This window comes from Vibrio sp. 11986-1-5 (genome assembly GCF_963878025.1).
Classification (GTDB): domain Bacteria; phylum Pseudomonadota; class Gammaproteobacteria; order Enterobacterales; family Vibrionaceae; genus Vibrio; species Vibrio injensis.
The window spans coordinates 230,686-288,356 of sequence record NZ_CAWNVW010000022.1 but is presented as its reverse complement, the minus strand read 5'-3'; the positions used below and the strand labels follow the sequence as shown (position 1 = coordinate 288,356).

59 protein-coding genes (2 of these 59 only partly in view) are annotated in these 57,671 nt (G+C 43.4%); 19 read left to right on the top strand and 40 right to left on the bottom strand.

Features of this window, described 5'->3' with window-relative positions; translation table 11 throughout:
- On the top strand, positions 1–347 hold the end of the coding sequence (locus AACS00_RS07205; protein ID WP_072669116.1) for an extracellular solute-binding protein. It extends 691 nt beyond the left edge of the window; only the last 347 of its 1,038 coding nucleotides appear in the window; its start codon lies beyond the left edge, outside the window; its stop codon occupies positions 345–347.
- A 107-nt stretch (positions 348–454) separates the two neighbouring features.
- On the opposite strand, the gene cobB is transcribed toward AACS00_RS07205, so the two are convergent.
- From cobB to AACS00_RS07155, 10 genes are all read right to left on the bottom strand, one after another.
- On the bottom strand, positions 455–1,183 hold the full coding sequence (gene cobB / locus AACS00_RS07200; RefSeq protein WP_110166950.1) for a Sir2 family NAD+-dependent deacetylase: 729 nt from the start codon (positions 1,181–1,183) through the stop codon (positions 455–457).
- Between the two features lie 114 nt (positions 1,184–1,297).
- Positions 1,298–1,720, bottom strand: coding sequence for a hypothetical protein (locus AACS00_RS07195; protein ID WP_110166949.1), 423 nt, complete (start codon positions 1,718–1,720; stop codon positions 1,298–1,300).
- Entirely contained in the window at positions 1,704–2,765 is a 1,062-nt protein-coding gene (locus tag AACS00_RS07190; RefSeq protein WP_072669118.1) for a formate dehydrogenase subunit gamma, read from the bottom strand. The genes AACS00_RS07195 and AACS00_RS07190 overlap by 17 nt, the downstream gene beginning before the upstream one ends.
- A 6-nt stretch (positions 2,766–2,771) precedes the next feature.
- A complete protein-coding gene (gene fdh3B, locus AACS00_RS07185; RefSeq protein ID WP_004395267.1) occupies positions 2,772–3,380 on the bottom strand; it encodes a formate dehydrogenase FDH3 subunit beta in 609 nt (202 codons plus the stop codon).
- An 11-nt stretch (positions 3,381–3,391) separates the two neighbouring features.
- Positions 3,392–6,244, bottom strand: a complete 2,853-nt coding sequence (locus AACS00_RS07180; protein ID WP_110166948.1) for a formate dehydrogenase subunit alpha — start codon at positions 6,242–6,244, stop codon at positions 3,392–3,394.
- Positions 6,245–6,253: 9 nt separating this feature from the next.
- Positions 6,254–6,454 carry a transcriptional initiation protein Tat gene (locus AACS00_RS07175; RefSeq protein ID WP_072669120.1) on the bottom strand — a complete coding sequence of 67 codons (201 nt, stop codon included), beginning with the start codon at positions 6,452–6,454 and terminating at the stop codon, positions 6,254–6,256.
- Between the two features lie 65 nt (positions 6,455–6,519).
- A complete protein-coding gene (locus AACS00_RS07170) occupies positions 6,520–7,152 on the bottom strand; it encodes a TorD/DmsD family molecular chaperone (RefSeq protein ID WP_110166947.1) in 633 nt (210 codons plus the stop codon).
- A 10-nt stretch (positions 7,153–7,162) separates the two neighbouring features.
- Positions 7,163–8,824: a 4Fe-4S dicluster domain-containing protein gene (locus AACS00_RS07165; RefSeq protein ID WP_110166946.1), complete on the bottom strand. Its 1,662-nt coding sequence runs from the start codon at positions 8,822–8,824 to the stop codon at positions 7,163–7,165.
- Positions 8,825–9,016: 192 nt separating this feature from the next.
- Positions 9,017–9,556, bottom strand: coding sequence for a DUF3306 domain-containing protein (locus tag AACS00_RS07160; protein ID WP_181397493.1), 540 nt, complete (start codon positions 9,554–9,556; stop codon positions 9,017–9,019).
- Entirely contained in the window at positions 9,546–10,010 is a 465-nt protein-coding gene (locus tag AACS00_RS07155; RefSeq protein ID WP_110166944.1) for a DUF3305 domain-containing protein, read from the bottom strand. Before AACS00_RS07155 ends, AACS00_RS07160 begins: the two co-directional genes overlap by 11 nt.
- 247 nt (positions 10,011–10,257) lie before the next feature.
- Between AACS00_RS07155 and AACS00_RS07150 the strand changes: the two genes are divergently transcribed.
- Entirely contained in the window at positions 10,258–11,028 is a 771-nt protein-coding gene (locus tag AACS00_RS07150) for a formate dehydrogenase accessory sulfurtransferase FdhD (RefSeq protein ID WP_375152946.1), read from the top strand.
- 63 nt (positions 11,029–11,091) lie between these two features.
- Here the strand turns inward: AACS00_RS07150 and AACS00_RS07145 are convergent, their stop codons facing one another.
- Both AACS00_RS07145 and AACS00_RS07140 read right to left on the bottom strand, forming a co-directional pair.
- Positions 11,092–13,146 (bottom strand): sensor histidine kinase, encoded by a 2,055-nt coding sequence (locus tag AACS00_RS07145; protein ID WP_110166942.1) that lies wholly within the window; start codon positions 13,144–13,146, stop codon positions 11,092–11,094.
- A complete protein-coding gene (locus tag AACS00_RS07140) occupies positions 13,124–14,569 on the bottom strand; it encodes a sigma-54-dependent transcriptional regulator (RefSeq protein WP_110166941.1) in 1,446 nt (481 codons plus the stop codon). The genes AACS00_RS07145 and AACS00_RS07140 overlap by 23 nt, the downstream gene beginning before the upstream one ends.
- Positions 14,570–14,796: 227 nt before the next feature.
- Between AACS00_RS07140 and AACS00_RS07135 the strand changes: the two genes are divergently transcribed.
- Genes AACS00_RS07135 through AACS00_RS07110 form a run of 6 tightly spaced genes read left to right on the top strand, consistent with a single transcriptional unit; the run spans position 14,797 to position 19,710 of the window.
- Positions 14,797–15,612, top strand: a complete 816-nt coding sequence (locus AACS00_RS07135) for a substrate-binding domain-containing protein (RefSeq protein WP_110166940.1) — start codon at positions 14,797–14,799, stop codon at positions 15,610–15,612.
- Positions 15,613–15,618: 6 nt separating this feature from the next.
- A complete protein-coding gene (locus tag AACS00_RS07130; RefSeq protein WP_110166939.1) occupies positions 15,619–16,317 on the top strand; it encodes an ABC transporter permease in 699 nt (232 codons plus the stop codon).
- A gap of 20 nt (positions 16,318–16,337) precedes the next feature.
- A complete protein-coding gene (locus AACS00_RS07125) occupies positions 16,338–17,051 on the top strand; it encodes an energy-coupling factor ABC transporter ATP-binding protein (RefSeq protein WP_110166938.1) in 714 nt (237 codons plus the stop codon).
- A complete protein-coding gene (gene mobA / locus AACS00_RS07120; RefSeq protein WP_110166937.1) occupies positions 17,029–17,616 on the top strand; it encodes a molybdenum cofactor guanylyltransferase MobA in 588 nt (195 codons plus the stop codon). The genes AACS00_RS07125 and mobA overlap by 23 nt, the downstream gene beginning before the upstream one ends.
- Positions 17,613–19,406: a bifunctional molybdopterin-guanine dinucleotide biosynthesis adaptor protein MobB/molybdopterin molybdotransferase MoeA gene (locus AACS00_RS07115; protein WP_110166936.1), complete on the top strand. Its 1,794-nt coding sequence runs from the start codon at positions 17,613–17,615 to the stop codon at positions 19,404–19,406. Before mobA ends, AACS00_RS07115 begins: the two co-directional genes overlap by 4 nt.
- 28 nt (positions 19,407–19,434) lie before the next feature.
- On the top strand, positions 19,435–19,710 hold the full coding sequence (locus tag AACS00_RS07110) for a DUF2960 family protein (RefSeq protein ID WP_072669133.1): 276 nt from the start codon (positions 19,435–19,437) through the stop codon (positions 19,708–19,710).
- Between the two features lie 88 nt (positions 19,711–19,798).
- Here the strand turns inward: AACS00_RS07110 and nagK are convergent, their stop codons facing one another.
- Positions 19,799–20,707, bottom strand: coding sequence for an N-acetylglucosamine kinase (gene nagK / locus AACS00_RS07105; RefSeq protein ID WP_072669134.1), 909 nt, complete (start codon positions 20,705–20,707; stop codon positions 19,799–19,801).
- A 180-nt stretch (positions 20,708–20,887) separates the two neighbouring features.
- Positions 20,888–21,643 carry a tRNA-uridine aminocarboxypropyltransferase gene (locus tag AACS00_RS07100; RefSeq protein ID WP_110166935.1) on the bottom strand — a complete coding sequence of 252 codons (756 nt, stop codon included), beginning with the start codon at positions 21,641–21,643 and terminating at the stop codon, positions 20,888–20,890.
- A 111-nt stretch (positions 21,644–21,754) separates the two neighbouring features.
- On the opposite strand from AACS00_RS07100, the gene AACS00_RS07095 reads away from it, so the two are divergent.
- Positions 21,755–22,540 carry a sterol desaturase family protein gene (locus AACS00_RS07095; RefSeq protein WP_072669136.1) on the top strand — a complete coding sequence of 262 codons (786 nt, stop codon included), beginning with the start codon at positions 21,755–21,757 and terminating at the stop codon, positions 22,538–22,540.
- 10 nt (positions 22,541–22,550) lie between these two features.
- Positions 22,551–23,036: an NlpC/P60 family protein gene (locus AACS00_RS07090; protein ID WP_110166934.1), complete on the top strand. Its 486-nt coding sequence runs from the start codon at positions 22,551–22,553 to the stop codon at positions 23,034–23,036.
- A 57-nt stretch (positions 23,037–23,093) separates the two neighbouring features.
- On the opposite strand, the gene AACS00_RS07085 is transcribed toward AACS00_RS07090, so the two are convergent.
- Complete coding sequence (locus tag AACS00_RS07085) at positions 23,094–23,435, bottom strand: DUF3802 family protein (protein ID WP_004395248.1); 342 nt, start codon at positions 23,433–23,435, stop codon at positions 23,094–23,096.
- Between the two features lie 384 nt (positions 23,436–23,819).
- Here AACS00_RS07085 and AACS00_RS07080 point away from each other — a divergent pair, with 384 nt between their 5' ends.
- Complete coding sequence (locus AACS00_RS07080; protein ID WP_072669138.1) at positions 23,820–24,686, top strand: fructosamine kinase family protein; 867 nt, start codon at positions 23,820–23,822, stop codon at positions 24,684–24,686.
- Between the two features lie 98 nt (positions 24,687–24,784).
- Here AACS00_RS07080 and AACS00_RS07075 read toward each other — a convergent pair whose 3' ends face one another.
- Positions 24,785–25,099, bottom strand: coding sequence for a heavy metal-binding domain-containing protein (locus tag AACS00_RS07075; RefSeq protein WP_072669139.1), 315 nt, complete (start codon positions 25,097–25,099; stop codon positions 24,785–24,787).
- A gap of 95 nt (positions 25,100–25,194) precedes the next feature.
- On the opposite strand from AACS00_RS07075, the gene AACS00_RS07070 reads away from it, so the two are divergent.
- A complete protein-coding gene (locus AACS00_RS07070) occupies positions 25,195–27,138 on the top strand; it encodes a PAS domain-containing sensor histidine kinase (RefSeq protein WP_072669140.1) in 1,944 nt (647 codons plus the stop codon).
- Between the two features lie 29 nt (positions 27,139–27,167).
- Here the strand turns inward: AACS00_RS07070 and AACS00_RS07065 are convergent, their stop codons facing one another.
- Genes AACS00_RS07065 through AACS00_RS07055 form a run of 3 tightly spaced genes read right to left on the bottom strand, consistent with a single transcriptional unit; the run spans position 27,168 to position 30,316 of the window.
- On the bottom strand, positions 27,168–27,941 hold the full coding sequence (locus AACS00_RS07065; RefSeq protein ID WP_083544844.1) for a substrate-binding periplasmic protein: 774 nt from the start codon (positions 27,939–27,941) through the stop codon (positions 27,168–27,170).
- A gap of 37 nt (positions 27,942–27,978) precedes the next feature.
- Complete coding sequence (locus AACS00_RS07060; protein ID WP_072669142.1) at positions 27,979–28,737, bottom strand: ABC transporter substrate-binding protein; 759 nt, start codon at positions 28,735–28,737, stop codon at positions 27,979–27,981.
- Between the two features lie 31 nt (positions 28,738–28,768).
- Positions 28,769–30,316 carry a DUF3369 domain-containing protein gene (locus AACS00_RS07055; RefSeq protein ID WP_072669143.1) on the bottom strand — a complete coding sequence of 516 codons (1,548 nt, stop codon included), beginning with the start codon at positions 30,314–30,316 and terminating at the stop codon, positions 28,769–28,771.
- A gap of 185 nt (positions 30,317–30,501) precedes the next feature.
- Between AACS00_RS07055 and AACS00_RS07050 the strand changes: the two genes are divergently transcribed.
- Positions 30,502–30,705 (top strand): CPXCG motif-containing cysteine-rich protein, encoded by a 204-nt coding sequence (locus AACS00_RS07050; RefSeq protein ID WP_040904293.1) that lies wholly within the window; start codon positions 30,502–30,504, stop codon positions 30,703–30,705.
- 59 nt (positions 30,706–30,764) lie between these two features.
- Here AACS00_RS07050 and AACS00_RS07045 read toward each other — a convergent pair whose 3' ends face one another.
- The gene (locus AACS00_RS07045; protein WP_110166933.1) at positions 30,765–31,373 is read right to left on the bottom strand and encodes a riboflavin synthase subunit alpha; all 609 of its coding nucleotides are present in this window, start codon (positions 31,371–31,373) and stop codon (positions 30,765–30,767) included.
- A 141-nt stretch (positions 31,374–31,514) separates the two neighbouring features.
- On the opposite strand from AACS00_RS07045, the gene AACS00_RS07040 reads away from it, so the two are divergent.
- Positions 31,515–32,885 carry an MATE family efflux transporter gene (locus AACS00_RS07040; RefSeq protein WP_110166932.1) on the top strand — a complete coding sequence of 457 codons (1,371 nt, stop codon included), beginning with the start codon at positions 31,515–31,517 and terminating at the stop codon, positions 32,883–32,885.
- A 185-nt stretch (positions 32,886–33,070) separates the two neighbouring features.
- A complete protein-coding gene (locus AACS00_RS07035; RefSeq protein WP_110166931.1) occupies positions 33,071–34,033 on the top strand; it encodes a DUF3080 family protein in 963 nt (320 codons plus the stop codon).
- Here the strand turns inward: AACS00_RS07035 and AACS00_RS07030 are convergent.
- From AACS00_RS07030 to AACS00_RS06955, 16 genes are all read right to left on the bottom strand, one after another.
- The gene (locus AACS00_RS07030; RefSeq protein ID WP_375152945.1) at positions 34,030–34,872 is read right to left on the bottom strand and encodes a DNA ligase; all 843 of its coding nucleotides are present in this window, start codon (positions 34,870–34,872) and stop codon (positions 34,030–34,032) included. The genes AACS00_RS07035 and AACS00_RS07030 overlap by 4 nt on opposite strands.
- A 258-nt stretch (positions 34,873–35,130) precedes the next feature.
- The gene (locus tag AACS00_RS07025) at positions 35,131–36,324 is read right to left on the bottom strand and encodes a tetratricopeptide repeat protein (protein ID WP_072669147.1); all 1,194 of its coding nucleotides are present in this window, start codon (positions 36,322–36,324) and stop codon (positions 35,131–35,133) included.
- Entirely contained in the window at positions 36,321–36,941 is a 621-nt protein-coding gene (locus tag AACS00_RS07020; protein ID WP_110166929.1) for an energy transducer TonB, read from the bottom strand. The genes AACS00_RS07025 and AACS00_RS07020 overlap by 4 nt, the downstream gene beginning before the upstream one ends.
- The gene (locus AACS00_RS07015) at positions 36,941–37,345 is read right to left on the bottom strand and encodes an ExbD/TolR family protein (protein ID WP_004395236.1); all 405 of its coding nucleotides are present in this window, start codon (positions 37,343–37,345) and stop codon (positions 36,941–36,943) included. The genes AACS00_RS07020 and AACS00_RS07015 overlap by 1 nt, the downstream gene beginning before the upstream one ends.
- The gene (locus AACS00_RS07010) at positions 37,342–37,887 is read right to left on the bottom strand and encodes a MotA/TolQ/ExbB proton channel family protein (protein WP_072669150.1); all 546 of its coding nucleotides are present in this window, start codon (positions 37,885–37,887) and stop codon (positions 37,342–37,344) included. The genes AACS00_RS07015 and AACS00_RS07010 overlap by 4 nt, the downstream gene beginning before the upstream one ends.
- A 9-nt stretch (positions 37,888–37,896) precedes the next feature.
- The gene (locus AACS00_RS07005) at positions 37,897–39,270 is read right to left on the bottom strand and encodes a MotA/TolQ/ExbB proton channel family protein (protein WP_375152944.1); all 1,374 of its coding nucleotides are present in this window, start codon (positions 39,268–39,270) and stop codon (positions 37,897–37,899) included.
- The gene (locus tag AACS00_RS07000; protein WP_072669152.1) at positions 39,267–40,034 is read right to left on the bottom strand and encodes a DUF3450 domain-containing protein; all 768 of its coding nucleotides are present in this window, start codon (positions 40,032–40,034) and stop codon (positions 39,267–39,269) included. Before AACS00_RS07000 ends, AACS00_RS07005 begins: the two co-directional genes overlap by 4 nt.
- A 307-nt stretch (positions 40,035–40,341) precedes the next feature.
- Positions 40,342–41,436, bottom strand: a complete 1,095-nt coding sequence (locus tag AACS00_RS06995) for a protein-glutamate methylesterase/protein-glutamine glutaminase (protein WP_110166927.1) — start codon at positions 41,434–41,436, stop codon at positions 40,342–40,344.
- 77 nt (positions 41,437–41,513) lie between these two features.
- Positions 41,514–42,353 (bottom strand): CheR family methyltransferase, encoded by an 840-nt coding sequence (locus AACS00_RS06990; RefSeq protein ID WP_072669154.1) that lies wholly within the window; start codon positions 42,351–42,353, stop codon positions 41,514–41,516.
- A 10-nt stretch (positions 42,354–42,363) separates the two neighbouring features.
- Positions 42,364–42,885 (bottom strand): chemotaxis protein CheW, encoded by a 522-nt coding sequence (locus AACS00_RS06985; protein ID WP_110166926.1) that lies wholly within the window; start codon positions 42,883–42,885, stop codon positions 42,364–42,366.
- Between the two features lie 9 nt (positions 42,886–42,894).
- On the bottom strand, positions 42,895–44,505 hold the full coding sequence (locus tag AACS00_RS06980) for a methyl-accepting chemotaxis protein (RefSeq protein WP_110166925.1): 1,611 nt from the start codon (positions 44,503–44,505) through the stop codon (positions 42,895–42,897).
- 66 nt (positions 44,506–44,571) lie between these two features.
- A complete protein-coding gene (locus tag AACS00_RS06975) occupies positions 44,572–46,710 on the bottom strand; it encodes a chemotaxis protein CheA (RefSeq protein WP_072669156.1) in 2,139 nt (712 codons plus the stop codon).
- A gap of 21 nt (positions 46,711–46,731) precedes the next feature.
- Positions 46,732–47,046: an STAS domain-containing protein gene (locus AACS00_RS06970; protein ID WP_110166924.1), complete on the bottom strand. Its 315-nt coding sequence runs from the start codon at positions 47,044–47,046 to the stop codon at positions 46,732–46,734.
- Between the two features lie 10 nt (positions 47,047–47,056).
- Positions 47,057–47,425, bottom strand: a complete 369-nt coding sequence (locus AACS00_RS06965) for a response regulator (protein ID WP_004395227.1) — start codon at positions 47,423–47,425, stop codon at positions 47,057–47,059.
- A 32-nt stretch (positions 47,426–47,457) separates the two neighbouring features.
- A complete protein-coding gene (locus tag AACS00_RS06960; RefSeq protein ID WP_110166923.1) occupies positions 47,458–48,636 on the bottom strand; it encodes a methyl-accepting chemotaxis protein in 1,179 nt (392 codons plus the stop codon).
- Positions 48,637–48,921: 285 nt separating this feature from the next.
- Entirely contained in the window at positions 48,922–49,692 is a 771-nt protein-coding gene (locus AACS00_RS06955; protein WP_110166922.1) for an MBL fold metallo-hydrolase, read from the bottom strand.
- 229 nt (positions 49,693–49,921) lie between these two features.
- Between AACS00_RS06955 and AACS00_RS06950 the strand changes: the two genes are divergently transcribed.
- The 4 genes from AACS00_RS06950 to ugpC all read left to right on the top strand — a co-directional run bounded on the left by AACS00_RS06950 (position 49,922) and on the right by ugpC (position 54,224).
- The gene (locus tag AACS00_RS06950; RefSeq protein WP_110166921.1) at positions 49,922–51,214 is read left to right on the top strand and encodes an extracellular solute-binding protein; all 1,293 of its coding nucleotides are present in this window, start codon (positions 49,922–49,924) and stop codon (positions 51,212–51,214) included.
- 118 nt (positions 51,215–51,332) lie between these two features.
- Positions 51,333–52,214 (top strand): ABC transporter permease subunit, encoded by an 882-nt coding sequence (locus AACS00_RS06945; protein WP_110166920.1) that lies wholly within the window; start codon positions 51,333–51,335, stop codon positions 52,212–52,214.
- A 23-nt stretch (positions 52,215–52,237) separates the two neighbouring features.
- The gene (gene ugpE / locus AACS00_RS06940; RefSeq protein WP_110166919.1) at positions 52,238–53,080 is read left to right on the top strand and encodes a sn-glycerol-3-phosphate ABC transporter permease UgpE; all 843 of its coding nucleotides are present in this window, start codon (positions 52,238–52,240) and stop codon (positions 53,078–53,080) included.
- Positions 53,081–53,129: 49 nt separating this feature from the next.
- A complete protein-coding gene (ugpC, locus tag AACS00_RS06935; RefSeq protein WP_181397505.1) occupies positions 53,130–54,224 on the top strand; it encodes a sn-glycerol-3-phosphate ABC transporter ATP-binding protein UgpC in 1,095 nt (364 codons plus the stop codon).
- Positions 54,225–54,247: 23 nt separating this feature from the next.
- Here the strand turns inward: ugpC and maiA are convergent, their stop codons facing one another.
- The 4 genes in view from maiA to hppD are tightly spaced (at most 3 nt apart) and all read right to left on the bottom strand, a layout consistent with a single transcriptional unit that may run on beyond the window.
- Positions 54,248–54,886, bottom strand: a complete 639-nt coding sequence (gene maiA, locus AACS00_RS06930; RefSeq protein WP_110166917.1) for a maleylacetoacetate isomerase — start codon at positions 54,884–54,886, stop codon at positions 54,248–54,250.
- 3 nt (positions 54,887–54,889) lie between these two features.
- A complete protein-coding gene (locus AACS00_RS06925) occupies positions 54,890–55,906 on the bottom strand; it encodes a fumarylacetoacetate hydrolase family protein (protein ID WP_110166916.1) in 1,017 nt (338 codons plus the stop codon).
- Positions 55,903–57,045: a homogentisate 1,2-dioxygenase gene (locus AACS00_RS06920; protein WP_110167047.1), complete on the bottom strand. Its 1,143-nt coding sequence runs from the start codon at positions 57,043–57,045 to the stop codon at positions 55,903–55,905. The genes AACS00_RS06925 and AACS00_RS06920 overlap by 4 nt, the downstream gene beginning before the upstream one ends.
- Positions 57,038–57,671, bottom strand: partial view of a 4-hydroxyphenylpyruvate dioxygenase gene (gene hppD, locus AACS00_RS06915; RefSeq protein ID WP_110166915.1) — the 3' portion only. It continues 440 nt past the right edge of the window; 634 of the gene's 1,074 nt are visible here — the last part of the coding sequence; its start codon lies beyond the right edge, outside the window — the gene reads right to left on this strand; its stop codon occupies positions 57,038–57,040. Before hppD ends, AACS00_RS06920 begins: the two co-directional genes overlap by 8 nt.

Sequence of the window (57,671 nt, the reverse complement as noted above, 5' to 3'; positions counted from 1 at the left end):
CCTACATGGCGCGTCAAGAAGGGGCCAATATTGAGATTATTTGGCCAGAAAAAGGCGCTATTTTCTGGATGGACAGCATTGCTATTCCTGCAGGAGCGAAAAATATTGAAGCGGCACATAAAATGATCGACTTCTTATTACGTCCAGAAAATGCAGCAAAAATTGCGCTGGAAATTGGCTACCCAACACCCGTCAAAACAGCCCATAAGCTATTACCTGCCGAATTTGTCAATGACCCCAATATTTTCCCACCACAATCAGTAATGGATAGCGGTGAATGGCAAGATGATGTCGGCGAAGCATCGATACTATACGATAACTACTTCCAACGCCTAAAAGTGAAGTAATCACCATTCGATTCATATCAAAGCGGCTAATGCCGCTTTTTTCTGCTCTCTTTTCAGTGCTAGACGAAAACGATGTAACGTTACCAAAAAGTGAGCTTCTTTTCTTCTTATCTTGGGGTATCTTGCAGCATTAATAGCTCTTTAACTAAACGAGGGACCTCCAGCGTCGCTTTGCCATAACGTTTTTCAGCAAATTCACTCTCAATCGCGCTCGGTTCTAAATTAATTTCAATCGTATGTGCGCCATGCATCCTCGCATCATGCACAAAACCAGCCGCCGGATAAACCACACCAGAAGTACCAATAGAGACAAATAAATCGGCTTTTTCTAATGCGCTATAAATATCACCCATCCTTAAAGGCATTTCCCCAAACCAAACAATATGAGGCCGCATTTGTTGCGGAATTTGACAGCAATGACACTGTTCGCCAGTCAATAAATCGCCCTTTTGCTCAACCACTTGATTCGATACGCTGCAGCGAGCTTTGAATAACTCACCATGCATATGAATAATATTTTGACTACCGCCTCGCTCGTGCAGATCATCGATATTCTGGGTAATGATGGTTACTGAACCATTCAGTTGTCGCTCTAACTCGCCAAGAGCAAGATGAGCCGCATTGGGTTGAATCTCAGAAGAACCCAGTTTTCTACGGCGCTGATTATAAAAATCTTGTACCAAATCAGGGTTACGAGCAAAACCTTCCGGGGTAGCGACATCTTCAATCCGGTGGTTTTCCCATAATCCATCTTGGGCCCGAAAGGTTTGAATACCCGACTCCGCAGATATCCCCGCGCCAGTCAATACTACAATATTGCGATAGGGAAAATTCATCATCCATTCCTTATTTTCAATCTTTACACCAGTTTAGCATTGATAAACGAGCCTCCCTAATTTCAAAACTTAGACAATAGTCGAAAAAACACCCAGACTCGCTGGGTGTGATGATTAAAGATTCGGACCTTTCGTCGGGCGATGAGCAATATCGGCTCGTAGCTGCTTCATACCTTGCACCATGCGCCAAAACCATAAGGTAATGGCACCTAAGGCAATGATCGCGCCAAGGTAAGGGATAGCGTAGCCAATCGTACTTAACCAAGTATTACTAAACCAATAACGGTTGACTCCCATCAGAACGCCATTTGCCGTAGCAACGGTGACAATTAGCACCACAAAAAAGGTTAAGAATAAGAAAAAAGTACGAATTAATCCGTAATAATGAGAATTCGCCACCTCGCCATCTTGATTTTTATCCAACCGATAACCAGCATAGATGATGCCAATCACCCCGGAAAGTAACCCGGTAAAGGGTGTCAGAAAACTGGCGATATACACAAACCAAACGGATTTATTTTTACTGGCGGGGATCATCATGACTCTCCTGTTGTACCTTTGGAACTTGATGGTCAGCCGCTTCAATTTCGCCTCGCGCTTTGACTTCTTCATACCATAAATCGTGGTGTTCTTTGGCCCAAGTCTCATCAACTTTACCCGTTACCATCCCTTCTAATGCTCCTTCCATACCAAATAAACCAATATAAATATGGAAAATAAAGCCACAAATAAGGATTAAAGCGGAGAACATGTGGATCAAATTCGAGAGTTCCATATCGCGGCGCGTCTGCCCAAAAATCGGAAAGTCTAAAATAAGTCCACTGATCGCGGCAAAGCTACCAAATACGATCAACAACCAATAGATGGCCTTTTCACCACCATTGGAAAAACCAGCCGAAGGATGGGTTCCTTTATGTTTCCCCACCATTCCTCCCAATTTTAAAAACCATTGGAAATCGACCTTATTGAATAAAGATTTTCGCCACCATTTCAGCAGCATAAAAATCAGCAACACAAAGAATAAGGGGCCAACGTAATTGTGGTATTGCTTAGCGGAATAAATGACCATTCCCCACCAATCGGTAGGAATGTAAGGTTTAAGAAAGTGTTTACCATAAACCAACATTAAACCACTGAACGCCAAGGTAAGAAAAGTAAACGCCATACTCCAGTGCAACGCTCGATCCAAACGCGACCAACGTTTTAATTTTCGCCCCGTTCTTGGCTGACTAAGCATGATCGGGCCCATCAACCAATAGGCCATTACAACCATGACAATACTACCAAAAATCGCCACTGCTCCAGCAGGAGACATCCATTTCTCTTTTAAGACAAACCACATCTCACCCGGTGTACTGATTAACACACCATGCTCAGGAGAACGTGATGTGGTATAGCCTTCTTGACCTTGCCTCACTTGACGCCAAAAGTCGGCACCCGCTAATTGAGAAATCTCTTTTTGCGCCACATTGTGATTAGTGGACTCGCCCTCATTGGCTAATAATGGGAGAGATAAACAACTAAGAGTTAAGATCAATAGCACCAAGACCTGCTGAAACGCACGCTTTATCCGATATTGCATCGCTACTTAACTCCTTGTGGCATCGAAAGCGAGATCTTCGCCATTGGTCCACCCAGCATTTTTAGCACCGCGCTCTACCACTCGCTGACGGAAAATATCCGAAACCACCGCTGCATCACCAGCCAGTAGTGCTTTAGTCGAACATAAGGAAGCGCACATCGGTAATTTACCTTCAGCAATCCGGTTAGCACCATATTTGCGACGTTCTTCGGGGGAACCTGGTTCGGTTTCTGGTCCACCAGCACAGAACGTACATTTATCCATTTTCCCACGCTCAGCAAAGGCAGACTGCTTAGGAAACTGCGGAGCACCAAACGGGCAAGCAAATAAGCAGTAACCACAACCAATGCAAAGATCTTTATTGTGCAGCACGATGCCATCTTCCGTTTTGACAAAACAGTCCGCCGGACAGACCGCCATACAAGGCGCATCAGTACAGTGCATGCAAGCTACCGAGATCGAGTTTTCTCCAGGTTCGCCATCATTGAGTGTGACCACTCGACGACGTTGAATACCCCATTGCAGAGCATCGTCATTTTCATTTTTACAGGCCGTGACACAGCCGTTGCATTCGATGCAGCGTTTGGTATCACAAAGGAATTTCATTTTAGCCATTGGTTTACTCCTTACGCTTTACGAATGTTACACAAGGTGACTTTAGTTTCCTGCATTTGAGTAACAGGATCGTACCCATAAGTGGTCGCAATATTCGCTGACTCACCAATCACATAAGGATCGGTACCTTGTGGGTATTTATGACGAAGATCTTCACCTTGAAATTTGCCGCCAAAATGAAAAGGAATAAACGCCATACCGGGTTTAACGCGACGAGTCACCATGGCTTTAACATGAATACGCCCTTTTTCTGCCCCTTCAACCCATACCATGTCACCGTCCCTGAAACCAAGATCATTGGCATCTTTAGGGTTCACCTCAACAAACATCTCTTGCTGCAGTTCGGCTAACCAAGGGTTTGAACGGGTTTCTTCACCACCACCTTCGTACTCGACTAAGCGCCCAGAAGTCAGAATGATCGGATATTCTTGGGATTTATCGATATCTTGAATCGATTTGTATAACGTCGGCATTCTAAAGATCGCGTCTTTATCTTCCCAAGTAGGATAATCAGCGATGAGATCGCGTCTTGGTGTGTAAAGAGGCTCACGATGTAGTGGCACTCGATCCGGAAATGTCCACACGATCGCACGAGCTTTCGCATTGCCAAATGGAATGCAGCCATGCTTAATCGCCACTCGTTGAATACCGCCAGAAAGATCCGTTTTCCAATTTTGTCCTTCTGCGGCGACTTTTTCAGCGTCTGTCAGATCGTCCCACCATCCTAAATGTTTGAGCAATTTATCGGTGAATTCCGGATAACCATCTTCAATCTCACTGCCTTTTGAAAAACTATCTTCTGCGAGTAGTGATTGGCCTTCAAACTCAACACCATAGCGAGCTCGGAACGTCCCTCCACCCAGAGCAACCGGTTTAGACGTGTCATACAAAATATGCGTTCCAGGATGCTTCATCTCTGGAGTCCCCCAGCAAGGCCACGGTAGACCATAAGTCTCACCATGAATCGGCCCCCCTTCTGCTTCTAAAGTGGTCTTATGGAAAGTGTGCCAATTCTGTTGATGCGCTTTTAAACGTTCAGGGCTTTGTCCGGTATAGCCGATGGTCCACATCCCTTTATTAAATTCACGGGTAATGTCTTCTATGAGAGGTTGATCATTCTCAACTCGAATGTGTTTACAAAGTTGCTCGGCAAAACCGAGTTTTTTACTCAGTAAGTACATGATTTCATGATCAGGTTTTGAGTCAAACAACGGTTCAATGACTTGATCACGCCATTGCAAAGAGCGATTCGACGCGGTCACGCTGCCGTAAGTTTCAAATTGGGTTGTGGCCGGCAGCAAATACACGCCATCACTGCGCTCATTCATCACTGCAGCAACGGTTGGATAAGGATCAACAATCACCATCATGTCGAGTTTCTGCATCGCTTTTTTCATTTCTACACCACGGGTTTGCGAGTTAACCGCATGACCCCAATAGAACATAGCGCGAATATTTTCTCGTTGTTGAATATTGTCTTTATTCTCCAGAACGCCATCAATCCAACGAGATACCGGAATTCCGAAACTATTCATTGGCTTAGTGCCACCGTAAGTCCCTTGATCAAAACGATTCGCTATCCAATCAAAATCAACATCCCACACCTTGGCCCAATGACGCCATGCCCCTTCTGCGACGCCATAGTAACCAGGCAACGAATCAGAAAGCACCCCTAAATCCGTTGCTCCTTGAACGTTATCATGACCACGGAAAATGTTCGCACCGGAACCCGGTTTACCCAAATTCCCCAAAGCCAATTCAAGTACACAATAAGCACGAGTATTGTTATTTCCTGTTGTATGCTGAGTGCCGCCCATACACCAAATAATACAACCGGGGCGATGTTCAGAGAGTAGCTTCGCGGTTTGATAAACATCCGACTCACTCACTCCGGTAACCCGTTCCACCTCTTGAGGTGTCCATTTCGCCACTTCTTGACGAATTTCATCCATGCCAAACACACGTTGGCGAATGAATTCTTTATCTTCCCACTGATTGTTAAATACGTGCCAGAGCACGCCCCAAATAAAGGCGACATCCGTTCCGGGACGCAATGACACATAGTGATCCGCTTTGGCTGCGGTGCGCGTACGACGAGGATCGGCAACCACAATTTTGCAATTATTCTTCTCTTTGGCGATCAAGATATGTTGCATTGCGACCGGATGTGCTTCCGCAGGGTTCGAGCCAATGAACAACATCGACTTACAGTTATGCATATCATTAAAGGAGTTGGTCATTGCACCGTAACCCCAAGTATTGGCAACGCCTGCTACAGTCGTGGAATGGCAAATTCGCGCTTGGTGATCAACGTTATTGGTTCCCCATAATGAGGCCATTTTACGAAAGAGATACGCTTGTTCATTGCTGTGCTTAGCGCTGCCAAGCCAGTAGACCGAATCTGGTCCCGATTGTTGACGAATTTTTAGGATCTCATCGCCGATTTCATCGATTGCCTGTTGCCATGAGAGCTTTTTCCATTTTCCGCCCTCAAGCTTCATTGGATATTTCAAACGTCGCTCACCATGACCATGCTCGCGTAAGGCTGCCCCTTTTGCGCAATGCCCACCCGCATTAAAGGGGTGATCAAAAGCCGGCTCTTGGCCTGTCCAAACCCCATTTTGAACTTCAGCATAAATGCCGCAGCCAACGGAACAGTGCGAACAGATGGTGCGCTTAACTTCCGTTTTAACCTGATTAGATCGCGAGGTTGCCTGAGCTTTTTTAATCATTCCAGGAGCAAATAAAGCGGAACCAACAACCGCACCACCTGCAGCTAATGAACTGTTGCGAATAAAAGCTCGACGACTGAGTCCTAATGTATTTGGCTGTTCGACCTGCTCTGAACGTTTGGTCAGTTTCATTATTGGCTCCTATAAACTCGCGTAGTAATCACGGATATGTTGAGTTTCGTGATACCCTTTTTGTAATGGCTGTGGCGTCGCCTCTTCCGCTGTCTCTACCGCTAATGCAGACTGACCAGTGGAAGCCACCACACCTCCGACAACGGCGGCACCGGCCATACTTTTTAATACCGTGCGCCGACTCTGATTAATATCTGATTGTTTTTTCATCGCTTCCTTCCTTTTTTCCATATAACCGCGGTGATGGTTCCACTGCCGTCGTAGGATGTTTGTTATCATTCGCTGACATTCTGCTCAATGGTGTTTTTGACATGCATAACATGGGTATTACCTTGACTAGCAATGCTAGCTGGTGTCATCTGAATACTCTCTAGGCTTAAAAATGCCTTGCACACTTGAGATACCGCTCGATAAAAATTCGCATGTTCGGCTTGCTCAATTTGTCGTACTAGGTGATTAAACCAAGGACCAATATGGCGATGAAAAAACTCACCTTGTTGCTCAGGCGTATCGCTGATCAACCAAGCCATACTTTCACATAAGGCGGCAATGTGATCCTCTGGCTCTTTCACCGAGTCTGAACGCTGCAAACCAAGCTGTGCCATATGTTGGCGAAGATCCGCTAAAGGTTTTTCCATTAATGATCCAGTCAGGTGCCATGAGGCAAAGGGCACCACTTCACCTCTCCCGATACCAATAAATAGCCATTGATATTCCTCTTCAAGGCTATCAACATCAGTATGTTGTGCAGCGTGTCTTAAAGCTAACCAACACTGGCTCATTACGCTTGAGTTATCTTCAATCTCTAAGTCAGCCAAAAACTGCAATTGTGACTGACTAGGAGGAGCGCGAAACAAGGAGGCTAACATCAGATAAATATCGGTGCGGATAGTGTCTGTAACTTGCATAAACATCGCCTTAATAGTGAAGTTGCTGCTCTGGGTTTTCAGCCATCGCTTCAAAAATATCAATCACTCGACAGTCTTCGCACATGGCGATTCGATTCAGAGACATGGGATCTGAAAAATGAGAGTGACCACGTAACTTATCTTGCAGCATGGTGATCATTGACTGAGGCGCAAATGCTTTTTGACAACGTAAACAGCGAGCTGGCTCTTCTTGATGTAACACCTGCGCCGCTTGTCGCTCATCATGGTCCCAATTGATTCTTGGTACCGCCGTCAAGACCTTTTCAGGACATGCAGTGACACATAAACCGCACTGCACACAATCTTGTTCAGTAAAATGCAAAGCAGGTATATCACCACTATGATGCAAAGCTCGCGTAGGACAGACCGCGACGCAGCTCATACACAAAGTACAATCTTGACTGGCGCACTCAATTGAACCAAAAGGGGCTGAGCTATTCAGTGGTTGAATCATGGAGTCTGGTTGATACTGACTGGCAAGTGCATCTAATGCTTGATACAAACGTTGGCGTTTATTACCAGAGAGTTCACCCAATCGAAGCATCAAATCTTCTTGACACAGAACTGGGAGTCCTTCGCCTAGCGATTCAAAATAGAGAATATCAATCCGCTGCTTGTCTAAGCCTAATGACGCTAATAGCGTTTGTGCTAACGACACTTCTTGATGAAGAATGCGCAATACGGTCGCAGGCATATGCTGACTAGCTGCAAACAGTACCTGAGTCGCGCCATTAACCAGTGCCGCGAACCAAGTATCCATACCGACAGAAGGAAGTTCTTCTAGCATCACCGGAATAACATTATCGGGTAAAGCTTTCAGCGCCATAAGATGATGAGCTTCGTGGCGATCACTGCAAAAAAGAATGATCGGTGTTTCGCCTTGGGCCTGAAAATAATGGTTAAGTAGTCGCTCAACAAACTTTTGTGTATCGGTAGGGTTAGGTAAAGCGTAGTGGATCGCTTCCGTTGGGCAAGCCGTCGCGCACGTTCCAATACCTTGACAAAGATAGGGGTTGATTTCGATTCGATGGCCTGTTTGTGCTGACCCTTCACTAGAAAGCGCACCCGCCGGACAAGCATCAACACACCGCTCACAACCTTTCACCCCTCGTGAGCTGTGTGCACACAAATCGGTATTGAGACGGAAATATTTCGGTTTATCAAAAGTACCCATTAATGTTGGAATGGTTTCTAACGCTTCAACGAGTTTGTTTTCGCCTCGCCCCACAGGAAAGTATCCAGGAACAGGCACTTCTTCACTCATGATTCCGCTGAGTGAGAGATCCAATACAATATCAAAACATGCTTGCCCAATTACCGCTTGTGCCAAATTGATGCTTTGACCACGATTGACCACCTGAATATCGAATGCCCCCAAATAGCCACTGATTTGTACCGAATCGGCAAAGTAAAGTGTGCTTGAATGCCCCTGATGGCCGTCAATCGATAAAAGCGTCAAAGAGCCCATTGCAGACAGTTGTTGGGCCGCACGTTCAATCAAACTGGTGGGACCAATTAATAATGTATGACCACCACTTTGATAACTAACCGTTGGTGGGATCAAATTCTGCAGCTCAACAGTATGTTGCAGCGCAAACCAACGCGCTTGACCAGAAGCACTGGAGGCTTGTTGTAGATAGTCGTTTAACATTGCTCAGTTCCATGCTGAAAGCAGGCTCATTGGCCTACCCTTATTTATTACATGGATTTAGCAAATAACGTTCCAATTAAAAATATAATTTATCTAATTGATTTGTATGCAATTTAAGTGAAATTCTTATCAGAAAGAATCCAATAAGACATTTTGTCTCATTAGCAAGCTAAGAAGTGAGACAAAATGTCCCTACTTTTTGTCCACCCATACTGCCTCATCTTCATCCATCCGATCACGCGGCATAATGGGCTGATGGTGAGCGAAGTGGTTATGGTTATTTTGCTGTTCAGATTGGTGTTCAGGTATCAGATCTGCATTCGATGGGTCGACATCAATAAGCCATTCACGGACGCTTTGTGCTAGTTCACTCGCCAAGGGTTTTAACGCATGATAATCACCATCATAATCATCTAGACCATCGACTTGATTGAACTCGCCATTGAAAAAAAGCTGCCGTAACGCCTGTTTTTTCAACTCAGCAGAAGACGAAACCAATAGCGTGGAAAGTTCATTTGCGGTAGCAAGGCTCTCTTCTGTCACCGACTCTGCCGGAGAGGCTGTCTGATTGCAGGTTAAGGTCGTAGACAGTTCAGAATCACTCTCAGATTGTAGATCACTCGGTAATGCTTTATCGCCACTATCCGATGCCTCAATAACCTCGCCTTCAGATACTGCTGCTTGATCTAATTTACGCTTTGACCAGCGATTAAAGAAAGAATCAGTTGCCACATGACCTCCCGGCACCTTTACGCTTTTTAGAACGGTAGTCGAGCAATTCGCCTTCTCGACCAATGAAGGCTTCAATCCACGCTTGCACCGCTAAAGGCATAGGCTCAGAAAGTACTACATAGTCGCTATCCATATAACGAGCCGTCACACCTTGCGAGGCGGTAATGCACACCAGTTTGGGTTGATCGTCATCGGTACTATTTTCCACGATCACGAATAACTTAGGCTCTCGCGAGCTGAGGTTAAATCGATAATCGCTTCGCTCATCGCGAAAGAGCTCCAATACGGCTCGCGCTTTGAACTCAACCTGAGGCATTAATTCAAAACCGCTTAATTGCCATTGGCTCGTTACCCAACGCCCAACATTAAACGAGCGTAAATGAAGCAGACAACCAATGGACCATTGAAATTCGTTTTTGATCAACGGCGCTGAATGTGAAATGGGGAAAGCCATGAAGAGTAAATCCTTGCTTGAGTCAATACTAACAACCGTTCATTTAAGCAATTATTACGCCATCCGATTTATCGACATAACATACGACAAAAAAGAGAACATGGAATGATATTTGCTGCTCTCTTTATCTCTGCCTCACTCGTATCATCGATCACGATTGACGATTAACACACTTTTAGCATCGGTATAGGAAAATTTTGTGTCAGCATTCTCTCTCATTCAGCCGACTGAAAATCCACAACAAACCATGGAAGTAACGGTTTATGATCAATATGGTGAACCATTAACCAAATCCATCGCCTGTGAACGCCCTTTAACCGTACTGTTAAATTGGCAAGAAGTGGTGACGCTAATGACTCTAGGCTCTCGCCCCGAAGCGTTAGTGCTCGGCTACCTAAAAAATCAAAGTTTTATTTCTGATCGAGAGCAACTTCAATCAGTGATCATTGATTGGCAAACGCATTCAGCCGCCGTGGTGACTAAAGAGAATATTGACCGTGTTCAACCAGCGCTTAAGAAAAAAACCGTTACCTCTGGATGTGGTCAGGGCACGATGTATGGCAATGTCATGCAACAATTAGAAGGCTATCAAGTGCCACAGACACGCTTGAAACAGTCACAGATCTACGCAACGTTAGAGGCGCTCACCCATCATAATCAAACCTATAAAAAAGCCGGCGCCGTTCACGGCTGTGCGATTTGCCAAAATAACCATGTGCTCTCTTTTGTCGAAGATGTAGGTCGGCATAATGCTGTCGATACATTAGCTGGCGAACTCTGGCTGCAAGGGGATTCGGGTCATGACAAACTGTTTTATACGACTGGACGGTTAACCTCTGAAATGGTGATTAAGGTTGCGCAAATGGGTATTCCCGTCCTACTTTCTCGCTCTGGGGTCACTCAAATGGGCTTAGACTTGGCCAATCAGTTTGGTATTACCACCATTGCGCGAGCGAAAGGCCTGCGTTTTGAAATCTATAGCGGCGCAGAAAAAATTGATTTTGATATCAAAGGCTAATCTTACGTGAAAAGATTGATGTTCCTCTCTGAATGAGTGCCATCACTCATTCAGAGAAAAGGATTATTCAGAAAATGAGTGAGTCGTCGTGATCAATAACGGGCTTTCCGCTTTCGCCAGCAAGTAAATACTAAAAGTACTGCCTTGCCCCTCAACAGAGTGAACTCGAATTTCACCGCCAACTTGACTGAGTAAGCTCTGTGATACCGATAACCCCAACCCCGTTCCTTGCCTTTTGGTTGTATAAAAAGGGGCAAAAATTTTGCTCAGTTGCTCAGGTTTGATTCCACAACCATGGTCTTGAACATGAATGATCGCGCCGAATACTTTTCCGTCTTGTTGCCAATCTTCGCTACTAATGATCAGTTGACCTTTGCCTTGCATCGCGTGAATAGCATTGATCTGTAAATTGACTAAAATCTGCAACAGATGATGATGATTCACTTCAACAGAGCAGCGCGCTTGTAAGTGTGTAATAAACTCAACGTCGCGTCTCTTACTGCCCGCTTTAACGAGTGTAATACTCTCTTCGATAATTGGATTAACACGCTGCCAGGTAATTTTATCTTGCACGCCACCATGACGACTGTATTGCAGTAAACTGCGAGTAATATTGCGGATCCGATCAACTTGCAGCAAGATTGCCTCAATTTCCTCGGCCACCCTTGGCGCTTGTTCTGCCAGCTCAAAACGGATAAGTTCGGCATTACCAAGAATCACTGCGGTAGGATTATTAATCTCATGCGCGATACCTGCGGTTAGCTCTCCAAGTGCCGCCAGTTTTTCATGGGCAATCAATTTATTACGAGTTTGATTCAATAACTGAATGTGGTGTTCTAATTGCTGAGTTTTTTCATGCAAACTGGCGGTGCGCGATTGAACCTTTTCTTCTAATTCATCGGCAGCGTGCTGAATCTGCTGATTACGCTGTTGCAGTAAATCCAGCATATGATCAAACTGTTTCGCCAGTTGAGCTAGCTCATGTTTTTCATCCAACCCTAATGAGCCAATACGTTTATTTTGATCAACTTGAACCTGTTTAACAACGTGATGGATACGTTCAATGGGGCGAAACAAATCACGTGAACCGCGATAAACGAAAAAACCTGAAACAAGCAATAAAATCAATGCCATACTGCCCATTTCGACAATGTTGGTTAAGTAAATTTTAACCAATGGCCACAGTAAATAGCCCGTATAAAGCATACCAATAACTTGATCATATTGATCACGAAGTGGCTGATAAGCACTGATATACCAAGCATCATAGACATACGCCTTATCTACCCATTGCTCACCTTGTCTTAATACCTGATCGGCTACTGGTTGAGAGACTCGTGTACCAATCGCTCGTCCAGCTAGAGTAGAACTATCCAACGGTACATTAGTGCTAACCCGTAAATCATCCAAAAATAACGTTAGCGTGCCTGCTGGACTTAATCGATTGGCTTGTACGGGGTAGATTAAATCTCGAATTTGGTCGACGAGTAACGTGCTATTGTTGAGCAGCAACCCTCCTTCTAAAAAACCGATGATCTTTTGATCAATCAAGATCGGAACAACAGTTCGGCTGACTAATCCACGCGATTCAACCAAGCGATCATTCAGTATCGGGGTTTGTGCTCGTATCGCTAAATCGGGATCCAATTGCTGTAATTCAGCCGCACTCAGCACATCAAAAAAAGACTCTTTTCGCGTCAGATCCAAATAACGGAACTGCTGTTCTAGCGTGTTAACCAATTGAAAATGCAGAAAGTCTAATTCGTAACGTTTTTTCTGTTGCTGAACCCAATCCATAAACTCTAGCTGGTAGTAATAACCCTCTCGAAGCCCATGTTGAAAATCATAAGAATCAGCGAAGGCGTGAACATAACTGGCCTGTTTTTGTTGCAATAGCGTCACACTATTTTGAGCAACCCCCAAGCGCTCTGATACATCCACCAAGGCACTTTGCCACGTGTAATGCAAAGACCAATAAAAGCTGATACCAATCAAGGCCATTAATGTGACGGCAATCGGTACGGAAGTCAGAATCAACAGTCGATAACGAACCATACTTAGAAAGCGATGGTGCCACGTTCGCCACCATGAAAGCTTAGCGCACCTTGATTTGCTCATCACTTTCCCACTCTTTGAATTTTCGTTCTAATGTTTTGCGAGCAACGCCTAAATCCCGAGCGGCTGCCGATTTATTGCCTTGATGAAAAGCAACGATTTGTTCTATATGCGCCTTCTCGACTTGTTTTAAACTCCAATCCGTCGGATAACCACAAGCTTCCTCTCGGTTTGGTCTATCACTTTCCGATGATAATTGTGACAATGTCACTTCAATGTCACTGTTTTGACCATCACGGTGTAATGGCTGCCAGTAATGCGCTAACGGTTGACCGATTAATAAACAGCGCTCAATGAGGTTTTTTAATTCGCGAATATTCCCCGGCCAGTCGTAATCAAACAGTGCATTAATATCTTCATGGGCCCATTTAGGCGTCGGCAGCGACAGATCTGCACACAGGGTTTGTGTAAAAAAAGGCACCAACTCATGCAAATCGGCTTTGCGCGCTCGTAGCGGCAAGACCTCAATTTTGAGTACATTTAATCGATAATAGAGATCGGCGCGAAAACGGCCTTCTTCTACCTCCTGAAACAGATTTCTATTTGTCGCAGCCACAACTCGTACATCAACTGGCAGCTCTCTTTCTGAACCAACTGGGCGGATCGCTCGCTGCTCTAACACTCGCAACAAAGACGATTGCATATTAAGTGGCATCTCACCGATTTCATCTAAAAACAGGGTTCCACCATGAGCAACCCGAAAAAGACCCTCACGATTTTTCTTAGCGCCAGTAAAAGCGCCCTGTGTATGTCCAAATAGCTCACTCTCTAAGAGCTCTGGGGCAATTGCGCCACAATTAACAGGCACAAACGGTCCCTGCCTTCCACTGGCTTCATGAATGCCGCGCGCCACCAACTCTTTCCCCGTGCCAGATTCACCTTCAATCAACACGGAAGCACGAGAAGGAGCAAATTGCATAATCAATTGTTTGAGTTGCTCGGTCTGTGGCGATTGCCCCAAAATTTGGCTAACACAATGACGTTGGACGTCACGTTGTAACGCATATTGCATGCGTTGATGTAACCGCTTATCCATGCATCGTTCAACCGCTTTGAGCATCTGTTCAAGGTTAAATGGTTTGAGAATAAAATCAGCAGCGCCCAACTGCAGCGCACTGATGGCTGTCTCTAAGTCGGCGTAACCCGTCATGAAGATCACATCGGGTCGCTGATCTTGTTCAGCAAAGATCGCTTCCCATTCAATCCCTGAGCGGCCGGGTAAATTAATGTCTAAAATAATCAAATCATAATGGGTCGTCGCGCGTAGTATTTCTGCTTCATCAATGCATCCAGCACAATCTACTTTCGAAAACCACTTACGTAATGCTTTTTGTAAAATAGACTGCATGCCTGTTTCATCATCCACCACCAATACCGAAAAAGCGTGGTAGTGTTGCGCAGATTTACGATCACTCAAATAAGCCATGATTTCCCTTGGGTTTTACTATAAATAGAGAGACAAAAAACCTTATCATTTATCAGGATAAGTTGAGACATTTTGTCTTAGCTTGAACAAATTGTCACGCGGCCTGAGTCAAAGGAATAGCAACTCGCTGAAATTATTGATGTTTAGTAAGCCATTTCAAGACTCAATATTGGCATCGACTTTGCTTGTCAACACAGCATTAACCACCACTAAAAATCGATAGGGATATGAATAAGACCTTACTGCGCTTGCTGACTTGCTTGTTATTGTTAAGCAATAGCCACTTCACTTTCGCCGATGCTTCGTTACGCATTCGTTTAGCCACCACCACCAGCACTTATCACTCTGGTTTACTGGATTATTTATTGGATGAGTTTAAAAAAGACTCAGGCTATACGGTGGATGTTTTAGCAACAGGTACGGGAAAAGCGTTAAAACTGGGTGAAAATGGCGATGTGGATCTTGTGATGACTCATGACCCAAAAGCTGAAGCGCAATTTATCGAGAAGGGTTATGGTATTTTGCCACGTAAAGTTATGTATAACGATTTTGTTTTAGTCGGTCCTCAAAATGACCCTGCAAAAGTCAGCGAACAAGACAATATCCAACAGGCTTTTAGCGCAATTGCCGAGCATAACCATTTGTTTATTTCTCGCGGAGATGAGTCTGGGACCCATAAAAAGGAACTGACGATTTGGCAAGCGAATCAGATAAAGCCGATTTTTTCTCAATATCGCTCGGTAGGTCAAGGCATGGGACCCACTCTGACCATGGCATCGGAAATGCGAGCTTATACCTTGACCGATCGAGGAACGTGGTTAGCTTATCAGAATAAACTCGACCTTGTGATTTTGTATCAAGTCGATCCCTTACTGTTTAATCCGTATCAAGTGATTTTAGTGAATCCGGAACGTTATCCCCACACCAATTATCAAGGCGCCAAAGTATTCAGTGATTGGTTAGTCAACCCTAAGGGCCAGCAACTAATTAACCAGTTTCGAGTTCATAACCAAGCCCTATTTGTCGCCAATGCCAATGAGTAAGCCGTAATGAGTCTTTGGCAAACGACACTCGATGCGTTAGCACTTCTGCTCAATTTCGACGCTGATCTTTGGCATATTGTCGCCGTCTCATTTAGCGTCTCTTTAGCCGCAGTGGGGTTAGTTTTACTGCCTGCGTTATTGCTGGCTTTTGTCTTAGCCTACAGTCACTTTCCGAGCAAATGGTTACTGCTTTCACTGATCAATACCTTACAAGCTGTACCTACCGTGGTGATTGGTTTACTGCTGTATATGTTACTGTCTCGAGCAGGACCTCTAGGTGATTGGCAGCTACTGTTTACTCAAAAAGCGATGATTTTAGGTCAAATGCTCATCTGCCTGCCGATTTTAGTGTCCATGATGCACGGTGCGTTACAATCGAGTGATCGGCGTTCAGTCGAAACCGCGATGACCCTAGGAGCATCACTACCACGGATAGCCCTGACCATGATGTGGGAAACTCGCTTTCCACTTTGTGCCGCAGTCATCGCAGGCTTTTCACGCATTGTCACCGAAGTGGGCTGCTCAATGATGGTCGGCGGGAATATTATGGGGTTAACACGTAATATCCCAACTGCGATTGCGATGGAAAGTCAAAAAGGCGCGTTTGCACAAGGAGTGGCACTCGGAATGGTATTACTCAGCTTAGCGCTTATTCTGAATTTTTTGCTCTCTAGCATGCGAGGGAAAGGTTATCTACGCGCATAATACATAATATACGAGGTCACATGTCGATATCACTTACTGCCCATCAGCTATCCATGCGTTTCAAAGATCGAGGCTTATTCCATATTCCGACGTTAACATTAGGCCCTCATGAAGCGGTTTATCTTAAAGGCGATAATGGCGTTGGCAAAACCACGCTATTAAAGATTCTCGCAGGTTTACTGAAACCAACAACCGGTTCGGTCTCTCATCATCGCGTTTGGTGGCAACGCTTATTGGGTTGCAGAGCTAATCCGCGCATTATTTATCTTCATCAAACCCCTTATTTATTTGATGATACCGTCTATCGCAATATTGCTTATGGGCTCCGTTTCTGTGCCTTATCAAGCCAAGAAAAACGTTGCCAAGTGATCACGGCCTTACGCATGGTCGGGCTAGAAAGTTTAGCGAATGAACACGTGTCTGTACTTTCCGGAGGTGAAAAGCAACGCGTTGCGATGGCAAGAGCATGGATCTTGAATCCTGCTATTTTATTAATGGATGAGCCCAGCGCTTCACTGGATGAGGAATCTATTGCCAGATTAGTTATAATGGCCAACGATTTACTGAATCGTGGCTGCAGCTTGGTGATCACTAGCCATCAAAATAATCCGTTAACCGAATTGTGTCATAAACAATGGTGGATAAAAGAACATCAGCTGTTTGAATCACCGCGGCTACACGTTATTTCCCCTACTACCACAGAGAATCGCAATGTTACCTCCATCTCACACTAGCTGGGTCATTTTAGCCGGAGGGCAAGCTCGGCGCATGGGGGGCGACGACAAAGGATTAATCCTCCTTAATGGTCAACCATTAATTGCCCATGTTATTGAAAGACTACGCCCGCAAACAAGGCAAATTTTTATTAATGCCAATCGAAATCAAACCCAGTATCAACAGTATGCACCAGTGATCAGTGACATTGTTAAGGACTTCCCTGGCCCACTGGGCGGAATTCACGCTGGCTTAACCCATGCTCAAACAGAATGGGTGGGCTTTGTGCCTTGCGACAGTCCATTAATTAACGATGATCTGGTCGAGAGATTCTGCGCTGCAGTCAATCCACAAAGTGAGATTTTAGTTGCCTTTGATGGCCAGCATCAACAACCTGTCTTTACCCTATTTCATCGACAGGTATTACCTAAACTCGATGCATTTTTAGCACGCGGCGATCGAAAAATCATTTTACTCTACGATGAATGCCATACCCAACAGGTCGACTTTAGTGACTCGCCTGCCTGCTTTTTTAATTTAAATACGCCACAAGAACTGACTCAATTTGGAGCGTTAAATACATGACAACGTCACGTCCTTCTCTGCCGATACTGGGATTCGCTGCTTATTCGGGAACGGGAAAAACAACATTACTGGAAACCCTGCTACCCCAGCTTACTCAACAAGGCTTGCGTATCGGAGTATTAAAACACGCTCATCACGATTTTGATGTCGATGTGCCCGGTAAAGATAGCTATCGCTTGCGTAAGGCCGGTGCATCGCAAATGCTCATTGCTTCGCGAAAACGTTACGCGTTAATGACCGAAACTGTCGATGCTGAAGCGGAATTTGATTACCTTTTGCAGCGTTTTGACTCACAACAACTCGATTTAATTCTGGTTGAAGGATGCAAAAATATCGCTTTTCCCAAAATTGAACTCCATCGAGCGGCACTGGCCAAACCTTGGCTCTATCCCAGTGACCACAATATTATTGCCATTGCCGCCGATGAAACCGTTGATACCTCGTTACCGCAAATGAACATCAATGATATTGAAGCGATAAGTCAGTTTATTTTGCACTATGTAGACCATTATCAACCGCACTCTGATCTAAAGCCTCAAAAGCCTTCTGTAGCTAAAGCCAATTGCGACACCTTGTCACCCGCCTCTCTCTCGGTAGAACAAGGGCTCGAAAAAATTCTTTCTGCCGTCTCATCTTTAAGTGACGTTGAAAGCATTGCGGTCAGTGATTCTTATGGCCGAGTTATTGCTGAGCCAGTTTTCTCACCAGTGAACGTCCCTGCTTATCGTAATTCTGCGATGGATGGCTATGCCATCCGCAGTGATGATTTACAACGCGAACGCTATACACAGGTCGCAGAAGTGATGGCAGGCCAACGTTATGCTTCCCCTTTGGCGTTAGGTGAATGTGTGAAAATCATGACTGGAGCGGCCATGCCCGATAATGCCGATACAGTGGTGATGCGTGAGCAAGCGGTTGTCGAATCATCTTTGATCTCATTTCCTCACGCCTCGATTCAAGCTGGGCAACATGTTCGTCAAGCAGGGGAAGATATCGCTTTAGGCAGCCGCGTTTTTTTACCAGGACAGCGTATCCAATCGGCCGAAATGGGTTTATTAGCCTCACTCGGTATGACCGAAATCTCGGTGTTTCGCCGCCTCAGCGTCGCGATCTTCTCCACTGGAGATGAAGTACAAGCCCCGGGTAGCCAAGCCACACCAGACACTATCTTTGATGCCAATCGGTTTACATTGATTGGCTTACTGACCCATCTTGGTTGCCGTGTTATTGATCTTGGTATTCTCGGCGATGATCAAACACTCATGACACACGCTCTTGAGCAAGGCGCCAATCAAGCTGATGTGGTTATCACGTCTGGAGGCGTTTCTGTCGGTGACGCCGATTTTATTAAATCAGTATTAAACCGATTGGGGCATATCGATTTTTGGCGGATTAATATGCGTCCCGGTCGTCCGTTTGCTTTTGGTCATATCGCAACACGCCCTTTCTTTGGCTTACCCGGGAATCCTGTCGCGGTCATGGTCTCTTTCATTCAATTTGTCGAGCCTGCACTGCGTAAAATGCAGGGTGAGACAAATTGGCAACCATTAAAAATAAAGGCCATCGCCAGCGAAGAGCTACGTTCACGCCAAGGGCGCAGTGAGTTTAGCCGAGGCATTTACCATATTGACCACAATGGGCAGTTAACCGTACGTACAACGGGGCAACAAGGCTCTGGAATTCTTCGTTCGATGAGCGAGGCAAACTGTTTAATTGAAATTGAACCCGCAGTCGACAAGGTTAATATCGGTGAAAGCGTGACAATCATCCCACTTCAAGGCAGAATTTAGCCCATGACAATTTGTTCAAGAGCAAAACATGGTTCGTACGATCATTTATACCTATAAAGAACAGCAAAAAACCTTAACTTTTTCTTATCAAAAGCACCGTAATATTCATGAAGCGGTTGCGGAAGCCGAAGGTATTGATATCTCAGACTATTTAAAAATGGAACTGCAGCTAGAGGCGATTTCGGATACTAAAGCGGTACGTAATTACCGTGATAATTATTTTAAAAAGCTCGGTTTTGGGGTCATCACGTTACAAGCGAAAGAGAATCATGGCGTTGGTAAAAAACCAAAGAAAACCAATTAGCGCTCTTGTAAAAACAACGACTCTATCAATAAAAGTGGGCTTGTCGAATGACAAGCCCACTTTTATTTGAATGTGCAACAATCAGTAATTACTTAATGTTGAGAAAAGCTGCACCTCTAACACCACCGGAATCACCATGTTTCGCTTTAATGATTTTTGGACATTTTGCGATAGGTAGTAGGTATTTAGGTACACGTTTAGGCATTTCTTGATAAATCAGCTCAAAGTTTGAAAGACCGCCACCCAAAGCGACAACATGCGGATCATTGGCGGTGAAAAGATTAGCAAAGCAGATAGCCAGCAGTTCCATAAAGCGCTCAACATGTTCAACCGCTTTAGCTTCACCGGCTTCATTGGCATGGATAATATCAATCGCTTTTTTCTGTTCACCATAATAGTGTTGATAAAGTAACTCAAAACCACGACCAGAGAGATAACTGTCTAAACAGCCTTTCTTACCACATCCACAACCAAGCAGTGGTGCATTATCCCCAAGATGAAACCAAGCGTCGATCGGTAGACGCATGTGGCCTACTTCACCTGCCACATGGTTGCGACCAGAGAATATCTTACCTTCATAAACTAAACCGCCACCAAAACCAGTACCGAGAATTAATCCCATCACTGACGGTTCATTTTTCAGTTCCTCATCCCAAGCTTCGGAAAGCGCAAAACAGTTGGCATCATTTTCAATTTTGACCGTACGCCCAATTCTTGCTTCTAAATCCGCTCGTAAAGGTTTGTTTTTTGCTGCGGGGATATTAACTGTCAATACATTCCCTGTATCGGCTTCCTCGGACCCCGGTAAGCCAAGGCCAATTTTACCTTCAACCGCAAATTGAGCATCGTATTTAGCCACCAATCCAACCAGCGTATCGACCAATAAAGCGTAGTCTTCTGTAGGGGTTGCGACACGTTCTGTCGCTACGCGTTGTAAATTCTCATCAAAAGCACCAAACTCAATTTTTGTGCCACCGACATCAAAGCCGTAATACATGCTTATCTCTCCTTCAACACCCAACCTTGGGTTAAAATATCAAAAATAAAAACGCCGATATTATCCATCATAGCGATGGTTTTATCCGTGACTCATCCCCGAGTTTATCGTTTTCTGCTGCCCGTTTGCACAGGAAACCAGCATACCTTTATGTAACGTTAGAGGCAGTTCACTTTATTGTTATGGGCATTGGGATCCCAATAACGTAGAACTTGAGTAATCTTGCCAGTGCTGCAAAGCCGGTCTTTCTCCTTTAATGTGGAGCAAATTCTGAGTTTTACCGAACAGATAACTCTCTTTAAATGCTTCAAACCACAGTTGTAGTGTTTCTGAGGCTTGTTGTTCTTCGCAAAGGGAGAGCACTAAACTCGCGACTTCAGCGGTGGCAAGATATTGATCCTTACTGGCTTTACGCATTAAGTAACTAGAGACTTTTTCAGGCTCAATCGATAATAAAGGCAAGGTGGCTAAATAGGGAGATTTACGAAAAATCCGCTTGGCTTCTCGCCAACTACCATCAATAAAGATCAATAAAGGTTTACGTGTTCCTCTATTCTCGGCCACGGTAGTCAGTTGACGTTGTTTATCTTGATCGGTTTGGGCTGGAAAAACAACAACAGGGAAAAATTTCGGATCGGATAATAATGAGAGTAAATGAGGATCTGGCTGAGTTCGATGCCATTGATACACATAAGTTTCTTTCACCGTATCAGCGATCAAACGCCCAGTATTACTCGGTTTAAATACTTCATTGTCAGAGACTAAAAGTATCACCGCGACTTGAGTCTCTATATTCGGTTGAAAATCACACAAACAGTATTGTTGCGCGACCTGACAAAACGAGCAACGAGAAATTTTTGAACCACGGGCAAGAAAAGGTTTGGTTGATTGCTGTAGACGTTCCTGATACAAACGATGAAAAGCGTGGACTCTCATAACTCGCACACAATGATAAAATAGGGACGGCGATTCTACCGCTCACGACGATGAGCGGCTAGTGTTTTACGATGAGAACATTCGGTTTATCTTCCAAGGAGGCTGTTAAGCATGCAACCAGAAACGGTTCGTTTGATTATTTTCGGTGTCGTACTGATCAGCTGTGCGATATGGGAAGTCCTCTGTCCTAGGAAAATGCTTACCCAGAATAAATGGCTACGCTGGGCTAATAATCTTGGCTTAGTTGGTCTCAATAGCTTATTAATTATGCTATTAATGCCTATCGTCGCATTTTCTGCTGCCCAATGGGCACAAGAGCAGCAGATAGGTATTTTTTACTACTTAACTCTTCCTTCATGGCTAGTCATTCTGCTTTCATTGCTCTTATTGGATATGATCATTTATGGGCAACACGTCTTATTCCATCGCGTGCCTTATCTCTGGCGCTTACATCGCATGCATCATGCGGATCAAGATATTGATGTGACAACAGGAGCACGCTTTCATCCTATCGAAATACTGTTATCAATGTGGATAAAAATTGGCACGGTGTTATTACTCGGGATTCCACCTAGCGCGGTCTTATTGTTTGAAATCATCCTTAACGCAAGTGCTATGTTTAATCACAGTAATGCTAAGTTAGCTATCCCGATTGATTATTGGCTGCGAAAATGGCTCGTAACACCTGATATGCATCGAGTTCATCATTCGATTATCCCTAAAGAAACTCATGCTAATTTTGGTTTCTGTTTGTCAATTTGGGATAGATTATTCGGTACTTATCGTGATCAACCCGAGCATGGGCACGATAAAATGATGATCGGCTTACCCCTTTTTCAGAAAAGCAGAGAACAATGGCTGGATAAAATGCTTAGCCAGCCTTTTCGTCGTGATTAAGAGAAATAGTATGAGATTAAAAACGGTCGGAATGGTATCACTGTTGATTATCAGTGGGTGCGCATCACAGCAAGAACAAATAAACCAACAAGAGGCATCAAATTGGCAGCAGGCCGAGCAATGGCCAGACACGTCATTATTTAACGTGTATCAGCAGTGGCAAGGCGTTCCTTATCAATTAGGAGGAAACGGTAGAAATGGCATTGATTGCTCAGCTTTTGTACAAATCGCCTTTCGTGATGTCTGGCAGCATTATTTACCACGAACCACATGGTTACAGAGTCAACAAGGCAAAGCTGTCGCCTACCGCGACGCACAGTACGGTGATTTGGTTTTTTTCAAAACTTCATCTTCTACTCGCCATGTCGGGGTGTATTTAGGAAACAAAAGCTTCGTTCATGCTTCAACCTCGCAAGGCGTAACCATATCAAGATTAGATAACCCTTACTGGGCTGCAAGATTTTGGCAAATCAGAAGAATAGAAAAGCCACTTTAGTCATCAGTGGCAAGGCTGGCATGAGCATCTCTACCTAATCCGATTAAGACTCTCAGATCAGTCGTACTTACTCACTGCGGTATCAAATAAGTTTTTAACTAAAGCGACATACTCATCAAGAAATAAAATTTGCTCGTTGGTCGCAGGTTTATGCCAAACACTCGTCAGGACTTCACCTAAATCATCGACAACTAAATCCGCTTCTTTTAACAAGCGAAAACGAACACTTGAGTGTAACTCTGGATTTTGCTCGAAGATCGCCATGATGTTACTGGCAATCATATCGGTAATGACATCTTCAACGCTCTCTTGCCCAATATCACCATCACGGGTAAAGATATCCATGTTCATCGCCAAATGTTCGATCAGAGCTAAATAACCATCGGTTTCTACAACCACTTTTCTTCTCCGTTTACCGCTTATTGCCAGAATCAACGTTGCCTTGAGTAATATTAAGTCATCAACACACTTTTTCACAGTCTAATGACTGAGAATCTTTATGTTGTGTCTTAGCTTTTCTCAAATTATAGGTCGCTTTTGCTGTTAATGAATGCCTAACTACAAGAGCGTGGCAAGATTTAAGGTATGACATTATTGTATCTTAAAGCTGGTGTACAGCTAAATGTGCCGCGGGTTATGGTTAGGAAACTTGATTGTAATCACATTTATTTCTTTTTACTTCCGTCAAACGCTAACTAAATGAAATTATGTGCATTTGAAGTCTGAAATCCTCACCTATTTCACCTAAACTATCGGTAAGTTCATCGACATGGGAAAAGCATTATGTGGCAAGCCATCGTGCAACAGCTATCAGCGGCCCTAACATTCCAATTTGATCTTGTTGAAAAAAGCAGATTAGAAGCGGGAGATATTCATGATTGTTACATGATTTCTAATGGCAATGAACGCTACTTTGTCAAAGTTAACCATCGTGACAATTTACCTCTTTACGAAGCGGAGGCGAATAGTCTGCGTCTGCTCTCAGAGAGTCAATCCGTCTTGGTTCCACAACCGATAGTCGTCGGAGTGACCAAAAATCACTCCTTTATTATCTTAGATTATTTGCCAACCAAACCACTAGATGACCTCAATAACCAGTATCGATTCGGTCAACAGATGGCGAAACTTCATCGGTGGGGAGAACAAAAAGAGTACGGCTTTGATGAAGATAATTATCTCGGTGAAGTCCTTCAGCCCAACCCCTGGAATAAGAAATGGCATCTTTTCTTTGCAGAGCAGCGTATCGGCTGGCAACTACAATTACTCAAAGAAAAAGGGATATTTTTAGTTAACATTGATGAATTTGTCGATGTGATTAAACAGCAACTGACCTCTCACACACCTAAACCTTCTCTTTTACATGGTGCACTCTGGTTTAGTAACGTTGCCCATTCTGTCACCGGGCCAATTTGTTATGATCCGGCTTGCTATTGGGGTGATCGTGAATGTGATATTGCAATGACAGAGTTAGTGACAGGATTCCAAGATGAATTTTATCAAGGCTACCAAAGCCTACTTCCTCTAGACAATAAATACCAACAACGTAAAGAAATTTATAATCTTTATCATCGCCTTAATCATTGTAATCAATTTGGTGGTCACTATTTAAATCAAGCCGATGACGCGATACAGAAAATTCTCGCTTTTTAAATTCAAGGTAGGAATAACAAGATCCCTATCTAACGAACCCACTCATCCCAACACGGCATGCTCTAAAACATACCGTGTTGGTTTTAAACCTCAAATGATCACTTTAGTTTGACCGCCGTACCAAAAGCCAATACCTCGGAAGAGCCATTCGTAATCGCACTGGTGGTAAAACGAACCCCAACCACAGCATCCGCTTTGAGTTGTTTTGCTTCTACCAGTAGACGCTCAATCGCCACCCCACGAGCCTCAGTCAGTAGTTCAGTATAGCCATGCAACTCACCGCCAATGATTCCCTTTAAATTGGCCATAATATCTCGCCCTACATGCTTAGACTGAACGACATTGCCCATTACAACACCAAGAATATCAACAATCTCTCTACCAGGAATGGTTTCTGTTGTGGTGTAAATCATCAAATACCTCACTATTTATCTATTTGCTTTTACACAGATTAATTAAATTTACCAGCTATACTTTATAAAGTCGCTGACTATTTGGAAGGTATGTAATGACACAACAATACACAGATGCCGTAAGCAATCCTTTTTCAAGTCGGATAGGCAGACGTATCATTATCATTATGGTGATCTTGAGTGGTATTTTAACCCTCACGACAACATTGCTACAAATCTACTGGGACTATAGACAAGAGATCAATGACATCAACCAAAAACATTATGAGGTAGAGAATGTGCATTCCGAGCTGCTCGTTAGCTCACTATGGTCTTACGATTTAGCGCTATTACAACAGCATCTCGACCTATTGGTTAACCTCCCAAAAATTCAATACTTAGAAATACAGTCGGTCCAAACGGTATTGAGCGCCGGAGAAAAAGTGGAAAACTATCCAATCACCGATACTTATCCATTAGTTTATTTCAATTTGCCTGATCAGAGCTTTGAAACCATTGGTACCATTTATGTTGAGTCTAATGCAGAAGAAATTTATACCGCCCTCTTTCAACAATTTTTAACCACTTTAGCGATTAACGCGTTTAAAACTCTTTTTGTATGTGGGATCTTATTAATAGTTTTCCATTCCAGTATTAATCAGAGAATATTTCAAATCGTTGAGTATTTACGCCGCTACAATCCAAGGCACCCCGCTTTACCTTTACAGTTAAATAATCATAAATGGGTGATGGAAAAAAATGATGAGCTTGATCTTCTTGGTTACGAAGCTAATCGTATTACGGCTAATATCACCAAGCTATATCAAAATATCCAACAAGAAAAAGAACGGCTGGCTGATTTCACACAAGTCTCATCAGATTGGCTATGGGAGACCAATCAACAAGGAGAGTTAATTTATTGTTCAGAAAGCATGATAAATACCTTAAAAATCGATCTCGAACAAAAACCTACTTTTAATGACATTGACTGTTTTTCTAAAACTGATGATCTATTGATTGCTCTCGATCAACAACGCAATTTTAATCACTGTGAAGTCACAATAGAACAAGCTTCTGGCAAGCAATATCTGATGTTACAAGCTATCGCTCGTTATAAAGAGGAGACTTTTATTGGTTTTCGTGGTACGGCATTAAATATCTCCTCACTCAAAAACACTCAACTTCAATTGCATGAGTTAAATGAAAGTCTTGAACAACAAGTCGTCATTAGAACTCACGATCTCGAACTGAGCATGGCGCAATTAAAAGCGACGCAAAAACAGCTGATTGAAGCCGAAAAATTATCGGCATTAGGGGGATTGGTCGCCGGCGTTGCCCATGAAGTGAATACTCCTCTTGGTATCTCTGTGACTGCCGCATCTGTCATTAATGAAACTGCCATGGCACTCAATCAAGCGTTTTCTAATCAAACCTTAACCAGCACTGAATTTTCAGAATTAATGCAAAGAATGACTTCTAGTGGTCAAATGCTCGAAAACAATTTAAATCGAGCAGCAAAATTGATCCGAGATTTTAAACAAACAGCCGTAGATCAAGTATCTGAAAGTCGCTGCGAATTTGAGCTTGTACAAACCTTAGATGCTTTAATGGCCAGTTTGCATTCCGAGACAAGGAAAATTCCTGTTGAACCGGAAATTATCAGCCCTAGCGGTCCAATAAAAATGAATAGCTTACCGGGTGTGATTACGCAAATTATCACTAATTTAGTACTCAATAGTGTTAATCATGCTTTCGACCAGCAACCTAATGCAAAAATCTCGATTCAGTTATCGGAAATCAATGACAGTGTATTAATTAAATATCAAGACAATGGTTGTGGTGTAGCTCGCCATTTACATCACAAGATATTTGAACCTTTCTATACCAGTAAGAGAGGTTATGGCGGTTCTGGTTTAGGACTAAACTTGGTGTTTAACTTAGTCAAACAAAAATTATGCGGAGATCTTACTTTTGAATCTGAGATTAATCATGGTGTTAAATTTATAATTCGTATCCCTAAAAAACTACCATTAGTGATTGATGACACTAAAGAAGAATGATTAAATGTTCGAGATAAGTGGGTTATTGGTTATTCAGTGAAGTATTTTTCTATCATTTTATCCAGTTGACCCGCTGATCGTAACTGTTGTATTCGCTGATCAAAGATAGATTTAAGCTCTTGACCATCAGATATTGAGCGTGAAATAAGCATATAAAATTTATCACCACTAATGCCAGGAATACTGACCACTTTTAACCCATTAGTAAGATGATCAATTCCCTCTGATGCTTTAAAGCCAGCCAATATTTCATAACGAGCGAGAAAGACATCACATCGATTCGCTTCTAGCATTTTTACGACCTGCTCAAAGGTTCTGCTATTTTTACGAACTTTGCTATCATCAACGCCAAACCCTGTATAGTTATATCCTTGTAAGCCACAAGTTCTTAAGTAATCGAGATCTTGCGCAGTTCGGATAGGTAATCCTTCAGGATAAGTGATTGATGAGTATACATAACTAGGTTGAAGAGTGTAATAATAATCGGTTAAAATATAATCTTCATCTCGCTCTTCACTATAAGCGGCACTCAAAGCGATATCATATCGACCTAATTTTGTTTCACGTAAACAACGTTGCCATGGTGGTAGATCTACCGTTATCGTTAGGCCTAATGGCGAGAAAATTTCCTCTAAAACATCGATGTCATAACCAATTACTTTTCTCTCTTTTTCAAAATGATAAGGTGGCCAACCACTGCCATCCCCACAAATTGCAAGCGATGTTCTTTCTAATGCCATTGTCGATATGGATAAAAATATACCCGTAAGTAGTATTACTACGGTAATTACTTTTCTCATCATAACATCCCTGAAATTTAGCTACTATTTTTAATAAGTATTAGAACTGCCAATCATCATAAGGTAGATGGATCGCTTTATAAATAGCCTCTAACTCACCACTATCTTTAAGTTTATCAATCATTCTTGTTAAATAATCATCAATCCAATCACCTTTAGGCCCTTTAGGAATGATAAATACATCCTCATGGTCATAAAAATGCTGGCGATAAATATTTGTCAGGTTTAGACTTCTTAGAGCAATGTCGGCTTCTTCTTGTGCCCAAACAAACCCATCAATACGACCAGAAGACAGTTTAAGTAATGATGTATTAATACTATTAGAGCGCATTACTGGAAAAGGCATATCATCAGGAAATGCTTCGATTATATAATGATTAGGGTTCGCCCAAAGCTGATCGACGCTAAATGGTTTATCCTTATTAGTATAAAGAACAGAGGCCACTAAACCAAAAGAACGACTACTAAACCGGTAAGCCAGTTTGTCATCCGGATCATCCACTCTAATCGCTGGCAATGCAAAATCAGCTTGACCATTCACAACACCATAAATAGCACGATGGAGTGGATAAACATGAATAATAATATTTACATTAGGATCAATTGCATCAATACGTCGTACTAAATCAACAAAAGGCCCACTACCATCAGCATTAATCAACCCAGGAATTTCACCCAGATGGGCAATAATTTCATTCCTAGATTGTTCTTTTTCTTCTGCATTAATAGAAAATAAAATAGGAAAGACAATAAATGATGCATATATAAAAAATCGATTGCAACCCATTAAAAAACTCATAACAACACCTATAATTAATAAGTAAATAAACTTAATCAGGATACTGTTCACGAATAGCAATAAAATATTCCCAATTTTCAATTAATAAATTAACTAAATTTGGGTCGAAATGTTTACCATTTTGAGAGGTTAATTCATTTTTAATATCATTTTCCGACCAAGGCTCTTTATAACTACGTTTAGATCCTAAAGCATCAAACACATCCGCTAACGCGGTGATACGACCACTGATGGGAATCTGTTCACCGACCAATCCATTGGGATAACCGCTGCCATCCCATTTTTCATGATGACTAGCAGCAATTTCTTTTGCTTTCACAATCAGTGGACGATTGGATTTACTCAGTATTTCAACACCATAGTCAACGTGCTTTTTCATAATTTCCCATTCATCAGCCGTTAACTTACCTGGTTTATGCAAAATACTATCCGGTATTGCGACTTTACCTACATCATGCAATGGTGAACCGTTTTTTATCATGTACACCTCTTGCTCTGGTAAACCACACAACTCAGCCAGTTTTTCAGCAATCAAGGAAACCCGTTGTACGTGTGCCCCCGTTTCTTTACTTCTTGCTTCTACCGCATTAGCTAGGTTGTAAACCAACTCTTTGGATGTTTCTCGTAAATCAAGCTGTAAGTTTAAGTTATTAAAGGTCAGTGCAATATTTTGCATGTAAATCTCAAGCAACTGAGCATCCGCCTCTCTCAACTCCTCTAATAGATTAATATATAATAAATTTTCAGTTCCTCGACTATCGAGCATATAAAGAATAGCCGCGTCATGAAAATTTTCAGAGCGTTGATTATTTAATACTTGCTGACACCGCTGTGCGACTTCATCAGGTAAATGTGAAAAATCACACTCACTAGAGAGATCAACAAACCCACCTATCGCGGCCAAAGTTAACGCATAAGTTGCAGTACCGTCTGCTTTCGGACGCACCACGCAATAAAAACCAGAAGCGGGTAACTTTAATAGTGACGTAAGTTGATTGAGAACTGATTCGGCATACGCTTTTAAGGTTGTGGTATTTTGTACTTGTGCCGATGCTTGAATTACTCGCTTTAATCCCTGTTTTTGTTCTTCGATTAAGCATAAATCGCGATAAGAACGTAGCATCGAGTACATTAATGTGCGCAATTTTTGAGTCGTTAATTCAGTTTTTTCTTTATAGTCATCAATCTCATATTGTTGAATGACTTTATCTTCCGGCGCTTGTCCCGCTTGCCCTGTACGCAACACTAAACGGATATTTTTATTGCTGCACTCTCGGCGAATGTATTCCACCAAATCCAAGCCTGCGTGCTCCGTCTCCATAACAACATCAATCAGCGCCAAAGCGATGTCTGGGTTATCTTGAAGTACCTGCTTCGCTTCTTTAGCCGATAATGCAGAAAGCAGCTCTAACTTTCTGGATTGAAAAGTAAAACCGGATAAAGCGATTTGCGTGATCTGATGGATTTGCTCATCATCATCAACCAGCAATACTTGCCAAGGCTTTATGCTTGCCGTCATGGGGCTTTTTTTCTCTGCTCCTGAATTGTCTTGGGAGCGATAATCAGCAAATAGATCCATAATAACCATCTTATTGTTTAACGACCTACTTATAGGTTTAGCACATCAACGATGATTTTATAAACTCAAACATCGTCCTTGATGGAATAAGTCTCGAGGGGAACAAACTTTGCACTTAATTTTCTGTTTTAAGCAACTTTACTGGCTAAGATTAACGATGTGAGAGTAACAGTAAGGAAAGCGGTATGAAGAATTTTACGGAGAGAGCGGTACTATGCCCACACTGTGGTCATACAATCCGCATCACTTTAGATTCCAGTAATGGCAGCCAAGATTTCTATGACGATTGTCCAGCGTGCTGCCATGCTATTCACCTTAATATGCAAGTTAATGAACAGCAAGATTGTATTGATCTTTATATTGATGCCGATGACGAACAAATTTTTTAATTTAATGGTATTTATTCTCTTAAGGGCGCGCTTTTCAACACGCCCTTAACACTTCGTGACTAAGATTGCTTAACCAACACCCGTTCAACGGTATCAACGATCGCTTGCGTCTGAGGATCAATTTCTACATTAATTTTATCGCCAATTTTACGAGATCCAAACAACGTACGCTGCAACGTCTCTGGTATTAGATGAACATTGAATCGATTCGCTTCCACTTGGCCAATCGTTAATGAGCAACCATCAAGGCCAATATATCCTTTAGGTAATACATATTTCATTAGCGATTCTGGGATTTCAAACCATAAGGTTTTGTTATGCGCTGAATCGATAATATCAACCACTGTTGCCATGCAGATAATATGCCCAGACATTGAATGACCACCAATTTCATCGCCAAATTTAGCCGCTCGCTCAATATTTACTGCGTCGCCAACATTAAGTTGACCTAAATTAGTTAAGCGCAAGGTTTCTTGCATGAGATCGAAAGAAACTTGATGCCCATTAATATGAGTCACCGTTAGACAACAACCGTTATGCGCCACCGAAGCGCCTATGGCTAAGTCACTAGAGAGAGGCTCTGGAAGATCGATAACATGTGTTTGAAACTGTGCTTTTCTATCGATAGCGACAAGTTTTGCCGTCCCTTGTACAATACCTGTGAACATAATGTGATTCCGGTAGATTTTCGTGGTGCTTAGTGTGACATTTCTTTATCATTCTCTCTAGACCCTAAGTACTCGAAAGTACCTCCCCTTTTATCTCTTGAGTCACTATTTGACCTAGATTTTCCTTTTTCGGAGAAGTGTGTGCAACGTTATAAACAAGAAGCCTCAACGTTAATTAAACTGGCTACCCCTGTATTAATTGCCTCTATTGCCCAAACAGGGATGGGGTTTGTCGATACGGTAATGGCCGGAGGCGTGAGTGCGACAGATATGGCTGCGGTGTCTATCGCAGCGAGTATTTGGCTGCCCTCGATCTTATTCGGTATTGGCTTACTAATGGCATTAGTGCCGATTGTCGCCCAACTTAATGGCTCTGGGCGCAAAGAACAGATCGCATTTGAAATACAACAAGGCGCAATATTAGCATTATGGGTGTCGCTACCGATCATTTTGGTCTTATTCCAAACTAAAATTATTTTAGGCTTTATGGACGTAGAAGCGCTAATGGCAGAAAAAACCATCGGCTATATGTTTGCTGTCATGTTTGCTGTTCCAGCCTTCTTGTTATTTCAAACCTTACGCAGTTTCACTGATGGAATGTCATTAACTAAACCCGCCATGGTCATCGGTTTCTTGGGTTTACTATTTAATATTCCACTCAACTGGATCTTTGTCTATGGCAAGTTTGGTGCGCCCGCCCTTGGTGGTGTGGGATGTGGTGTTGCGACTACCATTGTTTATTGGATCATGTTTTTGATGTTACTGGCTTATGTCGTCACATCGAACCGTTTAGCTCACATTAACCTATTTGGGCAATTTCATCCGCCGAAACTAAAAGCACAACTGCGCTTGTTTAAATTAGGTTTTCCTGTTGCTGCCGCATTATTTTTTGAAGTAACACTTTTTGCCGCTGTGGCTTTATTAGTCGCTCCGCTTGGTTCTTTAGTGGTCGCGGCACATCAAGTTGCGCTCAGCTTTTCTTCATTAGTCTTCGTCATTCCGATGAGTATAGGTGCTGCCGTATCCATCCGTGTTGGACATACTATTGGTCAGCATAATCTCCCCGGTGCTGCCGTTGCCTCTAATGTAGGTTTGCTGGTCGGTGTCGCGGCTTCTTTGTTGACCGCGACTTTTACCCTGATCTTTCGACAAGAGATTGCTTTGTTGTATACCAATAATTCAGAAGTGATTACCCTTGCAATGCAGCTACTGATTCTGGCTGGTATTTATCAATGTGTCGATGCTATTCAGGTAGTTGCTGCAGGCGCTTTACGTGGTTACAAAGATATGGCGGCGATTTTTAATCGTACCTTCATTGCGTATTGGATTTTAGGTTTACCGACCGGCTATGTGTTGGCGATGACCGACTGGATTGTTGAGCCAATGGGCGCAAGTGGTTTCTGGATTGGCTTTATTGTTGGCTTAAGCTCTGCGGCTTTAATGCTTGGTTTACGTTTATATTGGATGCAAACCCAAGATGAAGAGATACAAATGCAATTTGCTGCTAAGTAGCTAAAGACACGGTAGTTTCAGGTCGTAATAACCAAGGCCAAGTGATGACTCTGACTGAACTTGGCTTTTTTATTTTACGTATACAGATAAAGATGGTTTTGGGAGGACAGTCCGTGTATCACAATCATTTTCGGCAAGCCAATAGAAATAAAATACTGACTAAGTGTCTGTATACGTTTGTCGTAATGAGTGTATTGGCTGGCTGTGACAACTCTAATCCATCATTAGAGAGTGATTTTTCTACTTATTTAACTCGAATTGCCAACGTTCAACAAGCCGAGCGGTTAAGCAATCCCCAAATGTTATCGCAAACGTTACCGGACAAACGCAACATTGAGCTGACGATCACGCCACGGACTTTGGGCTTACTTGATAGTTATGAACTAAGAAAATGCCAGCTTTTTCAACTCATTGCCCAAAGAAACTCCTCCCTTGGTCGAGTCCAAGATGAATTTCGAGGGTTTGACTACGAGATACAATTATTAAACGGCATCGAACACTGTTTGCAAATAAACTCGCTTTCTGAAAGCGTCAGTACACAACTAAAAACGATTGCTGAACTTAAAGGAGAAGATCTTCATAAACATTGGTATAACTTACTCTATACCAGCGTGGCGATGCGCGCACAGCTGACCAGCCATTCGTGGTTAGCAAATAACATCGAACTCAGTGAATTAACTCAAGCGTTAAAAACCTTTACTACCGTTCATCAACGTCTAGTACTTGAGCAAAGCTTACCCGATACAACGATTACCCCTTATCAAGAGGTGCTTGAAAAACAGCGAATTTTAGGTTCACTCAAGTTTTCATTAGACAATGCAACGCGTTGGCTTAAGACGACGACTCGGCAATTACAAGATAACGATAGCGCAATCTTATGCGGTCCAAACCAAGATCGTACCCGTCTTCATTACTTACAAAATGTCTTCAACCGTTATTATATTCAACAAATTCAGCCAGCATTAACTCGGATTGATAGTGTCTATCTTCAATTAGAAGAGTTCTTAATCATTTTTGAATCCAACGATAATATGAAGAGCCACTTTACCGTGCAAGATAGCCACCAACAATTTCGTGATGCCCTTGCATTACATGTACACTATTGGCAGCAATTATTTCAACGCTGTTCAGTCAGCGTCGGCCGCTAACATATAACGTCTCGATTACGCATAAAACGAGCAAAACGAGGGATGCCTGAATCGGTATAACCATTATATTGATAAGTAATTAAACAGCCTATTTCAGGTGGAGTTTGGCGTAATCGATCCGTTAAACCACTACCGATCGCAAATTCAATACCGTCTTCAGTACGTACAATCAGTGCTCCAATCATGCCCGTATATTTACCTTTTCCTGGCCGATAACCAATCACTTGGGCTTCTGCATCTTGATGTTTTTTTAACTTGAGGAGATCATCACTGCGCCCAGCTTGATAATCGGCGGCAACTCTACGTAGCATTACCCCCTCCCCACCTAATACGAATAGTGTTTCAAGGTCACTTAGCAACGCCTGCTCTGATTCAATCGGCTGATGGACGATATACTGAATATGTTTCGCTCCAATGCTCGTCGTTATCTCAATTAAATGTTGATACCGTATCCGAAAATCGCCTTCCATCGCGGGCAGATCAAACAGCATAAAATTGATTTTTTGCCAAGCCGAATCCGAAGGCTGTCTATCCAATACGGTTTGTTGAACAAAAGAAAACTGCTCGCGTCCCGCCCATAATTCACCTTCTAACGGGTAGCTGGGCAGCGGTTCGGTAAACCATGAAGGCGCATGGATCGGGTAGCCATTACGAGTGGTGAGTTGTTGCCCATCCCAAATCGCACGAATACCATCCAATTTTTCACTTTGCCAATAATCTCCTAACTCAATCCCTTGGCGATATTCTTTTGCATAGACAATTGGTAACGGTTGGTAATCGGCAGACCAAACTGGCGTAATTGTTATAGTTGGTGCAATAAGCAGCAGCGAAGCGATAATTAACGAGATTTTATATGACATTACTTGCCCTCAAATTTTCACTCTAATGATGCGCTAGACATCTGATTTAAAAGTGAGGAAAGTATGCCCACATCAGCAGTTATTTGAGTGACAGAAAAAGACAACTAGCGAGGTATTTCACACTAATTGATGCCCTAAATACACGAGATTCACTCCCCATCTAGCCTAAAGATCATCATCAATAATGATATTCACAATAAAGTAGATGGGGCATAGAGTGGTAATAAAACCACGATTCTAAGAGGCTTGGTGCCTTGAGTTAATTTCACGCAACTGGGTTAAATAGTTAATCCAGCCTTGAGCTTCATTATTGGAAGGTTGTAAATGTTGAGCTCTTTTAGCCTGAGCTAACGCATCATCGAGTCGATTTAACTTATACAGGGCACGAGCACGAGCTAAAGCAACCTCAGGTTGACGCGCTTTATCAGTGACTTTATCCAGTGCGCTTAAAGCTTGTCGATATTCACCTTGCTGATTGTAGAGTAATGAGACGTTCCAATAGTATTTAGCATCAAATTGCGCAGCTAAAGTCCAAGTTTCAATCGCTCTATCCCACTCTTTGGCTCGTTGCCAATAAGAAGCTCGCTCGGTGATCAAATCAAGATCACTGTCAGCATTCTCTATTGAACCAAGAATTTGAGCCGCTCGCTCAGGAATTCCGTTTTGAGCGTACAGTTGAGCAAGCAATCTTAACTCTTGCTGATTTAGTTCAATGCCGTGTAACTTGGCTAAGCCCAAGCTACTCAAGGCTTCTTTCGGTTGCCCAGTACGTAACTCCAAACTCACCAATTGTAGCCACCAACTGCTCTTGTCACTTTCTAAAGCAATCAAGCGTTTTAAGGTTACAATCGCTGGCTTCCATCGTTCGAGCTGAAGTTGAGCACCAAGTTTCAGCGATAGTGGTGTCACCTCATCGATTGACGTTAGTTGCTCATAGCGATCAATCGACGATAATGTCTTGGCCCATTGCTGCAATTGATAATGGACTTGGCTAATCCTCAGCCATAATTCGCTAGTGGTTTGCTTTTCATTACCGTCTTTGATCACTTCTTTTACAAGCTGATAGTAATGCGGTAAGGCGGATTGATATTGTTGATCCATAAGTAATAAATCGGCCAACATGCGACGAGTGGCCCAGCCTTGCTCATCAACCAATTCTCCGCTACCCACCGCTTCTGTCAACGAACGTATCGCCAAAGAAAGCTGCTCATTTTGCCAATAAAAAACCCCCAGCATACGGTCAAAATACGCTTTATCGTATCCTCGGCTTACTTTGGTTTCTCTTAATAGTTCGATCGCTTCGGCAAAACGCTCTTCTTGAGCGAGTTGATTTGCTTGCAGCGCTTTATTCGCCGCATAAGGGCTGAGTTCTACCGCAAAAGAAGAAGTAGAACCAATCAGCAATAAGTAAACTATCCATCGTCTGATCATTTGGTTAACTTAAACTCCAATTTAATCGTTTGACCGGGTTGAGAAACCGCATGCCCATCCAGCAATTTAGGCTGATATTTCCAATTCCGTAAGGCTTGCATCGCTTCACGCTCAAACATTCGCCGCGGATTGGCATCCACCACCTCAATATCCGTTGGTCGTCCCGTTTCATCTATTGTAAAACGCAGTAGAACATAGCCTTCAACATTGCGTTTTAAAGCACGTGCTGGATAGTTAGGCTCAACACGATACAGCGGTAAAGCCTGCTGATTAGCCCCAAAATCACCAAGAGTGGGTACATTGATCGCAATACCATTGATCGCCGTATCGAAACCTAATGTGGGAACCGATGTTGAGGTTAACGTATTGGTCACTGAGCTCTGTTGCTTAGACACTGGCGATTGTGGTGGAGGCTGTGGCGCTTTAGGCTGTTCAGGTACAGCGCGTTGTCGGCGCTGCACCTCTTGCTCTTGCTCAACCATCACCATAGTAAAGCTGAGAGCATTATTTTGCGTCGGTGAGCGCAAACCATCGTTATTGATCATCCAAGCCATGAATGAAAATAAGCTCACTGAAATCAAAGCCGCAAAAGGCATAGCCAGCAATAAACGTAGCATCAGCGCTTCTCCGCCGCCAATGCAATGCTTTTCACGCCCGCGCCTTTCGCCGCATCCATCACTTTGACAACGGTTCCATTGTAAGCATGCTCATCAGCTTGAATCACTAAGGCAGCCTCTGGCTGCTCAAGTAATAAGTGCTCTAATGTCGCCTGCACTCTTTCAACATCAATTTGTCTTTTATCGATATAAATATCGTTTGCTGAGGTAATCGCAACAAAAATACCCGCATCTTTTTGTGCTGTCACATTTGAGGCGGATGGACGATTCACCTCAACCCCAGATTCACGGACAAATGAGCTGGTTACGATAAAGAAAATCAACATAATAAACACAATATCCAACATCGAGGTTAAATCGATTTGTGCTTCATCTTGATTGGACGAACGTCGACCCAGTCTCATCGCTGACTCCTTAAGGATTTTTCTAACTTCAATTCATATAAACGGCACGTTTTCGCCAACCGAGCATAAACAAACATCCCCGCTAAAGCAGCGACCATGCCTGCCATAGTCGGAATCGTCGCCAAAGAGATTCCCGATGCCATCAATTTGGGATTACTGCTGCCTTGAGTCGCCATCACATCAAACACCGAAATCATCCCAGTAACCGTACCCAGTAAACCCAACATCGGAAAAATAGCCACCAACACTTTAATTAAATTAAGATATTGAGTGAGTTGAATGTGTGCTTGACCCAACCATCCAGAACGAATCGCTTGCGCATGCCATGAATGATGATCGTCACGCGCGTGCCATTGTTCAATCCACTGCTTACGCTGTTTAGGAAAGGTAACTAATAAGTAAATGATCCGTTCTATCACTAGCAACCAGCAGACCGCGACTACCGCGGCCAGCCACCAGAGTACTGTTCCACCCTGAGCCATAAACTCGGAAAGGGGCAGAAAGAGCTTTTGCAATGAAAATAACCCATCTGCTTGATTCATGTTCATCCCTTACGCCGCTGCGTGGTTGACGGCTTTTTTAGTATTCACCGCTAGAGACTCACGTTCTGCTTGTTCAGCAACAAGTCCAATCCCTTGTTTCTCTAAGATGGTACGAATCGTTTCTGCTTGAGAGCTTAAGATATTGTGAGCCAACAATAGAGGCATTGCTGCGACTAGACCCAATACGGTTGTCACCAGCGCCATAGAAATACCTCCCGCCATGACTTTAGGATCGCCATTACCAAATTGAGTGATCACTTGGAAAGTCTCAATCATTCCCGTAACGGTACCGAGCAATCCAAGCATCGGTGCTAAGGCAGCAAAAAGCTTCAGCATCGACAGTCCTTTTTCTAAACCAGCTTGCTCATCAACCACCGCCTCAAGTAAACGCAGTTCTAGTGCTTCCACACTGCGATTTTGCTCTTTGTCATAAACCGATAACACTCGGCCTAATGGGTTATTACTGTTTGGCTCAGATTGCTTAAGTTGTTGTTGAATACGTTGTCGAGCTATCACTAATACAATGCCTCGATAAACCGCAATTCCTAAACCAATCGCGAGTAATACCAAGATGATATTACCGATCACGCCACCAGCATCAAGGCGTTGCTTCAATGTTGGAGTTAACGCAAGCTGTTCAAATAGAAGACCTTGTGAAGGATCTAATACCAGCGATTGCATGTCTCCTTGTTTAAGATCGGTTAATGAAGAGAAACGCGCACCTTGAGCAGGCTGCTGTTGATAAGCTACCGCGTCTTGACGGCGATTATTCCAACTGACATAACCTTGCTCAGTGACTAAAGCCATCGCACCAAGTCGAACCGCATCCACTTGTTGCGTTCTGCCTTCACCATCAATAAAAGCAATCGTATTCGTGCTGATTTCGCCACTGGCAATCACTTGCTCTTGCATTGCCTGCCATAAACCAATCAGTTGCTTCATCGAAGGTAATGATTGAGCCGCAACAATCTGATCAACCACAGGAGCATAGTATTGACGATCAACACCCGTTACAGAATCACTTAGTGTCGCTTGTAACTCTTTTCCATTTTGTCTAACGACGCCAAATATCTCACCTAAACTGCCCGTTTCTAAACGCAGCTTTTCTTCTAGACGAGCAAGGCTATTTTCATTTTGGCTAAAACGGGTAGACAATTTATCGGCTTCTGCTTGTAAGCGATCTCTTTGCGCTATCAGAGCCTTTCTTTCATCGCGTAATTGCTGTTCCGTTTTTTGAAATGTTGCTTCACGCTGGACATTATGACTGCGTTGTACTCGACTCTCATTTTGTGCCTGTTCGATCAAACCGTTACTTGCATGAACTGGGTGAAGTAATAGTAGGCTTAAACTCAATGCTGCAAGGCCATGCTTAGTGATCATTATTTTGCCTCCGCAGGAGTAAGAGAAACCGGTAGGTAAAGCAGCGTTGGGGCGATTTGCTGATAAGCCAATTGATAGGCGGTATCAATATCCCCTTTCGATTTAATCGATAATGCTTGCCACTGCCCTTGCTTTTGGTCCCAAGACCAATAGCGTGAACCATTACGATTGCGAGCCAATAATGAAACTCGGCCAACGTAAAGAATGTCCGCTTCAATCGTGTCTTTATCGGCTAAGGTGATTTGATCTTGGTAAACCCCTAATTTCGTGCCGTAATCCATCTCAATTTGATACGCTTCAAGAATTCGGCGATATTTCTCAGCATCACTCACATCGGAGCGTGGCATTAACTCTTTTAATCGCTCGAGACGCTCTTGGCGAGCGGAAAGACGCAAGGGTTTATCTTCACTGATTAAAATATCTAAGCCATCGATCATTTGATACATCAAAGGCACAATCCCCTGACGAGTTTGATGCACTTCAATGATCTGCTCATCTAGGCTTGCCATTTCATTTTCCTGGCTAGCCACTAGTGAGAGTAAATGATCACGATAAATAGTTAGGTTTTTCACTTCTTCATTTAATCGCTCGATGTCCGCTTGAAGAGATAAAGTCGCTTCAGCACTTTTATCGACTTTTTGTTGGCTCACCGCTGATGCGTGATTGGTGTTTTTTTGGATTGTCTTTGCATCATCCAGCACACTGGCATGAGCGGATAACACGCTAAGCGCTGAAAATAGAATGAGGCTTGGTTTGGTTAAATTCATCGTTGTCATCAATTACCACATGAGAATAGTGATATGTTATTGATAAAGGCTCTCATTATCAACTGTATTTTCAATTAAAATCAGCGCTAGACGCGATAACTCGTGTAAACAATGTAAAGCGTTCTATCGATAGTAGAAATAATACTCATGGGAGATAATAAATAACGCCATGCCCATAAGTTAAATAGAGACAAGAAGATAACCAGAATGGAGAAACGAATAAACCCAGTTATACCGCTGCTGCGGCAAATCAGAAGCCGTATACTGCACGCTCATTGTCGTTACGCGAATAAAAAATAGAGTGCGTTCACTTGATGTGCTGAGTAAAACGCAGAATTTGTTTAGGAATCGCCGCTAAAGGACAAATGGTTTGTACTGCACCAAGGGCAATCGCCTCTTTTGGCATTCCAAAAACGACACAGCTGGCTTCATCTTGCGCGACAGTTAACGCACCATGGTCAAACATCGCTTTTAACCCTCTGGCTCCATCATCGCCCATCCCAGTCATAATGATCCCTAATGCATTGCTTCCCGCCTGTTGAGCGGCGGAACGAAACAACACATCGACGGCCGGTTTATGTCGATTGACTAAAGGACCATCAAACACTTCGACTTTGTATTGAGCGCCACTACGCAACAACTTAGTATGCTTTCCCCCAGGAGCAATCAACGCGACTCCCGGTAGCACTCGATCGCCACTTTTAGCTTCACTAACCGTCATTTGACTCAATGAGTTGAGGCGCTCAGCAAACATTGCAGTAAACTTTTCTGGCATATGTTGGACAATAACGATCCCCGGTGCATGTTTCGGCAAATGAGTTAAAACGTATTCCAAGGCTTGCGTTCCCCCAGTCGAAGTACCAATCACGACGATTTTTTCGCTACTCAGTAATGAATTGATCGGTAATGGGGCTGCTGGCTGAGTCTGAAATTTATGTTCCGTGGATAATGATTTGTCAGAATGAGATGCTGAAGCATTGAACAAATTTTTAACTTTTGCCTTAGCGGCTCCTCTAACGGCTTGCAGCACTTGATTGGCACTATCTTCTAAAAAATCTTTTAAACCCATTTTAGGTTTAGTGATAATGGTTACTGCTCCGGCTTGTAACGCTTCTAAGGTCACTTGAGCGCCTTTTTCGGTCAGCGTTGAACAGATAATGACTGGCGTTGGTCGCTCGGCCATGATTTTCTTCAAGAAGGTAATGCCATCCATACGCGGCATTTCAACGTCTAAAATGATCACATCGGGCCAATTTTTTTCCATGCGTTTCATGGCAAATAGAGGATCCGCAGCGGCGGGAAGTAGCTCGATATCCGGTTGATCGACTAATATTTGGCTGAGCACCTGCCTTACAACCGCTGAATCATCAACAATCAGAACTTGTATTTTATTATTTATCATTAACCTTGCCTATCGAGGTAAAAGAGCCATAGCAATAATTGACGCTGATTTATTGTTCACTGCCATCATGCTGATTATTATAGCTTTTGATAAATCGATGGACGGATGAGCTTTAATGGCGCTTTAATCGACTGCAACGTCTCTGCATGACCAATGAGTAGATATCCCCCCGGATTGAGCTGCCGCTGAATATTATCGATCACTTTTTGCTTAGACGCTGCATCAAAGTAGATCATCACGTTACGCAGTAAAATCAGATCAAAATGCCCAAATCGCGCTAAGCTCTCTTGTAGATTGGCTTGCTGAAAAGTGACCCGATCACGTAGAGAACGAATCACTTTGAACGTATTCGCTTTCGCCCCTATTCCCTTACGGCAATATTTTTGTAAATAATGCAATGGAATATTACTACTTCGAGATAGCGGATAAATTCCGCTACTGGCTTGCGATAGAACCCGACTATTGATATCGGTCGCCACTATCTGCCAAGGTCTTGGGTTGTTATCCATCAGTAGCATTGCCAGAGAATAAGCTTCTTCCCCAGATGAGCTTGCCGCGCTCCAGCAACGCAGTGTTTGGGGATAATAGTTGGGGATCACCTCTTGTTGTATGAACGTAAAGTGTGCCTCTTCACGAAAAAAATACGTTTCATTAGTGGTCAGTAAATCAATCACTACCTGTTGCTCTGCTTTTTTATCGGCATTGTCTGGTGCTAAGGCAAAGAAATCGAAATATGCCTCATAACTTTTCAATCCAAGCTGATGTAAACGAACATTAAGGCGACCAATAACTAAGGATTTTTTCGTTACGTTAAGAGAGATCCCCGCTTTTTCATATAACCAGCGTTGATAACGAACGAATGTCTCATCCGATAACTGTGGCTGACACTCTGCATAGACAGATTCAAGAAAAGCCATACTACACCTCTTAGCTCTTACCAAGCTCCTTGGCAACTTTATCAACCATAGCGAGCTCATCAACCGATAGCACTTTATCTTCCGCTAGAATGATGACAAAGTTATCCTGTAACTGAGCCATCGCGCGAATAAAGTCAGTCCGTATCTGGCAACTAAAAGCCGGTGCAGCGCGAATATCGCTCATCGGGATATCAATCACCTCTGAAACGCTATCAACCAGCACCCCTAAATCTTGGCGCTGATCATCGGTATCGACTTCAATAATCACAATACAGGTTCGTTTCGTGATTGCGCGAGCTTCAATTTGAAAACGATGCGCCAAATTAATCACTGGAACCACTTCACCACGTAAGTTGATCACCCCTTGAATGAATTTAGGCATACGAGGGATTGGGGTTACTTTTCCGTATTCGAGGATCTCTTTGACATTAAGTATCGCAAACGCATACATCTCTCCGTTCAACAGAAAAGTTAAATATTGCTGATCGTTGATACTCGTTGCCAAGTTGGGTGTCGCTAACTGTCCCATCATACGATTCTCCTAAAAACGTACATAGTCCGAATCATCATCGTCTTGAGTGACTCTTGATGCTTCAGGCGATGCTTTGGCGGAGGGTTGCTGTTTTTTACTCGCCAATTTCACTTGTCGCTCATCAGTCTTAAAGAAGGTCATCAATTGTTGTAACTGCTGAGCTTGGCTACTCATTTCTTCGGACGTGGAGGCTAACTCTTCGGATGCTGATGCACTTTGTTGAGTAACACTGTTGAGCTGTTCCATCGCTTGATTGATTTGTGAGGCCCCCGTGGCTTGTTCCATAGATGCCGCGTTGATTTCTTGTACCAAATCGGCGGTCTTTTGGATCGAAGGGACAATCTCTTCTAACAAACTTCCAGCTTGCTCTGCCAAGGCAACGCTATTTTTCGCTACTTCACCAATCTCTTGCGAAGCCACTTGGCTGCGCTCTGCCAGTTTTCTTACTTCTGCCGCCACAACAGCGAATCCTTTACCGTGGTCACCAGCCCGAGCCGCTTCAATCGCTGCATTTAAAGCCAATAAGTTAGTTTGATAAGCGATATCGTCGATAATACTGATCTTTTCTGCTATTGATTTCATCGCCGCAACCGTCTTACCTACCGCGTTCCCCCCTTCTTGGGCTTCCAAAGCCGCTTTACTGGCTATGCCATTGGTTACTTTGGCATTTTCGGTGTTTTGGGCAATAGAAGCTGACATTTCTTCAATTGAAGAGGTCGTTTCTTCAACACTCGCTGCTTGTTCACTCGCGCCCTGACTTAAGTTTTGCGCCGTCGCTGAAACTTGCTCTGACGCTGAGGCTAATGCGTTACTTGCCCCATTCACCTCACCGACAATACTCGATAATTTACGAACCATTTGCTGCATGGAATCGAGTAGACGCCCCATTTCATCTTTACTGGTTGCTTCTAACTTGGTGGTTAAGTTGCCCTTCGCCAACTCTTGAGATAGATGGACCGCTTTTTCTAATGGGCCACAAATCCCTCGAATTAAAGCAATCCCAAAACTGAAAGCCAAAATCAGTCCAACCGCTATCGAAGAGATGGATACCAAACGTAGCGTTTCATACAGTAGGCTTTCTCTATTATATTCCGCGGCAGCTTCTTTAATTTGCAAATCAACCAATAGATCCAAAGACTGAGCAACGGGGGGATATAAAGGTCGAACTCTTTCCAATGCTAATGAGGTGGCGGTTGCAATATCGCCCATTCTTAATGCCACCAACGTGGGTTCAATGGCTTGTTCAATGAAAATTTTATTGTCGCGCTGAAACTGATTGACCAACCGAGCTTCTTCCTCGGTTAACGTTGTCGTGATGTATCGAGACCAGATTTGATCAATTACTTTTAAGTTATCTTCTACGTTCTTGACTTGAGCGTTGATATTCTCATCATCGGGATACAACTGAGCAAATGCCATTGCAATTCGATTTTGTAAGAAGCGAACTTTAATGTCATTTAACTGACCAATCGGAATGGTTCGATCAAGATAAACACTTCTCAATCCATCAACCATTTTGCTCATGCCGTATAAGCCAGCCGAACCAACACCGATTAATAACACACCTAACAAACCAATGAGTAGGCTGAGCTTAATTTTTACTGATAGATCCTTAAACATTGCCAGATTCCTTATAGCGGTGACGCGCGTTATGCGCTTAATCTGATACCTTGTGCGCTGTCGATATTAATGAAGCGCAAATTGTTGCGATTCTTGTTGAATCATTTGCTGTGTTAAGCCAGGAATATCTAAAATCAAGGCAATATCCCCATTCCCTAAAATCGTAGAGCCACTGATCCCTTGGATATTCTCAAAAATAGGTCCGAGCGGTTTAATTACGGTCTGCAACTCTCCTAATAATCGGTCAACCACCAATCCGGCCATTTGTCCACCAGTTTGAACTACAACCACATTTTGCCGACGAGGTGCTTGCTTGTTTAAGTTGAACTGTTTGCGTAAATCAATCAGTGGTAAAACGCTACCACGCAAATTAAGGTGGCTGCTGACTTTTATCCCTTGCTTAGTCACTGGATGATGCAGCTCAACGCATTCTTTAACAGCATCAAGAGGAACGACAAACTCTTCATCGCCGACTTCAATTAAAAATCCATCAATGATCGCCAGAGTCAATGGCAGAATTAGTCGAACTGTGGTGCCTATCGATAGCTCACTTTCTATCTCGACTCGACCACGTAATTCATTGATGTTTCGACGGACCACATCCATACCAACCCCTCGTCCCGAGAGATTAGAAACCTCTTGCGCCATAGAAAAACCCGGTTCAAAAATCAATTGATACATCTCATCTCGGCTTAATACCGTATGCTCATCTATCAGACCTTTTTCGATGGCTTTTAAGCGCAGTTTTTCAGCATCAAGTCCTTTGCCATCATCAGTAATCTCCAAAACAATATTGCCTGAGTCATGATAGGCATTTAAGGTGATCAGCCCATCACGACTTTTGCCTTCTTCTCGCCTTTTGTCCGGCATTTCAATACCATGATCCATCGCATTACGGATCAGGTGCATCAGCGGGTCACCGATTTTCTCGACCACTGATTTATCAAGCTCGGTATCTCCGCCGTGAATATCAAGCTGGATCTCTTTACCTAACTCTTTGGCAACATCGCGTACGACCCGTTGAAAACGGATAAACGTATTACCAATCGGTACCATTCTTAACTTTAATGCCGCATCTCTGACTTCTTCTAATAAGCCATTGAGCCGAGAAACCGATTCTTGCATTGCGCTATCAGCATGACTGCTGGCTTGTAAAGCGCATCCAGCCCCAGCGGTCACCAATTCACCAATCAAGTTAATTAACGTATCAAGCTTTTCTGCATCAACACGTAAGCTTTTTTGTTCCCGATTGACGGCTTCATTCGCCGCTGGTTTTGCCACGGCAACGTCCGATTTAACCGGCTTAGTCTGAGTGATGGATTGAGCGGGGTCTTCTTGCACTTCAATCGGTGACTCAGCGTCAATCAACGGCTCAGACATGAGATCCAGTTGTAAGCCACAGGCTTGAAAATGCTCAAGGTTGTGCATACCTTTCTGTTGTAATTCATCAAGTAAGGCTGGAGTACACTGATTGGTAGAAAATAAATACACCTCACCTTCGTCCCGAATAAATTCGAAAACCGCTAAAACTTCCTCATCTTGAGCATCACTACTGAGCGCTATCTGCCAACTCAAGTAACAATTTTCCGCGTCAAAATCTGCCCACTCTTGAGGTAAGCCACTGTCATCGAAAATAATCTGTTCGATTTGGCCTAATTTGGCTAAATAAGCAAAAAAGGACAGCGGATCCATCCCATCTTGTAAAGCACTTTGCGGAAACTTTACCCATAGAAAACGCTGAGCATCCACCGTAGCCAGTGGGTTATCTTCGATCGGTGCTTCACTGATTTTCACGTCTGGTTGATCGCCAAGAAACGCGTTTAATTGTTCAATCAGTGTTTCACTGATTTTCTGGTTATCCGCGTGATGCTGCTGTTCAAATTGTGCTTCATCGAGCAAAGTTAACATATGATCACGACAGCGAAATAACAGGCTGATCACTTCATCGGTCAAGACCAATTGCTCTGAGCGTAACTGGTCAAGTAGGTTTTCCACTTTATGTGTAAAGTGAACAATCGCATCGAGATTAAAAATGCCCGCCGAGCCTTTAACCGTATGTGCAGCACGGAAGATAGCATTGAGTCTCTCGTTTAAATCTTGATGATTACCCGCTTCAAGCTCGAGTAAATCTAGCTCCATACCTTCTAACAATTCACGGCTTTCGGTGTAGTAAGTTTCAAGTGCAGCCAACAGCATCGGATCCATGTTTATACTCCTATTCGCGCATTACGTATTGGGCTGCAATGCCAAATTGTGGTTAAGGGCATTAACCCCTAATTTAGCCATCACTTGGATAAACAAAGGATTTTCTACCAGTAACAAACATTGCTGCTGTTGCTCTCGTTTCGCTTTATTGACCATCACCAATAATTGAATCGCGCTGGTATCTAGATCAGTGATGCGTGTAACATCAATCAATAAATCAATCGGCTTCATAACCCATGGCGTCAAAAACTCATACATTTCCTGCGCTTGATAAATCGTTAACTCGCCGGATAACTCAATTTTGACGTGTTGATCGTTTTCTTCGAGGATCTGCATACCTTATCTCCTAGGCTGGCATCAGTTTATTCACCGCTGCCAACATTTGATCAGGCACGAAAGGCTTAACCACCCAAGCCTTCGCGCCGGCTAAACGGCCTTGATCTTTTTTCGAAGCTTCTGATTCCGTGGTCAACATGATCACGGGCGTGAATTTGGTCGCAGGTTGTTTTTTCAGTTCTTTTAGTAAGGTCAATCCATCCATGTTGGGCATATTGACATCGCTGATCACCAAGTGGACTTTAACGCCTTGAATTTTTCTTAGCGCATCAGCACCATCAATGGCTTCAATCGTTTGGTAACCTGCGCCTTTTAGAGCAAGGCTAACAACTTGGCGAATTGCTGCAGAATCATCAACAACCAAAATCGTTTTACTCATCTTCAAACCTCCTGCTTATGGTTTGCTGTTCGTTAAAAAAAGGTAATGTCAGATTGCACTTCCGGTTTACTACCATGAGTAGATTTTTTACCCGTATGAACTTGATGCTGCTCAATCATGGTGTAACTACTCTTCATTTTATCGAGCCATTTTTGCGGCGATAATTGTCCGACAATCGGATGATTTCTATCTTGTTGCACTAAGGTAATAGCATCGCCTAACTCGGTTAAATTACGAGTAATTTGCTCTAAAATTTGGCTCACCCTGTCTTGGAATTGAAGGCGGATGATCACGTGTGTCACCGTCTCTTTAACTTGTTGGGCATCTTCAGTGAGCCCTTGAGCTTGTTCATCTAACGTTTGTACTATGTGTTGAAAATGGTTGATAACTTCATCAATACATTGCTCGGTATTGTTCATTTGCTCGGTTTCATCTTTGTTGACCTGTTCAACCATTTCACAGGCTTTCTCGATGGCAGCATTAACGCTATTCACTTGCTCTGTCATCTTGCTGGCGGTTTCTCTTGATTGTTGAGATAAACCACGCACTTCATCGGCAACCACGGCAAAACCTCTTCCGGCTTCCCCAGCTCGCGCGGACTCAATCGCGGCATTGAGGGCTAATAAATTGGTTTTATCTGCGATACCAACCACTTCTCCAGCCATTTTTTTCAGTGATGTGGTGTATTTCATTAATTCACGCATCTCACTCAATACTTGCTGTCTTAGTGTTTGCCCAGCTCGTAATGCATCCACCGCATTGTTGAGCATGCTACGACATTGATGAATTTCTTCGGTTACCGATTGCTCTTTACCGTGACTGTTCACCCCAGTGAGAGATAAGGTATGACTGAGCCGTTCCACCAGTTGAGAAAACTGCTGACTCAACTCTGAAACTGAATCGGTTAAATGTTGATTAGCGGAATCAATATGGCGAGCCCATACAGGCAATGATTCGATAAACAAAGGTTCTAATGAATGATAAGACTCTAATTGAGACTCCTGTGAGGCCGAGAGATGCTCAATTTGTTTTTTTTGCTGTTTGACGGTCTGAATGTACGATTCATAATTCCAAGCGACGTAACTCAGACTAGCCATTGAGGCTAATACCAACAACGCGCTGATGTACAGAGGTAAACTCGAATAGATCACAACCATGCCCGATAACACTAGGGCAGGCATGAATAGAGGAACAAGCCTGAGCGCTAACATATGTGCAGTTATCCTATGCCGAACTAACGTAAAATTATGATTATTATTAGATGACTTATTCGTTAGCGCTAATCCATTAACACTAAAAAGCACTTGGGCGCATAACAAAATTAAGCTCAATTAAAAAGTAGCAGTCAGATATCAACTACGCAAATAATGGAATCGATTTAACAGTATCAACTCCGATGAGTAGATAATGTTATCCACTACGACTGAAATATGGCTGGTAAAGCTCGTAAGATAGACGTCCGTGTTCTGAAGATAAGATTAAGGCTTAATCAGTCATCAACGAGGGAAAAAATGAGCTAATGGGGTAAACAGAAAACGTTTAAGCTTAATTTTAACGACTCGCCAATGAGTGGCAGGCGTTGTCGGTGTCGTGTCCATTAAATGTTGATAGGCATGCTCATTAAGTATGGCTTCACCACCATGAGCCAGTAATAAACGTTGCGGATTGAGTTCATATACCCGTGCAACCGAACGACGATACTGTTTAGGATAAAAAATAGGAAAGGGAGAAATCAGCTGTTTTTTCACTTCGACGATCAAATCGGCGACGTACAAAATACTTTGCTGTGGATGAAAGAGAGAAATATCTCTATCGGTGTGTCCTGTCGTTTCTAATACTTGCCATTCAGAAAAACCGGGGATCGCTTCACCATCAGCCAATTGGTGATCCGCAGATAATTTACGCGGAAACCATAAACGACGCCTTGGTTTACCCAAGCGCTTTGCCATCCAATGCGCCAAAGCTAAATCAGCCCAAAACATCACAATCCCTAGCCCACCTTGATACCAATGACCCACTTGCGCACCAGAGACTATCTTACAGCCGGTTTTACGCCGCAATAGATGTGCACCACCAGCATGATCAGGATGCATATGAGTGACCACCACCACTTTAAGATCGGTAACGGAGCGGTCCAGTTGATCAACGATATAACTCAGTATCAAAGGCACATCGGCGCGACATCCTCCGTCCAATAGCATCAGCTTATCGGGATAATCAACCAAATATAAATTTTGGATATGGCCGCGAAGGGTATGAATTCTCACAAAGTTTCTAACTGGTCGGTCCTGAAGAAAATAGAACTAACCATACCACCACAAGAAACAATAAAGAAACAAAAAACCAACAAAAATGTTAACTCTGGCGCATTACAAAAAACAAACCATCACAAAATCAAAGTGAAATGAACATTACATTAAATTGAAATATTTGACCGCCACCCTATCCAGCGAACGACTATTTTCACTCCAATTGAATATTAATAAGGGAAATACAATGCATAAGCTATGGCTAGCAGGTCTGATGGCAACCACTTTTTCTGGGCACACTCTAGCGGCAACCGAAATCACTTGGTGGCATGCAATGGGAGGACAACTGGGAGAATCGGTCAACCAACTCGCGGCAGATTTTAATGCTGCACAAAAGGACTATACCATCACTCCTATCTACAAAGGGGACTATACCGAAACGTTAACCGCAGGCATTGCTGCATTTCGTGCAGGTCAATCACCGCACATTCTCCAAGTCTTTGATGCCGGAGCTGCAACCATAATGAATGTCCCTGGTGTGGCAAAACCAGTGCAAGATATTCTTGTCAATGCCGGTTATTCATTTAATGCTCAAGATTATCTATCTGGCGTGCGTAACTTTTATGCAGATAACCAAGGAAAGATGGTCGGTATGCCCTTCAACAGTTCCACTCCCGTTCTTTATTACAACAAAGATATTTTAAATAAAGTTGGAGCAACGGCACCACAAACGTATGAACAACTTGAAGTCTTAGCCGAAAAACTAAAAGCAAAAGGTTACGTTACTTTTTCACAATCGCATACGCCATGGATTATGTTTGAAAACTTCAAATCTCGTCATAACTTACCGCTCTCTGATCAGCACAATGGTTATGCCTCTCTTTCATCACAACTGATGTTTAATTCGCAAGATATGCTGATGCATTTCAATAAGCTTAAAGAATGGTCAGATAAGGGCTACTTCAAATATTACGGAAGTAACTGGGATGCCAACCAAACGCCTTTTGAACGCCAAGAAGTGGCGATGTGGATGGGCTCATCGGGATCCTTTGGTGGACTGCGCGATAGAGTCCCGTTTGAGTTAGGTACTACCTACTTACCACATTGGGAAAAATTAAACGCTCAGGGCACTCATACCTTTATTGGCGGCGCAGCTCTGTTTGCTTTAAGTGGTCATACTAAAGAAGAAGAAAATGCCGTCGCAGCTTTCTTTACTTATCTTACTCAGCCTGAAGTACAGATGAATTGGCACACATCGACCGGCTATGTACCAGTAACGAATGCCGCTTATAACCTAACCAAAGCCTCTGGATATTATCAAACCTATCCCGATGCTGAAGTAGGCGTAAAACAGTTAAGTCTACCTTCCGGCGAATGGACACAAGGTTATCGCTTAGGTTTCTACCCACAAATACGTGAAGTCATGCACCGCGAGTTCGACAATATTTTTGCTGGACGCTCGTCGGTAGAAAATAGCCTCAAACGAGTCGAAGACGAAAGTAAAAATCTCCTGCAACGTTTTGCTCGTACTGTGCAGTAACGTTTGTCATTACAACAGGCTTAAGACTAACGGCTTCGTTGTTTGAGTCTCGCTCATTGAATGGTATGGCGAAGATAGCCGTACCATTCAGTACCATTTTTTATGATTGGAAATAACCGTGGAACGTCGACAACAATTTTCTCATACCCCTTTGCCCTATTTACTGTTAGCGCCACAAATGGTGATTATCGCTATTTTCTTTCTCTATCCGGCCGCAAAAGCGATCTATCTTTCCTTTATGCTGGAAGATCCATGGGGGATGTCCTCTACTTTTATTGGCTTGGAAAACTATCAGATGCTGTTTCAATCTCATGAATATTTGAAATCACTCAGCTTCACTTTACTGTTTTCTATCATCGTCTCTTTTTTATCACTCGCTCTTGCTCTGCTACTGGCCGTCAAAGCAGACAACATCATTCACGGGCAAGGAACGTACAAGGTTACTCTAACTTGGGTTTATGCTGTGGCTCCCGCGGTGGCGGGCATTATTGGTGGTTTTCTGTTTAATCCTCACATTGGCCTATTAACGGACCTGTTTGCGATGGTTGGATGGCAATTTAGTCTGCAAACCAATCCATTCGATGCAACCTTCGCATTAATTCTGGTCTCCGTATGGAAACAAGTCGCGGTCAATTTCATCTATTTTCTCGCCGGATTACAGTCCATTTCTTATGCCGTCAAAGAGGCCTCGACGCTCGATTGCGTCAGTGATACCAAACGTTTTTGGACCATTACTTTTCCTTTGCTTGCCCCGACTGGATTCTTTCTCTTAGTGATTAACCTCACCTATGCCTTTTTCGATACGTTTGGCGTGATCGATACCATGACCAACGGTGGACCTGGCGGATCAACAACGTCTTTGGTTTATAAGGTTTATCGCGATGGATTTGTTGGCGCGGACTTAGGCGGCAGTTCAGCACAATCTGTGATCTTATTACTACTCGTTCTGGGGCTAACGTTTATCCAGTTCCGTGTCGTTGAAAAACGTGTTCATTATTAAGGTGTTATATCTAAGGAAGCAAAATGAAAAGTAATAACCTATTCGATCACTTAATTTTGATCACCGGAGCCTTATTTATGCTGGTGCCAATCTGGTTGATTTTTGCCAGCTCGACTCATCATCCCAACACCATCATCAGCGACGGCTTACAGTGGGGAATGGGCGATCAATTTTTAGCCATTTATGGAGAGGCGTGGCACAAAAGCCATGGATTTTCGGGCAATGTTACCGCGCAATCGATGATCACCAATTCGATGATCATGGGACTGGGCTTTGCGTTTGGAAAAATTTTGGTTTCGATGATTGCGGCTTACGCTTTGGTCTATTTCCGGCTGCCTTATGCCAGCTTCTGGTTTTGGCTTATTTTTGTCACGCTTTTATTGCCGTTAGAAGTACGAATCATCCCCTCTTATGAAGTGGTATCAAGCCTAGGAATGCTCAATAGTTATACAGGACTTATCTTACCTTTGATTGCCTCAGCCACTGCAACCTTTTTCTTTCGTCAGTTTTTTAAAACGATTCCAGATGAATTGATGGAAGCAGCACAGCTCGATAATGCCGGACCGATTCGTTTCTTTATCGATGTATTACTGCCGCTGTCGAAAACCATGATCGCCGCCATTTTCATCATTATGTTCGTGGTGGGATGGAACCAGTATTTGTGGCCAATCATGATGACCACCGATGAGCAATACAACACCATCGTGATGGGCATTAAACAAATTCTCAATAATATCAATGAAACTCGTTTACCACGTTATGACTACGCCTTTGCCATGGTGATTTTAGCCATGCTGCCACCGGTATTCGTTGTTGTCATCTTCCAACGTTGGTTTGTTAAAGGATTAGTCGAAAGTGAAAAATAACGCCATGCATTTAGTTACCCCTACTTCGCCACAAAAACTGGACAATGTTATGTTGGATATCAAGCAATTAGTTAAAACCTATGACAATGGTCATCAGGCCGTTAAGGGCGTAGATCTGGCGATTAATAAAGGGGAGTTTATCGTTTTAGTCGGTCCCTCTGGTTGTGGAAAATCATCCATTCTACGCTCGATTGCGGGGCTTGAGCCCATCAACAGTGGAGAGATCCATCTAGCCGGTCGTCGAGTGGATAACGAAAAACCTGCGCTACGTGATATTGCGATGGTATTTCAAAATTACGCTCTTTATCCTCATATGAGCGTTTACGATAACTTGGCGTATGGCTTAAAAAATCGTGGAGTGGATAAAAAATCCATCGCTGAAAAAATTAATCACGTCGCTAAAACTCTAAAGATTGAAGAGTATTTAGATCGCAAACCCGCCAAGTTGTCTGGTGGACAACGTCAACGTGTAGCGATGGGACGCGCGATTGTTCGCGATCCGCAGCTGTTTTTATTTGATGAGCCATTATCCAATCTCGATGCGGCATTACGCGCGCATATGCGGTTGGAGATTAAAAAACTGCAACGCAAACTTGGGGTTACCAGTGTTTATGTCACCCACGATCAAGTAGAAGCGATGACACTGGCTGATAGGATTGTGGTGTTAAATCAAGGAAAAATTGAGCAAGTGGGTAGCCCAGAGGAAGTTTACCATCAACCCGCCAGCACCTTTGTGGCCAGCTTTATTGGTAGCCCTGCAATGAACTTTATCCCGGCATCATTAGATAGAGGCTATTTACACGTTGCGCAGCAAAAGGTTTTCTTGCCTCAATATCAACAGCTTAGCGCGCCATCGTTAACTCTCGGTATCAGACCTGAGCACGCTGGACTGTCAAGTAATGAAAACACCCTCAATCTACGCTTACAAATCAGCGTGGTAGAACCGCTAGGACCCAATCAGCTAGTACATGGTAAAATCGCTGGTTTAGATAACCCCAGCGATTTTATTGCGGTAACACCTGAAATGAGTGTAGATATTGATCAAACGCTTAACCTATCAGCCAATGTAGATAACTTACATCTGTTTGACGAACAAGGTCGGCGTTTATGCCCGACCTCATTAGCCCAGCGAGCTATCGCTTAATCATCCTAAGTTAAACTCTTCACTCAGCGGCAGTTTTCCGGTGCGGCTGAGTGAAAATCGGCTCGCTCACGCAGCGTATTGGTAATACGCATGATATTTGGATAAAAGCTCATATCAACGGCAAAGCGCTCTGCATTATACACTTGAGGTATCAGGCAGATATCCGCCAGAGAAAGTGCATCGCCGATACAATATTGCCCTGCACTTATAGTCAGCTTTTCTTCAATGGCGCGAAAACCTACCGCTATCCAATGTTGATACCACTGCGTTTTTTTGGGCTCATCCACAGCAAGGTTTTGTGATAAATATTGTAAAACCCTTAAGTTATTTAATGGATGAATATCCATTGCGATATCATGAGCTAACGCCAACACGCGATATTTTTCCTCACTTGCAACAGGAATAAGCCGCGCCTGCGGGTAGTGATCATCAAGATATTCAATAATCGCCAGTGATTGGCTGAGAACGAAATCACCATCAACTAACACTGGCACTAATTCACTTGCATTAAGCTGATGGAATATCTCGCTGTGCTGCTCACCACCTTGAGCGATGAGATCAACTGGAAACTGTTGATAACTCAGTTGCTTAATTGCTAAGGCAAGGCGCACTCGATAAGTGGCGGAGGAACGCCAATAACCATATAACTTTAGCTCACTCATCCATCAGCTCCGCCAGTCAACAACCGTCTGTTCAATCGCACCAAACACACTATCTCCTTGTTCATTGAGCATTTCCAGTTTAATCGTATCCCCGACTTGCATAAAAGCAGTGCTGGGCTGACCATCTCGAATGGTCTCAATCATACGTAACTCAGCAATACACGAATAGCCGACACCGCCTTCTTGAATTGACGAGCCATATTCAGTTCCTTGCTTATTCGATACGGTTCCAGAACCAATAATCGTGCCACTGCATAAAGGACGAGATTTCGCGGCATGAGCAATCAGCTGAGGAAAATCAAAGGTCATATCGACCCCAGCATTCGGACAACCAAATAACTGACCATTGTAAGTTGATAGTAATGGCAAAGATAACTTAGCGCCGTCCCACGCATCGTTTAATTCATCAGGAGTCACTGCCACCGGAGAAAAAGCAGAGCTCGGTTTCGACTGAAAAAAGCCAAAACCTTTGGCTAACTCATTGGGAATTAACCCTCGTAGAGAGACATCATTCACCAGCATCACTAAGCGAATATGTTGGCCAGCCTGATCGGCGGTTATCCCCATAGGCACATCATCGGTGATGACCGCCACCTCAGCTTCAAAATCTAACCCCCATTGAGGGTCAACAAGTGGGATAGGTTCGTGTGGGCCCAGAAAACTGTCCGATCCCCCTTGATACATTAGCGGATCAGTCCAAAAACTCTCGGGTAACTCTGCGCCGCGAGCACGTCGAACTAACTGAACATGATTAACATAAGCGGAACCATCTGCCCATTGAAAGGCCCTTGGTAACGGCGAGGCACAGTTATCCTCAACAAACGGTAAAGTATGCGTCAGTTGTCCTGCATTTAAAGCTTGTGAGATCTCTTGTAACGGCCCTTCCACTTTTTGCCAATCATCGAGTGCTTGTTGCAATGTGGAAGCGAGGTGGTCAACAACCACACAGCGCTGTAAATCTCGACTGACAACCACTAATTGTCCATCCCGTGTATCATTTTTTAACGTCGCTAACTTCATGGCGTATCCTTGTGCTCTTTCCAGCTATAAACGTACTGAGGATTTTCTACTTCTTTAACCGCGTCGCTAAATTGCAGAGCGTGACGAGTATCAATCATCACCGCCACTTCATCGGTAAAGGTTTTGCTGTTTTTCAATCCGGCTTGAAATGCTTTCGGATGTGGGCCATGGGTAAAACCCGCAGGGTGAAACGTCACCATACCAGCTTCAATATTATCGCGACTAAAGAAATCCCCCGCGTGATAAAACAGCACTTCATCATAATCGTCATTGTTGTGATAAAACGGCACTTTTAATGCACCGGGATCACTTTCAATCGGTCTTGGTACAAACGTACAGACTACAAACCCTTGCCCAACAAAGGTAGTATGGGCTGATGGCGGCAAATGATAACGATGGGACATTAGCGGTCGAATATCTCGCCAATTCAATCTCAGTACCGCCAGATCGCCATGCCAGCCTACCGCATCTAGAGGATTAAAAGGATAGGTGATCACACTGACTTGATCATGACGTTTAACTTCAACGTGCGTAGTACGCTCCGAATATTGCGCCTGAAAACGTGCATTGATGCTCGGCACTTCAAGCACCGCCGGATCAAACAAAGCGTGCTGACCGACAATGCCTTTTTCTGGTAACGCATAAGCGGCATCCGTATTCTCGATCATCAACAAAAACAGTGGTTCATTAGGGTCTAAACGCCAAGTTGTTGAGCGCGGAATTAACACATAATCCCCTTCATGAATCGTCATATGACCATAATCACAAAACAGCTCTGCACTGCCTTGATGAACAAATAATAATTCATCGCCATCCGCATTACGCACCAATTGGGTCATTGGTTGGCTAAGCTGCCAGACCCGGATTTTCACCTCTTGGTTATGCAGTAAATGAGGGACAGACCAAGGGGAGGATTGTTCAGAGTGGCTCAAGTGATTTAAGTTAAATGCTCTGGGCCGTAAATCGCCCTGCCATTCGGTCCATGCGGTGGGTGGATGCTGATGATGAAAGTGACTCGCAGCGCCAAAAAAGCCACTGCGCCCAGCTTCTCGCTCATAGATCGCTTGCTCAGGAAAATCCGCATGAGCCTGTTTCGAAAACACCCCTTCGCGATGAGGAAACGTAAACGGTTTATGCATCATCCAATACTCCACGACGAATTTGATCTTCTTCTATCGATTCAAACAAGGCTTTGAAGTTACCTTCGCCAAAACCTTGATTGCCTTTACGCTGAATAATTTCAAAAAAGACTGGACCAATAACGGTTTGGGTAAATATTTGCAGCAAAATACCATCTTTGATCGGTGCACCATCAATCAATACCCGCAATTCGCGTAACTCATCAACGGATTCATGATGACCGGGAACGCGCGAATTAATTTTCTCATAGTAGGTATCTGGGGTAGGCATAAATTCCATACCTTGCGATCGCAACGTACGTACGGTGTGATAAATATCGGTGGTACTCAAGGCGATATGTTGAATCCCTTCGCCATTGTATTCACGCAAAAACTCTTCAATTTGTGATTTATCATCACGCGATTCATTAATTGGAATACGAATTTTTCCACATGGTGAGGTCATTGCTCGGCTAACAAGCCCAGTTAACTTGCCTTCAATATCGAAATATCGAATCTCTTTAAAGTTCGCCAACTGTTCATAAAAACCAGCCCACTTATCCATATTGCCTTGTTTTACGTTATGAGTCAGATGATCGATTTCGCATAAACCAACCTGCTTGTGCTGCAAACGCTGCTCTGCATCG

Excerpts from the sequence above, each read along its gene's own strand:
- mobA (WP_110166937.1), top strand. The coding sequence starts at position 17,029 with ATGTTACCTCCATCTCACACTAGCTGGGTCATTTTAGCCGGAGGGCAA.
- AACS00_RS07180 (WP_110166948.1), bottom strand. The coding sequence starts at position 6,244 with ATGAAACTGACCAAACGTTCAGAGCAGGTCGAACAGCCAAATACATTA.
- AACS00_RS06985 (WP_110166926.1), bottom strand. The coding sequence starts at position 42,885 with ATGATGGGACAGTTAGCGACACCCAACTTGGCAACGAGTATCAACGAT.
- AACS00_RS07095 (WP_072669136.1), top strand. The coding sequence starts at position 21,755 with ATGCAACCAGAAACGGTTCGTTTGATTATTTTCGGTGTCGTACTGATC.
- AACS00_RS06975 (WP_072669156.1), bottom strand. The coding sequence starts at position 46,710 with ATGGATCCGATGCTGTTGGCTGCACTTGAAACTTACTACACCGAAAGC.
- AACS00_RS07175 (WP_072669120.1), bottom strand. The coding sequence starts at position 6,454 with ATGAAAAAACAATCAGATATTAATCAGAGTCGGCGCACGGTATTAAAA.
- AACS00_RS07115 (WP_110166936.1), top strand. The coding sequence starts at position 17,613 with ATGACAACGTCACGTCCTTCTCTGCCGATACTGGGATTCGCTGCTTAT.
- AACS00_RS07025 (WP_072669147.1), bottom strand. The coding sequence starts at position 36,324 with ATGATCAGACGATGGATAGTTTACTTATTGCTGATTGGTTCTACTTCT.
- AACS00_RS07080 (WP_072669138.1), top strand. The coding sequence starts at position 23,820 with ATGTGGCAAGCCATCGTGCAACAGCTATCAGCGGCCCTAACATTCCAA.
- AACS00_RS06925 (WP_110166916.1), bottom strand. The coding sequence starts at position 55,906 with ATGAAGTTAGCGACGTTAAAAAATGATACACGGGATGGACAATTAGTG.
- AACS00_RS07045 (WP_110166933.1), bottom strand. The coding sequence starts at position 31,373 with ATGTTCACAGGTATTGTACAAGGGACGGCAAAACTTGTCGCTATCGAT.
- AACS00_RS06970 (WP_110166924.1), bottom strand. The coding sequence starts at position 47,046 with ATGCAGATCCTCGAAGAAAACGATCAACACGTCAAAATTGAGTTATCC.
- AACS00_RS06995 (WP_110166927.1), bottom strand. The coding sequence starts at position 41,436 with ATGATAAATAATAAAATACAAGTTCTGATTGTTGATGATTCAGCGGTT.
- AACS00_RS07140 (WP_110166941.1), bottom strand. The coding sequence starts at position 14,569 with ATGGCTTATTTGAGTGATCGTAAATCTGCGCAACACTACCACGCTTTT.
- AACS00_RS07155 (WP_110166944.1), bottom strand. The coding sequence starts at position 10,010 with ATGGCTTTCCCCATTTCACATTCAGCGCCGTTGATCAAAAACGAATTT.
- AACS00_RS07190 (WP_072669118.1), bottom strand. The coding sequence starts at position 2,765 with ATGCAATATCGGATAAAGCGTGCGTTTCAGCAGGTCTTGGTGCTATTG.
- ugpC (WP_181397505.1), top strand. The coding sequence starts at position 53,130 with ATGTTGGATATCAAGCAATTAGTTAAAACCTATGACAATGGTCATCAG.
- AACS00_RS07135 (WP_110166940.1), top strand. The coding sequence starts at position 14,797 with ATGAATAAGACCTTACTGCGCTTGCTGACTTGCTTGTTATTGTTAAGC.
- AACS00_RS07110 (WP_072669133.1), top strand. The coding sequence starts at position 19,435 with ATGGTTCGTACGATCATTTATACCTATAAAGAACAGCAAAAAACCTTA.
- maiA (WP_110166917.1), bottom strand. The coding sequence starts at position 54,886 with ATGAGTGAGCTAAAGTTATATGGTTATTGGCGTTCCTCCGCCACTTAT.
- AACS00_RS07050 (WP_040904293.1), top strand. The coding sequence starts at position 30,502 with ATGAAGAATTTTACGGAGAGAGCGGTACTATGCCCACACTGTGGTCAT.
- AACS00_RS07015 (WP_004395236.1), bottom strand. The coding sequence starts at position 37,345 with ATGAGACTGGGTCGACGTTCGTCCAATCAAGATGAAGCACAAATCGAT.
- AACS00_RS06965 (WP_004395227.1), bottom strand. The coding sequence starts at position 47,425 with ATGAGTAAAACGATTTTGGTTGTTGATGATTCTGCAGCAATTCGCCAA.
- nagK (WP_072669134.1), bottom strand. The coding sequence starts at position 20,707 with ATGTATTACGGCTTTGATGTCGGTGGCACAAAAATTGAGTTTGGTGCT.
- AACS00_RS07090 (WP_110166934.1), top strand. The coding sequence starts at position 22,551 with ATGAGATTAAAAACGGTCGGAATGGTATCACTGTTGATTATCAGTGGG.
- AACS00_RS07195 (WP_110166949.1), bottom strand. The coding sequence starts at position 1,720 with ATGATCCCCGCCAGTAAAAATAAATCCGTTTGGTTTGTGTATATCGCC.
- AACS00_RS07145 (WP_110166942.1), bottom strand. The coding sequence starts at position 13,146 with ATGAGCAAATCAAGGTGCGCTAAGCTTTCATGGTGGCGAACGTGGCAC.
- AACS00_RS07060 (WP_072669142.1), bottom strand. The coding sequence starts at position 28,737 with ATGAGTTTTTTAATGGGTTGCAATCGATTTTTTATATATGCATCATTT.
- AACS00_RS06920 (WP_110167047.1), bottom strand. The coding sequence starts at position 57,045 with ATGCATAAACCGTTTACGTTTCCTCATCGCGAAGGGGTGTTTTCGAAA.
- AACS00_RS07035 (WP_110166931.1), top strand. The coding sequence starts at position 33,071 with ATGAGTGTATTGGCTGGCTGTGACAACTCTAATCCATCATTAGAGAGT.
- AACS00_RS07100 (WP_110166935.1), bottom strand. The coding sequence starts at position 21,643 with ATGAGAGTCCACGCTTTTCATCGTTTGTATCAGGAACGTCTACAGCAA.
- AACS00_RS06960 (WP_110166923.1), bottom strand. The coding sequence starts at position 48,636 with ATGTTAGCGCTCAGGCTTGTTCCTCTATTCATGCCTGCCCTAGTGTTA.
- cobB (WP_110166950.1), bottom strand. The coding sequence starts at position 1,183 with ATGAATTTTCCCTATCGCAATATTGTAGTATTGACTGGCGCGGGGATA.
- AACS00_RS06980 (WP_110166925.1), bottom strand. The coding sequence starts at position 44,505 with ATGTTTAAGGATCTATCAGTAAAAATTAAGCTCAGCCTACTCATTGGT.
- AACS00_RS07075 (WP_072669139.1), bottom strand. The coding sequence starts at position 25,099 with ATGATTTACACCACAACAGAAACCATTCCTGGTAGAGAGATTGTTGAT.
- AACS00_RS07165 (WP_110166946.1), bottom strand. The coding sequence starts at position 8,824 with ATGTTAAACGACTATCTACAACAAGCCTCCAGTGCTTCTGGTCAAGCG.
- AACS00_RS06950 (WP_110166921.1), top strand. The coding sequence starts at position 49,922 with ATGCATAAGCTATGGCTAGCAGGTCTGATGGCAACCACTTTTTCTGGG.
- AACS00_RS07055 (WP_072669143.1), bottom strand. The coding sequence starts at position 30,316 with ATGGATCTATTTGCTGATTATCGCTCCCAAGACAATTCAGGAGCAGAG.
- ugpE (WP_110166919.1), top strand. The coding sequence starts at position 52,238 with ATGAAAAGTAATAACCTATTCGATCACTTAATTTTGATCACCGGAGCC.
- AACS00_RS07000 (WP_072669152.1), bottom strand. The coding sequence starts at position 40,034 with ATGAATTTAACCAAACCAAGCCTCATTCTATTTTCAGCGCTTAGCGTG.
- AACS00_RS07070 (WP_072669140.1), top strand. The coding sequence starts at position 25,195 with ATGACACAACAATACACAGATGCCGTAAGCAATCCTTTTTCAAGTCGG.
- AACS00_RS07150 (WP_375152946.1), top strand. The coding sequence starts at position 10,258 with ATGGAAGTAACGGTTTATGATCAATATGGTGAACCATTAACCAAATCC.
- fdh3B (WP_004395267.1), bottom strand. The coding sequence starts at position 3,380 with ATGGCTAAAATGAAATTCCTTTGTGATACCAAACGCTGCATCGAATGC.
- AACS00_RS07125 (WP_110166938.1), top strand. The coding sequence starts at position 16,338 with ATGTCGATATCACTTACTGCCCATCAGCTATCCATGCGTTTCAAAGAT.
- AACS00_RS07020 (WP_110166929.1), bottom strand. The coding sequence starts at position 36,941 with ATGCTACGTTTATTGCTGGCTATGCCTTTTGCGGCTTTGATTTCAGTG.
- AACS00_RS07065 (WP_083544844.1), bottom strand. The coding sequence starts at position 27,941 with ATGATGAGAAAAGTAATTACCGTAGTAATACTACTTACGGGTATATTT.
- AACS00_RS06990 (WP_072669154.1), bottom strand. The coding sequence starts at position 42,353 with ATGGCTTTTCTTGAATCTGTCTATGCAGAGTGTCAGCCACAGTTATCG.
- AACS00_RS07170 (WP_110166947.1), bottom strand. The coding sequence starts at position 7,152 with ATGCAAGTTACAGACACTATCCGCACCGATATTTATCTGATGTTAGCC.
- AACS00_RS07130 (WP_110166939.1), top strand. The coding sequence starts at position 15,619 with ATGAGTCTTTGGCAAACGACACTCGATGCGTTAGCACTTCTGCTCAAT.
- AACS00_RS07010 (WP_072669150.1), bottom strand. The coding sequence starts at position 37,887 with ATGAATCAAGCAGATGGGTTATTTTCATTGCAAAAGCTCTTTCTGCCC.